This window comes from Streptomyces sp. Tu 3180 (genome assembly GCF_009852415.1).
Lineage (GTDB): Bacteria > Actinomycetota > Actinomycetes > Streptomycetales > Streptomycetaceae > Streptomyces.
The window spans coordinates 4758879-4814932 of record NZ_WOXS01000002.1 but is presented as its reverse complement, the minus strand read 5'-3'; the positions used below and the strand labels follow the sequence as shown (position 1 = coordinate 4814932).

Annotated in this window: 58 protein-coding genes and 1 pseudogene (2 of these 59 cut by a window edge); 24 read left to right on the top strand and 35 right to left on the bottom strand. The window is 70.9% G+C overall.

Features of this window, described 5'->3' with window-relative positions:
* The 3 genes in view from GL259_RS22695 to GL259_RS22685 are tightly spaced (at most 13 nt apart) and all read right to left on the bottom strand, a layout consistent with a single transcriptional unit that may run on beyond the window.
* On the bottom strand, positions 1-68 hold the 5' end (the start) of the coding sequence (locus tag GL259_RS22695) for an NADH-quinone oxidoreductase subunit C (RefSeq protein ID WP_159535192.1). The gene continues 688 nt to the left of window position 1, outside the view; only the first 68 of its 756 coding nucleotides appear in the window; the start codon lies at positions 66-68; its stop codon lies beyond the left edge, outside the window.
* On the bottom strand, positions 65-619 hold the full coding sequence (locus tag GL259_RS22690; protein ID WP_018528252.1) for an NADH-quinone oxidoreductase subunit B: 555 nt from the start codon (positions 617-619) through the stop codon (positions 65-67). Before GL259_RS22690 ends, GL259_RS22695 begins: the two co-directional genes overlap by 4 nt.
* Before the next feature lie 13 nt (positions 620-632).
* On the bottom strand, positions 633-992 hold the full coding sequence (locus GL259_RS22685; protein WP_003992243.1) for an NADH-quinone oxidoreductase subunit A: 360 nt from the start codon (positions 990-992) through the stop codon (positions 633-635).
* Between the two features lie 763 nt (positions 993-1755).
* Here GL259_RS22685 and GL259_RS22680 point away from each other — a divergent pair.
* The gene (locus GL259_RS22680) at positions 1756-2610 is read left to right on the top strand and encodes a C40 family peptidase (protein WP_159535191.1); all 855 of its coding nucleotides are present in this window, start codon (positions 1756-1758) and stop codon (positions 2608-2610) included.
* Between the two features lie 398 nt (positions 2611-3008).
* Here the strand turns inward: GL259_RS22680 and GL259_RS22675 are convergent, their stop codons facing one another.
* A complete protein-coding gene (locus GL259_RS22675) occupies positions 3009-4292 on the bottom strand; it encodes a geranylgeranyl reductase family protein (protein ID WP_159535190.1) in 1284 nt (427 codons plus the stop codon).
* 98 nt (positions 4293-4390) lie between these two features.
* Between GL259_RS22675 and GL259_RS22670 the strand changes: the two genes are divergently transcribed.
* Together GL259_RS22670 and GL259_RS22665 are read left to right on the top strand one after the other, a co-directional pair.
* A complete protein-coding gene (locus GL259_RS22670; protein ID WP_159535189.1) occupies positions 4391-4924 on the top strand; it encodes a GNAT family N-acetyltransferase in 534 nt (177 codons plus the stop codon).
* 90 nt (positions 4925-5014) lie between these two features.
* Entirely contained in the window at positions 5015-5350 is a 336-nt protein-coding gene (locus GL259_RS22665; protein WP_159535188.1) for a PASTA domain-containing protein, read from the top strand.
* Here the strand turns inward: GL259_RS22665 and GL259_RS22660 are convergent.
* From GL259_RS22660 to GL259_RS22645, 4 genes and pseudogenes are all read right to left on the bottom strand, one after another.
* A complete protein-coding gene (locus GL259_RS22660) occupies positions 5337-6032 on the bottom strand; it encodes a demethylmenaquinone methyltransferase (protein ID WP_159535187.1) in 696 nt (231 codons plus the stop codon). The genes GL259_RS22665 and GL259_RS22660 overlap by 14 nt on opposite strands.
* Positions 6029-7203, bottom strand: a pseudogene (locus GL259_RS22655) (acyltransferase family protein). The gene GL259_RS22660 and the pseudogene GL259_RS22655 overlap by 4 nt, the downstream one beginning before the upstream one ends.
* Positions 7146-9356 carry a bifunctional polysaccharide deacetylase/glycosyltransferase family 2 protein gene (locus tag GL259_RS22650; protein ID WP_159538882.1) on the bottom strand — a complete coding sequence of 737 codons (2211 nt, stop codon included), beginning with the start codon at positions 9354-9356 and terminating at the stop codon, positions 7146-7148. The pseudogene GL259_RS22655 and the gene GL259_RS22650 overlap by 58 nt, the downstream one beginning before the upstream one ends.
* Before the next feature lie 41 nt (positions 9357-9397).
* Entirely contained in the window at positions 9398-9769 is a 372-nt protein-coding gene (locus GL259_RS22645) for a hypothetical protein (protein WP_159535186.1), read from the bottom strand.
* Between the two features lie 187 nt (positions 9770-9956).
* Between GL259_RS22645 and GL259_RS22640 the strand changes: the two genes are divergently transcribed.
* Entirely contained in the window at positions 9957-10982 is a 1026-nt protein-coding gene (locus GL259_RS22640) for a chitinase (RefSeq protein ID WP_159535185.1), read from the top strand.
* 35 nt (positions 10983-11017) lie between these two features.
* Here the strand turns inward: GL259_RS22640 and GL259_RS22635 are convergent, their stop codons facing one another.
* The 4 genes from GL259_RS22635 to GL259_RS22620 form a co-directional block, all read right to left on the bottom strand.
* Positions 11018-11617 (bottom strand): hypothetical protein, encoded by a 600-nt coding sequence (locus GL259_RS22635; RefSeq protein ID WP_159535184.1) that lies wholly within the window; start codon positions 11615-11617, stop codon positions 11018-11020.
* Positions 11618-11624: 7 nt separating this feature from the next.
* Positions 11625-12824: a cyclic dehypoxanthinyl futalosine synthase gene (gene mqnC, locus GL259_RS22630; protein ID WP_159535183.1), complete on the bottom strand. Its 1200-nt coding sequence runs from the start codon at positions 12822-12824 to the stop codon at positions 11625-11627.
* A gap of 69 nt (positions 12825-12893) precedes the next feature.
* Complete coding sequence (locus GL259_RS22625; RefSeq protein WP_159535182.1) at positions 12894-13628, bottom strand: A24 family peptidase; 735 nt, start codon at positions 13626-13628, stop codon at positions 12894-12896.
* 13 nt (positions 13629-13641) lie between these two features.
* On the bottom strand, positions 13642-16620 hold the full coding sequence (locus tag GL259_RS22620) for a BTAD domain-containing putative transcriptional regulator (protein WP_159535181.1): 2979 nt from the start codon (positions 16618-16620) through the stop codon (positions 13642-13644).
* 657 nt (positions 16621-17277) lie between these two features.
* Between GL259_RS22620 and GL259_RS22615 the strand changes: the two genes are divergently transcribed.
* Genes GL259_RS22615 through GL259_RS22600 form a run of 4 tightly spaced genes read left to right on the top strand, consistent with a single transcriptional unit; the run spans position 17278 to position 20596 of the window.
* Entirely contained in the window at positions 17278-18864 is a 1587-nt protein-coding gene (locus GL259_RS22615) for a putative T7SS-secreted protein (protein WP_159535180.1), read from the top strand.
* Between the two features lie 51 nt (positions 18865-18915).
* Positions 18916-19614 (top strand): hypothetical protein, encoded by a 699-nt coding sequence (locus GL259_RS22610; protein ID WP_159535179.1) that lies wholly within the window; start codon positions 18916-18918, stop codon positions 19612-19614.
* Positions 19611-20237 (top strand): hypothetical protein, encoded by a 627-nt coding sequence (locus tag GL259_RS22605; RefSeq protein WP_159535178.1) that lies wholly within the window; start codon positions 19611-19613, stop codon positions 20235-20237. Before GL259_RS22610 ends, GL259_RS22605 begins: the two co-directional genes overlap by 4 nt.
* A 32-nt stretch (positions 20238-20269) precedes the next feature.
* Positions 20270-20596, top strand: a complete 327-nt coding sequence (locus GL259_RS22600; RefSeq protein WP_159535177.1) for a hypothetical protein — start codon at positions 20270-20272, stop codon at positions 20594-20596.
* A gap of 43 nt (positions 20597-20639) precedes the next feature.
* On the opposite strand, the gene GL259_RS22595 is transcribed toward GL259_RS22600, so the two are convergent.
* The 10 genes from GL259_RS22595 to GL259_RS22550 all read right to left on the bottom strand — a co-directional run bounded on the left by GL259_RS22595 (position 20640) and on the right by GL259_RS22550 (position 27859).
* A complete protein-coding gene (locus tag GL259_RS22595; RefSeq protein ID WP_159535176.1) occupies positions 20640-20867 on the bottom strand; it encodes a hypothetical protein in 228 nt (75 codons plus the stop codon).
* 383 nt (positions 20868-21250) lie between these two features.
* The gene (locus GL259_RS22590) at positions 21251-21715 is read right to left on the bottom strand and encodes a pilus assembly protein TadG-related protein (RefSeq protein ID WP_159535175.1); all 465 of its coding nucleotides are present in this window, start codon (positions 21713-21715) and stop codon (positions 21251-21253) included.
* The gene (locus GL259_RS22585; RefSeq protein WP_159535174.1) at positions 21712-22143 is read right to left on the bottom strand and encodes a TadE/TadG family type IV pilus assembly protein; all 432 of its coding nucleotides are present in this window, start codon (positions 22141-22143) and stop codon (positions 21712-21714) included. The genes GL259_RS22590 and GL259_RS22585 overlap by 4 nt, the downstream gene beginning before the upstream one ends.
* Positions 22144-22593, bottom strand: a complete 450-nt coding sequence (locus GL259_RS22580; protein ID WP_159535173.1) for a TadE family protein — start codon at positions 22591-22593, stop codon at positions 22144-22146. It lies immediately after the preceding gene.
* Between the two features lie 32 nt (positions 22594-22625).
* Positions 22626-22877 (bottom strand): hypothetical protein, encoded by a 252-nt coding sequence (locus GL259_RS22575; protein WP_006133157.1) that lies wholly within the window; start codon positions 22875-22877, stop codon positions 22626-22628.
* A 93-nt stretch (positions 22878-22970) separates the two neighbouring features.
* Positions 22971-23879, bottom strand: a complete 909-nt coding sequence (locus GL259_RS22570) for a type II secretion system F family protein (RefSeq protein WP_159538880.1) — start codon at positions 23877-23879, stop codon at positions 22971-22973.
* Between the two features lie 14 nt (positions 23880-23893).
* Positions 23894-24898 carry a type II secretion system F family protein gene (locus GL259_RS22565; RefSeq protein WP_159535172.1) on the bottom strand — a complete coding sequence of 335 codons (1005 nt, stop codon included), beginning with the start codon at positions 24896-24898 and terminating at the stop codon, positions 23894-23896.
* A 4-nt stretch (positions 24899-24902) separates the two neighbouring features.
* Positions 24903-26210: an ATPase, T2SS/T4P/T4SS family gene (locus GL259_RS22560; protein WP_159535171.1), complete on the bottom strand. Its 1308-nt coding sequence runs from the start codon at positions 26208-26210 to the stop codon at positions 24903-24905.
* On the bottom strand, positions 26207-27112 hold the full coding sequence (locus GL259_RS22555) for a hypothetical protein (protein WP_159535170.1): 906 nt from the start codon (positions 27110-27112) through the stop codon (positions 26207-26209). Before GL259_RS22555 ends, GL259_RS22560 begins: the two co-directional genes overlap by 4 nt.
* 18 nt (positions 27113-27130) lie before the next feature.
* Positions 27131-27859, bottom strand: coding sequence for a hypothetical protein (locus GL259_RS22550; RefSeq protein WP_159535169.1), 729 nt, complete (start codon positions 27857-27859; stop codon positions 27131-27133).
* 536 nt (positions 27860-28395) lie between these two features.
* On the opposite strand from GL259_RS22550, the gene GL259_RS22545 reads away from it, so the two are divergent.
* Positions 28396-29124, top strand: a complete 729-nt coding sequence (locus GL259_RS22545) for a hypothetical protein (protein WP_159535168.1) — start codon at positions 28396-28398, stop codon at positions 29122-29124.
* Positions 29125-29131: 7 nt separating this feature from the next.
* Entirely contained in the window at positions 29132-30082 is a 951-nt protein-coding gene (locus tag GL259_RS22540; protein ID WP_159535167.1) for a hypothetical protein, read from the top strand.
* Between the two features lie 197 nt (positions 30083-30279).
* On the opposite strand, the gene GL259_RS22535 is transcribed toward GL259_RS22540, so the two are convergent.
* A complete protein-coding gene (locus tag GL259_RS22535) occupies positions 30280-30768 on the bottom strand; it encodes a hypothetical protein (RefSeq protein ID WP_243762362.1) in 489 nt (162 codons plus the stop codon).
* Between the two features lie 437 nt (positions 30769-31205).
* Here GL259_RS22535 and GL259_RS22530 point away from each other — a divergent pair, with 437 nt between their 5' ends.
* The 8 genes from GL259_RS22530 to GL259_RS22495 all read left to right on the top strand — a co-directional run bounded on the left by GL259_RS22530 (position 31206) and on the right by GL259_RS22495 (position 37073).
* A complete protein-coding gene (locus GL259_RS22530; protein WP_159535166.1) occupies positions 31206-31862 on the top strand; it encodes a hypothetical protein in 657 nt (218 codons plus the stop codon).
* A gap of 110 nt (positions 31863-31972) precedes the next feature.
* Complete coding sequence (locus GL259_RS22525) at positions 31973-32899, top strand: hypothetical protein (protein WP_243762361.1); 927 nt, start codon at positions 31973-31975, stop codon at positions 32897-32899.
* Positions 32900-32956: 57 nt separating this feature from the next.
* Positions 32957-33262 carry a hypothetical protein gene (locus GL259_RS22520; RefSeq protein WP_159535165.1) on the top strand — a complete coding sequence of 102 codons (306 nt, stop codon included), beginning with the start codon at positions 32957-32959 and terminating at the stop codon, positions 33260-33262.
* Positions 33259-34596 carry a putative T7SS-secreted protein gene (locus GL259_RS22515; protein ID WP_159535164.1) on the top strand — a complete coding sequence of 446 codons (1338 nt, stop codon included), beginning with the start codon at positions 33259-33261 and terminating at the stop codon, positions 34594-34596. Before GL259_RS22520 ends, GL259_RS22515 begins: the two co-directional genes overlap by 4 nt.
* 22 nt (positions 34597-34618) lie before the next feature.
* A complete protein-coding gene (locus GL259_RS22510) occupies positions 34619-34999 on the top strand; it encodes a hypothetical protein (protein ID WP_159535163.1) in 381 nt (126 codons plus the stop codon).
* Positions 34992-35627, top strand: a complete 636-nt coding sequence (locus GL259_RS22505; protein ID WP_159535162.1) for a hypothetical protein — start codon at positions 34992-34994, stop codon at positions 35625-35627. Before GL259_RS22510 ends, GL259_RS22505 begins: the two co-directional genes overlap by 8 nt.
* Positions 35624-36217: a hypothetical protein gene (locus GL259_RS22500; RefSeq protein ID WP_159535161.1), complete on the top strand. Its 594-nt coding sequence runs from the start codon at positions 35624-35626 to the stop codon at positions 36215-36217. The genes GL259_RS22505 and GL259_RS22500 overlap by 4 nt, the downstream gene beginning before the upstream one ends.
* A gap of 175 nt (positions 36218-36392) precedes the next feature.
* A complete protein-coding gene (locus GL259_RS22495) occupies positions 36393-37073 on the top strand; it encodes a hypothetical protein (protein WP_159535160.1) in 681 nt (226 codons plus the stop codon).
* Between the two features lie 322 nt (positions 37074-37395).
* On the opposite strand, the gene GL259_RS22490 is transcribed toward GL259_RS22495, so the two are convergent.
* The 6 genes from GL259_RS22490 to GL259_RS22465 all read right to left on the bottom strand — a co-directional run bounded on the left by GL259_RS22490 (position 37396) and on the right by GL259_RS22465 (position 42284).
* On the bottom strand, positions 37396-37989 hold the full coding sequence (locus tag GL259_RS22490) for a hypothetical protein (protein WP_159535159.1): 594 nt from the start codon (positions 37987-37989) through the stop codon (positions 37396-37398).
* A complete protein-coding gene (locus GL259_RS22485) occupies positions 37982-38632 on the bottom strand; it encodes a hypothetical protein (RefSeq protein ID WP_243762360.1) in 651 nt (216 codons plus the stop codon). Before GL259_RS22485 ends, GL259_RS22490 begins: the two co-directional genes overlap by 8 nt.
* 37 nt (positions 38633-38669) lie before the next feature.
* Positions 38670-40019 carry a hypothetical protein gene (locus tag GL259_RS22480; RefSeq protein WP_159535158.1) on the bottom strand — a complete coding sequence of 450 codons (1350 nt, stop codon included), beginning with the start codon at positions 40017-40019 and terminating at the stop codon, positions 38670-38672.
* 30 nt (positions 40020-40049) lie between these two features.
* Positions 40050-41540, bottom strand: a complete 1491-nt coding sequence (locus GL259_RS22475) for a putative T7SS-secreted protein (protein ID WP_159535157.1) — start codon at positions 41538-41540, stop codon at positions 40050-40052.
* A gap of 26 nt (positions 41541-41566) precedes the next feature.
* On the bottom strand, positions 41567-41890 hold the full coding sequence (locus tag GL259_RS22470) for a hypothetical protein (protein WP_159535156.1): 324 nt from the start codon (positions 41888-41890) through the stop codon (positions 41567-41569).
* A gap of 94 nt (positions 41891-41984) precedes the next feature.
* On the bottom strand, positions 41985-42284 hold the full coding sequence (locus GL259_RS22465; protein WP_159535155.1) for a WXG100 family type VII secretion target: 300 nt from the start codon (positions 42282-42284) through the stop codon (positions 41985-41987).
* A 331-nt stretch (positions 42285-42615) separates the two neighbouring features.
* On the opposite strand from GL259_RS22465, the gene GL259_RS22460 reads away from it, so the two are divergent.
* Complete coding sequence (locus GL259_RS22460) at positions 42616-47298, top strand: FtsK/SpoIIIE domain-containing protein (RefSeq protein ID WP_159535154.1); 4683 nt, start codon at positions 42616-42618, stop codon at positions 47296-47298.
* 57 nt (positions 47299-47355) lie between these two features.
* On the opposite strand, the gene GL259_RS22455 is transcribed toward GL259_RS22460, so the two are convergent.
* Both GL259_RS22455 and GL259_RS22450 read right to left on the bottom strand, forming a co-directional pair.
* Complete coding sequence (locus GL259_RS22455) at positions 47356-49095, bottom strand: serine/threonine-protein kinase (protein WP_159535153.1); 1740 nt, start codon at positions 49093-49095, stop codon at positions 47356-47358.
* 72 nt (positions 49096-49167) lie between these two features.
* Positions 49168-50016, bottom strand: coding sequence for a menaquinone biosynthesis protein (locus tag GL259_RS22450; protein ID WP_159535152.1), 849 nt, complete (start codon positions 50014-50016; stop codon positions 49168-49170).
* 297 nt (positions 50017-50313) lie between these two features.
* On the opposite strand from GL259_RS22450, the gene GL259_RS22445 reads away from it, so the two are divergent.
* Positions 50314-50517, top strand: coding sequence for a cold-shock protein (locus tag GL259_RS22445; protein ID WP_003992177.1), 204 nt, complete (start codon positions 50314-50316; stop codon positions 50515-50517).
* A 176-nt stretch (positions 50518-50693) separates the two neighbouring features.
* Here GL259_RS22445 and GL259_RS22440 read toward each other — a convergent pair whose 3' ends face one another.
* Positions 50694-51260, bottom strand: a complete 567-nt coding sequence (locus GL259_RS22440; protein ID WP_159535151.1) for an XRE family transcriptional regulator — start codon at positions 51258-51260, stop codon at positions 50694-50696.
* Between the two features lie 70 nt (positions 51261-51330).
* On the opposite strand from GL259_RS22440, the gene GL259_RS22435 reads away from it, so the two are divergent.
* The 3 genes from GL259_RS22435 (at position 51331) to GL259_RS22425 (ending at position 53124) form a co-directional block, all read left to right on the top strand.
* Positions 51331-52074 (top strand): AzlC family ABC transporter permease, encoded by a 744-nt coding sequence (locus GL259_RS22435; RefSeq protein ID WP_243762359.1) that lies wholly within the window; start codon positions 51331-51333, stop codon positions 52072-52074.
* Entirely contained in the window at positions 52071-52385 is a 315-nt protein-coding gene (locus GL259_RS22430; protein WP_159535150.1) for an AzlD domain-containing protein, read from the top strand. Before GL259_RS22435 ends, GL259_RS22430 begins: the two co-directional genes overlap by 4 nt.
* Before the next feature lie 76 nt (positions 52386-52461).
* Positions 52462-53124 carry a class I SAM-dependent methyltransferase gene (locus GL259_RS22425; protein WP_159535149.1) on the top strand — a complete coding sequence of 221 codons (663 nt, stop codon included), beginning with the start codon at positions 52462-52464 and terminating at the stop codon, positions 53122-53124.
* Here the strand turns inward: GL259_RS22425 and GL259_RS39540 are convergent.
* Together GL259_RS39540 and GL259_RS39535 are read right to left on the bottom strand one after the other, a co-directional pair.
* Positions 53121-53354, bottom strand: coding sequence for a hypothetical protein (locus GL259_RS39540; RefSeq protein ID WP_159535148.1), 234 nt, complete (start codon positions 53352-53354; stop codon positions 53121-53123). The genes GL259_RS22425 and GL259_RS39540 overlap by 4 nt on opposite strands.
* Positions 53351-53584 carry a DUF6817 domain-containing protein gene (locus tag GL259_RS39535; protein WP_208026504.1) on the bottom strand — a complete coding sequence of 78 codons (234 nt, stop codon included), beginning with the start codon at positions 53582-53584 and terminating at the stop codon, positions 53351-53353. Before GL259_RS39535 ends, GL259_RS39540 begins: the two co-directional genes overlap by 4 nt.
* A 191-nt stretch (positions 53585-53775) precedes the next feature.
* On the opposite strand from GL259_RS39535, the gene GL259_RS22410 reads away from it, so the two are divergent.
* Positions 53776-54708: a LysR family transcriptional regulator gene (locus tag GL259_RS22410; RefSeq protein ID WP_159535146.1), complete on the top strand. Its 933-nt coding sequence runs from the start codon at positions 53776-53778 to the stop codon at positions 54706-54708.
* A 129-nt stretch (positions 54709-54837) separates the two neighbouring features.
* On the opposite strand, the gene GL259_RS22405 is transcribed toward GL259_RS22410, so the two are convergent.
* Positions 54838-56054, bottom strand: partial view of an AMP-dependent synthetase/ligase gene (locus tag GL259_RS22405; RefSeq protein WP_159538870.1) — the 3' portion only. The gene runs 718 nt beyond the window's last position; the window shows 1217 of its 1935 coding nt (coding positions 719-1935); its start codon lies off the right edge, out of view — the gene reads right to left on this strand; the stop codon is at positions 54838-54840.

Below are 56054 nucleotides of genomic sequence, written 5' to 3'. Positions count from 1 at the left end.
TCGGCGGAGAGGTCCTTCTCGGGGTTGACCCCGCCCCCCGCGCCGCCGGTGCCGTTCGCGTCGCTCATCGCAGCAGCCCCTTCATCTCGATCGTGGGCAGGGCCTTGAGCGCCGCCTCCTCCGCCTCGCGGGCCGCCTCCTCGGCGTTCACGCCGAGCTTGGAGCTCTGGATCTTCTGGTGGAGCTTGAGGATGGCGTCCATCAGCATCTCGGGCCGGGGCGGGCAGCCGGGGAGGTAGATGTCGACCGGGACGATGTGGTCGACGCCCTGGACGATCGCGTAGTTGTTGAACATGCCGCCCGAGGAGGCGCAGACCCCCATGGAGATCACCCACTTGGGGTTCGGCATCTGGTCGTAGACCTGCCGCAGCACGGGCGCCATCTTCTGGCTGACCCGGCCGGCGACGATCATGAGGTCCGCCTGCCGCGGTGAGCCGCGGAAGACCTCCATGCCGAAGCGCGCCAGGTCGTAGCGGCCGGCGCCGGTGGTCATCATCTCGATGGCACAGCAGGCGAGGCCGAACGTGGCGGGGAAGACGGACGACTTGCGCACCCAGCCCGCGGCCTGCTCGACGGTGGTCAGCAGGAAGCCGCTCGGCAGCTTTTCCTCGAGTCCCATGGCTAAAGACCCCTCAGTCCCATTCCAGGCCGCCGCGCCGCCATACGTACGCGTACGCGACGAAGACGGTGAGCACGAAGAGCAGCATCTCCACGAGCCCGAAGATCCCCAGGGCGTCGAAGGTGACGGCCCAGGGGTAGAGGAAGACGATCTCGATGTCGAAGACGATGAAGAGCATCGCCGTCAGGTAGTACTTGATGGGGAAGCGCCCGCCGCCGGCCGGCGTGGGGGTCGGCTCGATACCGCACTCGTAGGCCTCGAGCTTGGCGCGGTTGTACCGCTTCGGACCGATCAGCGTGGCCATGACCACGGAGAAGATCGCAAAGCCTGCCCCGAGGGCTCCCAGTACGAGGATGGGCGCATACGCGTTCACCGCTCCTCGCTCCTCTCAGTCGGCATTGACTGCATGGGGGTCCCCCCTGGTCGAGCGGAGCCGAGACCTTGGGGGAGGTTCCTGGCGGACTCGCGGCCGCCCCGTCCGTCCCACGAGCCCCGCCCGCCCCGGCGAAGATCGAGAACATGTGAAGCAGGTCACAAGCCCAACCGCTCCGCATCTTATGCCTGCCGGTCTGTGATCTGCGACACGGGGTATCGCACAAGCTTTGTGATCTCCACCACCTGACGAACGATCATGAAGTCGGATGAGCGCCGATCTTCACACGCGAAGCGTTCGCGTGGTCACGAAACGTCACATTCTGTCTCGTCGGCGCAGCTCAGAGGGCGCGTCTCCATATCAAGAGTCTTCCCTTGCATGCAAATTGGCGCTGGAATCGATCTCTTGATAGAGGGCGCGTTCACACTTCGGAGGGGATGCGGGGCGCGATGTGGACACGTGCACGCGTTCACGAAGTCCCGGCGCCGCGATCCGGCGCGGCCGGCCCCCGCCGGACGCGCCGGAAAGAGCAACCGTTCCGTGACCTCCGTCACATCCATGAGAGGCCGATGAGAAGGGGGCTTGGCCAATCGGTCCCGCCGGTGGTAAGCGCGGGGCAATTGGGACGTAACGATGAAAGACAGTGATCACGGGCCGATCACGGGCAGCCCGCAATGTCCGTTACGGCGTCAATGGAGGGCGACACACCCGGGATTTGGGGCTCGATTGAACAACTGTGGCGCAGCCCACGTTTCTTGAAGATATGAAGGAGCCCCTGGTACCGGTTGTTCCCATGTCCCACACCGCTCACATACGCAGCCACCGGAAGCCCCGCCGTACCGCGCAGTCCGCGCTCGCCGTGCGGGCCGGAGTTGCCGGTGGCGTCCTCAGCACCCTGGCAGTGGCCGGGGCGTCGGGTTCGGCGAACGCCGCCGAGCCGGTGACGCAGACCCTCGAACTGCCCACCCTGACGGCCGACCTGGCCGCCCAGGTCGCCCAGTCCGCGGACGCCACCCAGCAGGCCGCCGCGAACTACCAGCTGCAGGCCGAGCGCGACGCGGCCGCCGCCCAGGCCGCCAAGGAGGCCAAGGCGGACCTCGCCGAGGCCAAGAAGAAGGCCGAGGCGAAGAAGAAGGCCGCGGAGGAGGCCCGCAAGGCCGCCGCCGAGCGCGCCGCGCGCGACGCCGAGCGCACCGCCCTGTCCGCCCCCGCCTCCGCCTCCGCTTCCGCCTCCACCACCACGACGGCGTCCGCGCCGGCCAGCGGCAGCGTCGCCACGGTCATCGCCTTCCTCAGGGCGCAGGTGGGCGACGCCTACGTCATGGGCGCCTCGGGCCCCAACGCCTGGGACTGCTCGAGCCTGGTGCAGGCCGCGTTCAAGCAGGTCGGCGTCGACCTGCCGCGCGTGTCGCAGGACCAGTCCATGGCGGGCACCGACATCCCGCTGTCCCAGATCCAGGTCGGCGACATCCTCTACTGGGGCGGCAAGGGCTCCGCGTACCACGTGGGCGTCTACATCGGCAACGGCCAGTACCTGGACGCCGCCAACCCCTCCAAGGGCGTCGTCATCCAGGACCTCTCCGGCTACCCCGCGTCGGGTGCCGTGCGCGTGCTCTGACCCGCGCCCACACGGACTGAAGGGCCGCTGCCGCTCGGGGGCAGCGGCCCTCCCCGGTCCGTCTCCGGGCCTCTCCGGCTCACTTCCGGGGCACTTCGGGCATTCCGTTCCGCCGGACTCGACCCGACCCCGCCCGCGACGCGCCGCGCGCCGGGGTCCCGGGCGTCGCGCGGCGTCCCGCCCCGCGCCTCGCGCACCCTCGCCCGGGATCGCCCGATTGCCCGGATCGTCCCGCGCTCGGCGCGCGTTGACGGGCCGGTGCGCGGCCGCGGCACGGCGCAGGACCTCCGCGACGGCCCCTCACGGCGCCCGCACGGACGCCGGCGGCCGGGGAAGTCCGCCCCCTCGGTCCCGGCCGCCCACGGCCCCGCTCACGGCTCCCGCGTGCGCGGGGCGCGTCACGCCTTCGGCGCCACCTTGCTCAGGCCGTTGATGATGCGGTCCATCGCGTCGCCGCCCGTCGGGTCCGTCAGGTTGGCGAGCAGCTTCAGGGTGAACTTCATCAGCAGCGGGTGCGTCAGACCGCGCTGGGCGGCGATCTGCATGACCTTCGGGTTGCCGATGAGCTTCACGAAGGCGCGGCCGAGCGTGTAGTAGCCGCCGTAGGTGTCCTTCAGGACGCGCGGGTAGCGCTGGAGGGCGGTCTCCCGCTGGGCCGGCGTGGCCCGCGCGTGTGCCTGCACGATGACGTCGGCGGCGATCTGCCCGGACTCCATGGCGTAGGCGATGCCCTCGCCGTTGAACGGGTTCACCAGGCCGCCCGCGTCGCCGACGAGCAGCAGCCCGCGCGTGTAGTGCGGCTGGCGGTTGAAGGCCATGGGCAGCGCGGCGCCGCGGATCGGGCCGGTCATGTTGTCCGGGGTGTAGCCCCAGTCCTCGGGCATCGAGGCGCACCAGGCCTTGAGGACCTCGCGCCAGTCCAGCTCCTTGAAGGACTCCGAGGTGTTGAGCACGCCGAGACCGACGTTGCTCGTCCCGTCGCCCATGCCGAAGATCCAGCCGTAGCCGGGCAGCAGGCGGTCCTGCGGGCCGCGGCGGTCCCACAGCTCCAGCCAGGACTCCAGGTAGTCGTCGTCGTGGCGCGGCGAGGTGAAGTACGTGCGCACCGCGACACCCATCGGGCGGTCCTCGCGGCGGTGCAGCCCCATCGCCAGGGACAGCCGGGTGGAGTTGCCGTCGGCGGCCACCACCAGCGGGGCGTGGAAGGTGACTTCCCGCTTGTCCTCGCCGAGCCTGGCCTTCACGCCCGTGATGCGCCCGGTGCGCTCGTCGACGATCGGCGCGCCCACGTTGCAGCGCTCGTACAGCCGGGCACCGGCCTTCTGGGCCTGCCGGGCGAGCTGCTCGTCGAAGTCGTCGCGCTTGCGGACCAGTCCGTAGTCGGGGAAGGAGGCGAGATCCGGCCAGTCCAGCTGGAGGCGGACGCCGCCGCCGATGATGCGCAGGCCCTTGTTGCGCAGCCAGCCGGCCTCCTCGGAGACGTCGATGCCCATCGACACCAGCTGCTTCACGGCACGCGGGGTGAGTCCGTCGCCGCAGACCTTCTCCCGCGGGAACTCGGTCTTCTCCAGCAGGAGCACGTCGAGTCCGGACCTGGCCAGGTGGTACGCGGTGGTGGAGCCGGCTGGCCCCGCGCCCACGACGATCACGTCGGCGGTGTTGTCGGAGAGGGGCTCGGTCACGGCGGGATCTCCCCAAGTTCGAAATCTGCGTGCCGACCGGCACTGGACATGGGCAGTCTATGCAGCAGAATCGATCACCCGGCTGAAGGGCTGCCCCCGTGAACCGAGCTCTCCCCGCTGTACGGCTCCGAGTCCCCACCCACGAGGACGCCGTCGTCTGGCACCGGATCTTCGACGACCCGGAGGTCATGGAGTTCCACGGGGGCACGCCGGCGGAGCTGTCGGTCTACGAGGAGCTCACCGCCCGCCAGCGCCGGCACGACGCCGAGTTCGGCTTCTGCCTGTGGACCGTGCTCGACGACTCCGGTGACGTCGTCGGCTTCACCGGCGCCCAGCCCTGGGAGCGGGACTGGGGTCCCACCGGCGAGATCGAGATCGGCTGGCGGCTCGCGCGGGAGCACTGGGGCAAGGGGTACGCCACCGCGGCGGCGCTGCGGACGCTGGAGCGCGTGCGCGCGGCGGGCACGAAGAGCGTGGTGGCGATGGTGGACGCCCGCAACGCCCGCTCGGCAGCCGTCGCCCGGCGGCTGGGGATGCGCCTCGCCGAGACGTTCACGACGCCGGTCTCGCGGCGGGAGGCCCACTGCTACCGGCTGGACCTGAGACACCCGCAAGCCGGTGACTCGATGTGATCGATTGTCACGGAACGCCACGGGATGCTTCCGGCGGCCGCACGCGCGGGTCTACCCTGCCGGTACCGCTGGGGGGTGACGTCCGTGCGCATGACACCCAGGACACCCGAAGTGCGCGTGCCGCGCCTGGTCGGTCTGATGGCCGTGGACGCGCGCGAGTCGGCCCGGGCGCGTGGCCTGTTCCTCGTCGCGCCGGACCGGCCGGACTTCCCTCTCACCGTCGTCGACCACGTCGTGCGCCAGTACCCGCGGCCCGGCACCGAGGTGCCGCGGGACTCCCCGGTCCACGTGTGGTTCGACTTCGGCGAGGGGGAAGGCGGCGGAGGGGTGCGCGAGCCGCGCGGGCCCGTGCCGCCGTCCGGCGGGCTCCGGCGCGAACGGGAGGAGCCGCGCGGCCCCGGCACGGCGGTCCTCAGCTGTCCTTGAGGCCCCGGTGCAGCGCCACGACCCCGCCGGTCAGGTTGCGCCACGCCACCTTCGACCAGCCGGCCCCCCGCAGCCGCTCGGCCAGGGCGGGCTGGTCGGGCCAGGCGCGGATGGACTCGGCGAGGTAGACGTACGCGTCCGGGTTGGAGGACACCGCGCGGGCGACCGGCGGCAGGGCGCGCATCAGGTACTCGGTGTAGACGGTGCGGAACGGCGCCCACGTCGGCTGGGAGAACTCGCAGATCACGACCCGTCCGCCGGGCCGGGTCACCCGGTGCATCTCGCGCAGCGCGGCGTCGAAGTCCTGCACGTTGCGCAGCCCGAAGGAGATGGTGACGGCGTCGAACGTGTCGTCCTTGAACGGCAGCCGCGTCGCGTCGCCGGCCGTGAACGGCAGCCAGGCGTTGCGCCGCTTGCCGACCTGGAGCATGCCGAGGGAGAAGTCGCAGGGGACGACGTACGCGCCGGTGCGGACGAACGGCATCGAGGACGTGCCCGTCCCGGCGGCCAGGTCGAGGACCTTCTGCGCGGGCCGCGCGTCGACCGCCTTCGCGACCTCCCTGCGCCACAGCCGCGCCTGCCCGAGGGACAGCACGTCGTTCGTCAGGTCGTACCGTTCCGCCACGCCGTCGAACATCGAGGCGACTTCGTGCGGCTGCTTGTCCAGGGATGCGCGGGTCACGGGTCCATTCTTGCAGCCCGCCCCCACGGCAGCAGCGTCGGCTTCCGGCGCGCGGCGACGTCCTCGACCCATCCGCACGCCAGCACGAAACCCGCGATCAGGACCCAGCCGACGCCGAACAGGAACCACTGGCTCTCCAGCGGCAGGTACGCCTCGAACGCGGGCACCCGCCAGAACCGGTCGATCAGCGGCACGGCCAGGACCAGCGCCGGTCCGTGCCAGAGGCAGATCGTCACGGCGCGCGCGTTGAACACGGTGACCAGCCGGGAACGGGACGGTCCCACGGGGCCCGCGTGCTCCTTGGCGTACATCAGCAGCGTCACGAATCCCGCCGGCCGGAAGGCCTGCGCGAGCGGGTTGTCGTCCAGGTCGTAGGTGCCGCCGTGTTCGGCCTGGCGGGTGAAGGCGTACCAGCCGCCGTGGGCGAGCGCGGCGGACGACGCCGCGGCGACGGCGAGGGGGCGCAGCCGCGCGAGCACCCCGTCGTGGTGGGCGAGGCCGAGGAGCCAGCAGAACAGGAGCGTCGCGAGGTCGGTGAGGGCGCCGCCGAGCCGCCCCTCCGGCGGCCGCCACACGTACGTGAGGAGGACCACCGGGACGAGCGACAGCACCAGCACCGGGACCGGGGACAGCCGGAACACCCGCAGCAGCAGCGGGGAGAGCGGCACGAACCACAGGTACGTCCGCAGGTACCAGACGACCTCCCGGGCCTGCTCGGCCCAGGCGCTGCCCGGTGGGTCGCCGAGCGGCACGATCCCGTACACGATCCGCCATCCCGGCATCCAGCCGTGCGCCAGCATCGCGGTGACCACGAAGAAGCCCCGGAACCAGAACGGCGGCAGGAGACGGCGGACGCGGCCCCGGATCACCGCGAGCGCGGGGCGCCGCAGCGACCTGGCCGTCAGGGTGCCGGCCAGCCCGAACATCACCCCATCGACGGGAGGACCAGGCCCGCCCAGGCCCAGCCGAAGGTGCGGTACGCCACGACCCGGACCAGGGCCACCGCGCGCAGGAGGTCGAAGTACCCGTCACGGCCCGCCGGGGCCGGGCGGGCCGCCGGCCGCGGGCGTCCGGCCCGCCCGGCCCGTACGGCCCCCTTGCGGTGCGCCCCCGTCAGCCGCCCGTCCCCGCCGGCGTCCCGACCTCGCCCGTGCGCTTCAGCTTCTGCCAGCGCAGCCGGCCGCCGGTCAGGGCGGTGACGCAGGAGTGGATGAGGACGAGGTACATCATCTGCCGGTACGCGAGCTGCTGCAGCGGCATCATCAGCAGGTACCGGTACTTCTCCCGGTCGAGCCGGAAGGCGTACGCGGCGCACACCAGCTGCACGCCCAGCACGGCGAGCCAGGCCAGCAGCGCCGCCCGGAAGTCGACGAAGACCATCGAGTACACGGTGAACACGTCGATGAGCGGCGCGAACACCGGCGTGACGACCTGGAAGAGCACCACCAGCGGCATGCCCACGCGCCCGAAGCGCCCCGAAGGCCCCTTGTCCGTCAGGGACTTGCGGTGCTTCCACAGCGCCTGCATGGTGCCGTACGACCAGCGGTGGCGCTGGGACCACAGCTGCCGCAGGGTGCGCGGGGCCTCGGTCCACGCGCGCGCGTGCTCCTCGTAGACGACCCGCCATCCCGCGCGGTGCAGCGCGATGGTGATGTCGGTGTCCTCGGCGAGGGTGTCCTCGCTCATGCCGCCCGCCCGGAGGACCGCCTCGCGGCGGAACGCGCCGATCGCGCCGGGGATGGTCGGCATGCAGCGCAGCAGGTCGTACATGCGCCGGTCGAGGTTGAAGCCCATCACGTACTCGATGTGCTGCCAGGCGCCGATGAGCGTGGAGCGGTTGCCGACCTTGGCGTTGCCCGCGACGGCCCCCACCCGCGGGTCGGCGAAGGGCTGCACCAGGCGGCCCACTGTGTCCGGCTCGAAGACGGTGTCGCCGTCCATCATCACCACGATGTCGTGCCGGGCGCTGCGGATGCCGTTGTTCAGGGCGGCCGGCTTGCCCGCGTTCTCCTGCCGGATCACCCGGACGTTCGGCAGGCCGAGCCCTTCGGCGAGGTCCGCCGTGCCGTCCGTGGAGCCGTCGTCGACGACGACGATCTCGATCGGGTGGGTGCTCCCGGCCAGCGACCGCAGGGTGTTCCCGATGCACTCCTTCTCGTTGTACGCCGGGACGATCACGCTGACCGGCCGGGTGACGGGCGGTCCCCAGCCGAAGCGGCGTCTGTTGCGCTGCCTGTGGTGGCGCCGGGCGAGGACGAGCATCAGCCCGAACCGCCCCAGGACGGCCACGCCGACGACCACCAGTGCGGCCGAGAGCGCGGGCACCGTCCACTCGGCGACGGCGACGGCCGCGAGGAGCGCCTCGCCCGCGTAGAGGGTCGTGCCGGTGGCGGGGCGGTGGGAGGCCTGGAGCGGGTTGCCGGTGCCGGAGGGAGCGCCGGCGGCGGGCCCGCCCGCTCCGGACCCGTCGGTGCCGGATCCGCCGGCGGGCTGCTGCTCGGCCATGGCGCCGCTGACGGTGGTGAAGCTGTAGCCCTTCGCCTGCATCTTCTCGATGTACTTCGACAGCGCCTCCAGGGTCTGGGTGCGATCGCCGCCGGAGTCGTGGAAGAGCACCGAGGCGCCCTCCCCGTCCTCCGGGGTGGCCCCTTCGACGATCCTCGCGACGCCCGGTTCCTTCCAGTCCTCGCTGTCGGTGTCGGTGAAGACGCTGGTGTACCCGTCCTCGCCGAGCTGCCGGTAGACCTGCCAGCTGTAGTTGTCGACGGCGTCCGTCTTCGAGGAGTACGGCGCCCGGAACAGCGTGGTGGTGATCCCGGCCGCGCCCGCGAGAGCGAGCTGGGTCTGCTCCACCTCGCGGGTGACGCGGGAGGCGCTCTGGTACGACAGGTCGACGTGCGTGAAGGTGTGGACGCCGATCTCGTGGCCCCGGTCGACCAGGTCCTCCACGATGCCGGGGTGGCGCGCCACCATCGAGCCGACCACGAAGAACGTGCCGGGGACGTCGTACTCCTCCAGGACCTCCATGACCTTCGGCGTCCAGGTGGGGTCCGGACCGTCGTCGAAGGTGAGCACGATCGTCCTGTCCGGGACGGAGGTGGTCTCGGCCTGCCCGCCGGGGAAGCTGAGGATCGGGCCGCCGTCGAGGATCTCGCCGGGCACCTCGGAGGACGAGGCCCCGGTGCGGACCCGCTGGTCGTCGCCGACCTCGGCGCGCAGGTAGCCGTCGAGGAGCATCACACAGGTCAGGGCGAGCAGGAGGAGCAGCGCGAGGAGGACCCGCGGCCGGTGCAGCGCGGCGGCCCGGCCGGCGGCGCGCTCCATGCGGGTGGGGGCGCGCCGCCTGCCGCGGGCGGGGGACGCGCTCACGAGGTCGCCGCGGGAGCGGGGACGGCGGTGGCGCTCGGCGTACCGGCCGGCGGGGACGGCGGTGTGCCGGTCGGGGCCGCCCCGCCCCGCGGACCCGCGCCACCGCCGGGACCGGCCTGCCCCTGCCCGGCCCCGAACGGCAGCAGCGAGGCCGGCGTGACCGAGGTGCCGATGCCCATGAAGGCCATGCCCAGCACGACCGCGTACCCGGCGCACGCGGTCCCCAGGAGGAGACCGATCCGGCGCAGCACCTTGGCCCGGCGTCCGGAGGAGTCGACGAAGACGGGTCCTTCGCCGGGCCCGTCGGGGCGTTTGCGGCGACGGCCGCGCGCGGCGGCGCGGCTCTCGATGGCAGGATCGGAATGCATGGCCGGGACGGTAGAAGCCGTGGTGCAGGGAAAACCCAGCGTTTCCCGTGGGTCTCCCGTGGGAAGGGCGCGAACCTCTCCGTCTCCTGGGAATCGTCCGGGAACCGGGCGCACACCCTCAGGAAGCGCACAGACCCGTGTGCCACGTTGGCCGTCCACCCGACGTCTCACGAACGGAACGAGCACGATGCGCGGTCCACTGAAGTCCGTCGCCGGGCTCGCCCTCCTCCCGGCCCTGGCCCTGGTCGCGGCCACCGCGGGCTGCTCCGCCGGGGACACCACGGCGGACGCGGCCCCGGCGGACCCCGCCCCCGCCGTCTCGTCGTCGTCCGCGCCGGTCACCGCCTACGCGCCGTACGTCAGTTCCTCCACGGCCTCCGGCACCGACTCGGCGGGCTCCCCCACGACGTACAACCTGGCCTTCGTGATCTCCTCCGGCAGCGGCTGCACCCCGTACTGGAACGGCGCCCAGGACATCGACGACGCGACCGTGACGTCCCGGATCGCGGGCCTCACCGGGTCCGGCGCCGACGTCCGCGTCTCCTTCGGCGGCGCCTCCGGCGACGAACTGGCGGCCACCTGCGGCACCGCGGCCGAGCTGGCCGAGGCGTACGGCACCGCGCTGGACGCGGCCGGCGCCACCCGCGCCGACTTCGACATCGAGGGCGACGAACTCGCCGACTCCGCCTCCGTGGACCTGCGTTCGGAGGCGATCGCGCTGCTGCAGGAGGAGCGCGCGGACCTGGAGGTGTCGTTCACGCTCCCGGTCATGCCGTCCGGGCTCGACGAGGACGGGCTGGCCCTGCTGGCGTCCGCCAACGACCACGGCGTGCGGGTCGCCACCGTCAACCTCATGACGATGAACTACGGCGAGTCCTACGACGGTGACATGGGCGACTACGCCCTCACCGCGGCCGAGGCCGCGAACGCCCAGCTCCAGGACGTCTTCGGGCTGTCCGAGGCCGCCGCCTGGCGGGGCATGGCGCTCACCCCGATGCTCGGCGTCAACGACGTGGAGGGGGAGACGTTCACGCTCGAGGACGCGGCGCAGGTGCGCGCCTTCGCGCAGGAGAAGGGCGTCGCGTGGGTGTCGATGTGGTCGACGTTCCGGGACCGGCAGTGCGGCGAGGACACCTCCGCGGACGACCCGTCGACGGATTGCAGCGGGGTGGAGCAGGAGGACGGGGCGTTCGGGGAGGCGTTCGCGGGGTGAGGACCGGCGCCGCCACGGGGCCGGCGCCGCCACGGTCAGCGCCGCCGGTACACCAGCCGGCCGCCCACGACGGTGGCCACGCACGTGGACGCGCCGTCCCGCACGAGGGCGTCCCGGTCGGGCACGTCGAACACCGCGAACCGCGCGGGTTTCCCGGCACCGAGGCCCGGCAGCAGCACCAGAGGAACCGGGGAGAGCGCCGCGGGCCCGGGCAGTGCGGCCGGACGCCCCGCCAGGGCGAGCCCGGCCCTGCGCACCGCGTCCAGGGCCTCGCGGCTGCGCAGCTCACCGGCGACCGCGACCGTTCCGTGTGCCAGCATGCGCTGTACTCCGCGGCGTGCGCTGGCGCCCCGCGCGGACGGCCCGGCGGCCAGGAGTGCCCGCGCGCGCTCCCCGAACACCGGCTCGGTACCGAGCCGGTCCGCCTCGCGCGGGTCAGGGTGGTACGCCTGCTCCAGCAGTTCCGGACCATAGGGGTTGAGCAGACCGGGCGTCAGGATGCCGGGCCACCGCCGCAGCCGGGCGCCCGGATGAGCGGCGGCCAGCTGCTCGTACGGGCCGACGGCGGCGATGTGCGCGCCGTCGACCACAACGGCGGCCTCGGGCGAGGCGTCGGCGGTGTGAAGGGTCAGCACGGGGACGTCAGTTGGCGGACAGGAGCTTCAGCTCCGGGTGGGCGGTGCCGCCCTCGATGGCGGTGGAGGAGATGTGGGAGACCACGCGGTCGTCGACGGGGTCGTTCGCCGGGTCGTCGTGCACGACCAGGTGCTCGTACGTGGTGGAGCGCTGGGCCGGGACCCGTCCCGCCCTGCGGATCAGGTCGATGATCTCCAGCCGGTTGGAGCGGTGCCTGGCGCCAGCGGAGGAGACGACGTTCTCCTCCAGCATGATCGAGCCGAGGTCGTCCGCGCCGTAGTGCAGGGAGAGCTGGCCGACCTCCTTGCCGGTGGTCAGCCAGGAGCCCTGGATGTGGGCCACGTTGTCCAGGAACAGGCGGGCCACGGCGATCATCCGCAGGTACTCGAAGAGGGTGGCCTGGGTGCGGCCCTTCAGGTGGTTGTTCTCGGGCTGGTAGGTGTACGGGATGAAGGCGCGGAAGCCGCCCGTGCGGTCCTGCACGTCCCGGATCATCCGCAGGTGCTCGATGCGCTCGGCGTTGGTCTCGCCGGTGCCCATCAGCATGGTGGAGGTGGACTCCACGCCGAGGCTGTGCGCGATCTCCATGATCTCCAGCCAGCGCTCGCCGGACTCCTTCAGCGGGGCGATCGCCCTGCGCGGGCGCTCGGGGAGCAGTTCGGCGCCGGCGCCGGCGAAGGAGTCGAGCCCGGCCGCGTGGATCCGGGTGATGGCCTCCTCGACGCTCACCTTGGAGATCCGGGCCATGTGCTCGACCTCGCTGGCCCCCAGGCTGTGGATGACGAGCTGCGGGAACTCCTGCTTGATGGCGGCGAAGTGCCGCTCGTAGTACTCCACGCCGTAGTCGGGGTGGTGGCCGCCCTGGAACATGATCTGGGTGCCGCCGAGCTCGACCGTCTCGGCGCAGCGCCGCAGGATGTCGTCCAGGTCGCGGGTCCAGCCCTTGGCGGTGTCCTTGGGCGCGGCGTAGAAGGCGCAGAATCGGCACGCCGTCACGCACACGTTGGTGTAGTTGATGTTCCGCTCGATGATGTACGTCGCGATGTGCTCGGTGCCGGCGTACTTCCGGCGGCGCACCGCGTCGGCGGCGGCGCCCAGCGCGTGCAGCGGGGCGTCGCGGTAGAGGTCGAGCGCCTCTTCGGGGGTGATCCGCCCACCGGCGGCGGCACGGTCGAGGATGGGCTGAAGGTCGGCCTTCTCGGTCACCGGCGTCCCTTTCGTAAGGGGTGTGGACAGACCGATCCAGCGTACGCCAGGGGGTTCGGGCGGCCGACGTCAGGCCGTGTACGCGCCGATCAGCAGCCCCGCGAACGCGCCGGTGATCAGGAACGGCCCGAACGGGATGGCCGTCTTGCGCCCCGCCCGCCGCAGCGCGACGAGGGCGCCCCCGTACAGCGCCCCGGACAGGAACCCGGCGAAGGTGCCGAGCATGACGGTCGGCCAGCCGTACCAGCCGAGGACGGCGCCCGCGCCCAGGGCGAGCTTCACGTCGCCGAAGCCCATGCCGTTCGGGTTGACGAGGAACAGCACGAAGTAGCCGGCGCCGAGCACGAGCGCGCCCAGCAGGGCCGTCGTCCACTCCCCCGCGTGCTCGGGGACGAGGGCGACCAGGCCGAGCAGGACGAGGGCGGCCCCGGCGAAGGGGAGGGTGAGCGGGTCGGGCAGCCGCTGCACCCGCAGGTCGACGACCGCGAGCAGCACGCCGGCGGGCGCGAGCAGCAGCCACACCGCCAGCTCGGGCCGGGTCCCGGTGGCGGCGGCGAGGGCGGCGCAGACCAGGGCGGTGACGACGGCCGAAGCGGCGCCGGGCCCGTACGACGGCTCCGCGCACCGCCCGCACCTGGCCCGCCCGAGCCAGCCCGTGACGGGATGCCCCGCCGGACACGCCTTCCGCCACCCCTCCCCCGACGGGACGGAGAACCGGTAGGCCGCGCGCGGCAGCACCGCGCCCGCCGCCGCGCCCCACAGCGCGGCGGCGACGACCAGCGAGACGTACAGGCCGTCGCTCATCGCGCCGGGCCGCTCAGCCCGCCGCCGCGACCGCGTCGCGCCACGCCGGCAGCAGTTCGTCGAGCAGGGCCTCGGTGCGCGGCGGCAGCCCGCGGGCGCCGCTGCGGCCGACGAGGTCGGCGGCGAGGGCGGTCAGCCGCCCGGGGTCGCCGAGGGCGTGGGTGGCGCGCAGCAGTTCGTTCCACAGCCGCTCGTCGGCCGGGGCGGTGCGCAGCGCGGCCTCGATCGCCTCGATGGCCTTCTCCGCGCGGTTCTTCTCCATGTGGAACGCGGAGAGCGCGAGCCCGGTGTCCGCGACGAGCAGCGGGAGCTGGGCGTCGACGATCTCGTGGGTGAGCCAGCGGTAGCGGCCCTCGGGCCGGTCGGCGAGCAGCGGCCCGCGCACCAGCACCAGCGCGTCGGTGAGCAGCCGCCCGCGCACGGCCCGGCTGTCGACGCCCCTGCCCTGGGTGGCCTCGTGGTACAGCGACCGCAGCACGTCCAGGTCGGAGACGACGGACTTGGCGAGGGTGAGCCGCCCGGTGGCGTCCGTGCCGAGGCGGGGCGTGCCGTCGGGGTCGGTGCCGAGCCAGGCGCGCAGCCGCTCGATCAGCGCCTCGCGCACGTCGTCGGTGACGCCGCGCGGCCACAGCGCGGAGGACAGCACGCGCGGGTGCACGCCCTCGCGGTGCAGGAGCAGCAGCGCGAGCGCCTCGTGGAGCAGCGCGCTGCGCTCGCCGTCCGGGGTGTCGAGGCCGATGATCTCGTACGGGCCGACCAGGCGCGCGTACACGGCCGGCCGCCCCTGCTCGCTGATGTCGACGAGGAACGGCGGGGTGGTGCCCGGTCCGTCGGGACCGCGCTCGGGGTCGGCCTCGACGAACAGCTCCACCACCGCGCGCTGTTGGGCGGCGGGCAGCAGCTGGGCGTCGAGTTCGAGGCCGAGCAGCGGGGCGAGCAGCTTGCCCTCGCCGGTGATCTCCATCTCCCAGGCGGCGCCCGGCAGGTCGCCGCCCTCGGTGCCGACGAGGTAGCCGATGCCGAGGCGGCTCGCGTCGGCGGCGAGCTCGGCGAGCCGGAGGGCGTCCTCGGCGGACGGCTCGGCGGCGAGCAGCACCAGGTGCGGGGCCCAACGGGTGTGCTGCGCGGGCCCGGTGCGCCCGGTGAGGACGGAGTCGTGCCCGGCGGCCCCCAGTGCGCCCCGCCGCTGCCGCGTCTCGGCCTCCATGGTCTCCAGCAGCGCCTCGATGCCGTCCAGGTGGCGCAGCCGGTTGGGCGCGAGCGCGGTGAGGTCCTCGCCGAACCCGACGAGGGTGATGGTCATCCGGTCCGACCACCCGTTGGTGGCCAGCTCGGCGGCCACGGAGGCGAACACGGCGGCCCGGTCGGCCTCGCGGCCGCTCAGCGAGACGATGCCGGGGACGGACTCCAGGTTGAGCAGCAGCCGGGAGTCGTCCATGGTGCCGAGGCTGACGAGCCCCGGGTAGGGAGCGGCGGTGTCCTCGTCCTCGTACCGCTCGGCGTCGTCCTTGGCGAGCATCCAGAACGTCTGGTCCTGGCCGAGCTGCCAGGGCGCCGGAGGCTTCCCGGACGGCTGGGCGAGCTGGAGGTGCAGGTCGCCGTTGCTGAGCCAGGCCGCGTAGACGGTGGGCAGCGGACGGGACTCGGCGGCGAGGCCGGCGGCGAGCCCGCGCAGCGACCGGTCGAGCAGCCGTACGCCCTCGGGGTCGGCGCCGACGAGCAGCGCGTCCTGGACGTCCTGGGCGTCCCCGGTCGGCGTGGGCGGCTCCATCCCGCGCCGTCCGCCGATGCCGCCGAACGCCGACTGCCACAGCGCCTGCCGGCGCCGGTGCCCGAGGGCGCCGAGGAGACCGGCGGCGAGCAGCGGGGCGGCGAGCAGGGCCTCGGGCAGTCCGAAGGAGGAGGTGTCCTGGGCGGGGGTGGCGTGCTGCCGGTGACCGGAGCCGTCGGCGGCCGGGGCGGGCGCGGGGTCGGCCGCGGGCCGCTGCTCGGGCACGGAGACGTGGGCGGTGTCCCCGCCGCCTTCCCGGGCGCGGTCGCCGCCTCCCTGCGCGGGGTCGCCGGTCTTCGCGTAGTCGTGGATCTGCTGCTGCACCTCGGGCGAGACCTCGGGGGCCTCGTCGGGCATCTCGACGAGGTCGCCGCCGCGGGCGTCGCCGGGCATCTCCATGATCCAGCCGGGCCGGATCAGGCTGGCCTCGGACAGCTTGGAACCGTCCGGCTGGACGCGGTCCTTGTTGAGGTCGAAGATCTCCTTGTACCGGCGTCCGTCGCCGAGGTGCCGCTCGGCGATCTCCCAGAGGGAGTCGTGGTGGCGCCCCTCGGGCGGCTGGATCCGGTAGAACTTCGTGTCGCCCTGCTGCTTGGCGGCACCGCCCCCCGCGTCGGCGTGCGCGGCGTGGGACGCCTGCTCGGCGAGGGCGGCCGCGGTGCCGGCGGCCTGCTCCTGCTGCTGGGCGAAGAGCCCCGGCGTCTGCTGGGCGGCGGCGACCGTGGGCCGCTGGTTCCCCTCGAGGCCCTGCCCGAGCTGGCTCAGCCCCGGCGTGAAGCTGCCCGCGGCGGCGCCGACGAGCAGCAGCGCGGCGACGAGCTGCCGGGCGAGCAGCTGGCTGGGTCCGGCCCCCGGCACCCGCCCGGGCACGCCGACCCCCGACAGCGCGGCCTTCATCTCGACCAGCACGCAGGCGGTGAACTGGGCCCAGGCGAGCCAGACGACGAAGGTGAGGATCCCCAGGAAGGTGTCGACGGAGAGGTCCTGCTTGAGCCACTTCACCGGCTCGAACGTGCTCGGGAACGGCCAGCCGGCCGTCATGGCCAGCGCGAGCGGCACCCCGACGACCAGGCCGAGCAGCGCGACGAACGCGAAGAACGCCTTGACGAAGTCCCCGAACGTCCGCCGCCGCACCCGCACCGGCTGCGGCGTCCGGTTCCGCGGAGCGGCGGAACCCGCGTCCGTCGAGCTTGACGAGCTTGAGGTGCGGCGTCGCGGCATGGCGGGTGTCCTGGGTCGTGTGGGAGGAGGGTCTACTGAGACTACAGAGATCTTATTGACTCGAACGGGGGCAGTCGAAGGTCGGAGTCACCCTCCCCTCCCCACCTCGTGGCCCCCGCGGCGTCCCCGCCGTTCGCACCCGCCACGGCGCACTCCTCCTGTCTCCCCCGCACACAAGCCGCCGCCACCTCACAACTGCCCTTGTCCCGCCCCCGATGGCTTCGCCCTCTGCCGCACCCGGCCCGCACCGGGGAACGCCCGTGGCCCGCCGGGCCTTCACCACGACCGCACTCACCCTGATGTCGGCTCCGCTCCCCTCCGTCTGCGGCGGGGGTGGTGACGGGCCGTCGTCCGACGACATCAGGGAGGCGGACACGGGTCGAGCAGCCCTTCGGCTCCGGCGTCGGGCGCGGTTCCCGCCGGCCGTCCCGACCACGGCCTGCCGAGGGCCCCGGAGCCGGTCCTCGGTTTCGACGAGCCGTCCGGCGCGGACCACACCGCCGCTTCCGGCACCTTCGTCGAAGCACCCGCGTCAGACGACTCACCGGTCGGCCGATGACCGGAGCCGGCCTGACACGCCCTTCCGCCCGAACGGCGCCTGGTAGGTTCGCACGCGTGTTCCGATAGCAGCGTTGCAGGCGTTACGGGGGTATACGCGTGTCACACAGACCGACGGACTGGCACGTACTCGACCTGGACCAGGACCCGACTCCGGGCGACCCGCAGCGCATCCGCAAACTCTCCGGTGTCCTGCACGACTTCGCCGACGACGTGGCCGAGGCGCTGCGCGACCTCAAGGGCATCGCCAAGGAGGACGAGATCCTCTCCTGGGCGGGCAAGACCGCGGACGTCTTCGCGGAGGAGTTCGCGGACGCACCGAAGAAGCTGCGCAAGTTGCGGAAGTCGTACGACCTCGCCGGAGACGCCCTCGCCGGCTTCTGGCCGGACCTGGAGGACGCCCAGGAGAAGGCCGACAAGGCGCTGCGGGACGGCCGCAAGGCACGCGCCGAACTCACCACCGCCCAGCAGGCACTGACCGACGCGAACGACTGGGTGCGCACCGCCACCGAGAAGGCGGACTCCTACGACCCGTCGAAGAACGGCGGCAAGGAGATCCCCAAGCCCGACGAGGACGAGGTCCGCCGCGCCACGCGCAACGCCCAGCACGCCAAGTCCCGCCAGGACGCGGCCGAGCGGAAGGTCGAGGCGGCCGAGAGCGCCCTCGAAGCGGCCAAGAAGCTCGCCGCGCAGGCGAAGGGACTCCGGCAGGAGGCCGCCCGCCGCACGGTGACCAGGCTGAGGGAGGCGTCCGACGCCGGCATCCCCAACCGCCGCTGGTGGGAGGAGATCGGCGACTGGGTCACCGACAACTGGGACGAGATCGTCACCGTCTGCAAGTGGGTCGTCACCGTCGTCGGCATCATCGTGATGATCGTGGGCGGGCCCCTGGGCTGGCTGGTCTTCGCCGCCGCTCTGGTCGTGCTCGCCGACACGTTGAGAAAAGTGCTCAAGGGCCAAGCGGGTTGGGGTGATCTGCTGTGGGCCGCCCTGGACTGCATACCCGCCGTCAAGGGCTTCACCAGCCTCGCCAAGCTGGGGAACCTGTGGAAGGCGGGGGGCCTCAAGGCGCTCGGCGCCGGCTTCATGAAGGGGATCGGCGGCGGTCTCCTCAAGAAGGCCGGGCAACTGCGCTCGGGGGAAGGCCTTCGCTCCATCTATCGCCCCTTCAAGGGGTCGACACGGTTGTTCGGCGGGACGATCCCGTATCGATCCCTTTCACCCAAGGCAAGGCAACTGGCCCGCGACTTGACGAAGGGCCCCGTCCCCATCAAACCGAACGAAGTCCACATCACGCACATGGCAGAGCTGCAGAAATTCCATGGAGTGGAACATGCAGTCGTGCAGAATTCCGCCGGGAATATGCGCCTCTTCCAGGGCGACGAGGTGACGACGATCATCCCCAAAGAGTTGCGGGACGAGGGTTACAAGTTTACGGTGCACACTCATCCGGAGGACCGGATCCCCGGCCCGCCGGACGAGATGGAAGCGGCCAGAGGCATGAAGAACAGCATGAGTCGCGACCTGGACAACAAACGCACACCACATATGGAAGTGGTCATCAGCCGAGACGGAAATCTTCGCTTCTTCGACAACAACGGGGTACTGGATCTGCCGCAGGGCACCTACCCACCGGGCGGTCCGGTCAGTGAACGCGGCGGAATCGTCCCCGTTCCGGACCTATAGTGAACGTCCCCCCTCTTCCTCAGCCCACATCGAACCGACAGGCACAAGTACATGCCGGACATCAATGAGTGTCAGATCTGCGGAACCCCGGCCCCGCCTCTCGCCGGGCAATGCGACGGAGTGGCCGGGTATCGCCTGATTCACGATCCGTGGGCAGCAGCTCCGTCCTTCCTGGACGGCAACCTCCACTTCTCATGCCTGGAAGCTTCGGCGAAGAGCACTCGGTTCTTCGAAGAGTTCACGCGGATGGTGCAGGCGGGACACGAGGAGGTACCGAGCCTGGACGCATCGCCTCCTCCGCTCACCAGGATGGGCCTCGGCATGGTTCCGATCTTCTCCGGTGCCGAATGCTCCGTCTTCCAGAGCGGTGCATCCGACCGGTGGATGGTGGTGAAGCGGACCGGCCCCTGGTTCCGGTTGCAGCACGAGGATCTCCTGAGAATGAGGCGCTCGGAAATTCCCCGCTCACCCGCGGAGGTGATCACTTACCGTCTGCCGATGGACGTGGGGGACGAGCTCGCCCAGTACTCTTTGCCCGAACTGATCACCGCGCTCGGCGTGGAGGACAAGTACGCGCCTGCGGATGAGCTCGCGAGCGTGGATTACGAGTTCGTGGACTACTACGCGCCGAAACGAATCCTGGAATATGTGGCCAGGGCAGTGCTGCCGATTCCCGATGAAGCGTACTCGTTCTTGGCCGAGTACGCCGGAACGTACACCCCGATCCGATTCGACGAGGAGCAGGCATGACGCGGGCCGATGCCGCGCCGATCGGCCTGTCGCTTTCGGTCCCCGATTCCTGGTGGGAGTTCGACATCCGCCCCGAGGGCCGCGAGGCGACCATCCGTGCCCTGGTCGACGAGCGAGTCCGGGAGATCCCCGAACTCGCCCCCTACCGCGCCGACCTGACCGCCATGCTCCGCAAGATGGCCAAGGACGCCCACGACTCCGGCGCGGTCTACCTGGGCTGCATGGCGGAGAACTTCGACGGCGTCCCGCTCTCCGCCACCGTCACCGTCTCGGTGCTCGGCGCGAGGAACGAGCAGGGCGTCGCCCTGTCCACCGACCCCCGCGCCATCGCCGAGAGCCTGCGGACCATCACGCCCCGCCGCGAGGGCGACGCGTGGCGCAAGGTGACGACCGTCGAGATCCCGGAGATCGGCGTCGCCGCGCGGACGTACGGCGTCGAGGACGTTCCTGTCGCACCGGGCGACAGCCGCACCCTGCGCATGGTGCTGACGCAGACGTACGTCCCCGTGCCGGGAACCGCCGACCAGGTCGTGCTCGTCTCGGGAGCGAGCCCGGTGCTCGACCTGGCCGAGGCGTTCCACGACATCTTCGACGCGGTGACGAGCACCTTCCGGTTCGTCTAGGTCCGAGTTCGACCCACTGGGGGGAGTTCCGCATGGGCAAGGGAAAGAGCGACCTCGCGCTTCCGCTGACCGAGATGGAGGACTACGGGCGTCGGCTGCGGTCCCTGAAGACGCGGATGAACCACACCAAGAAGCTCTTCGAGTCCTACAAGGACGACATCGGCGACGGCAGCGTCAACGACGCGCTCTCCGACTTCGAGTCCAACTGGGAGGACGGCCGCGAGGACATCACCCAGCAGCTCGACGCGCTCGCCGACATGTCCGACGCCGTGGTCCGCGAGTTCAAGAAGCTCGAGGACGAACTCACCAAGCAGGTCAACGAGAAGATGAAGGTCGAGGACAAGCGCGACAAGAAATGAGCCGGGCCCCGGCCTGCGAACAGACCGGGGCCCGGTGCAGCACTCAGACCATCGTGGTGCGCGCGGCAGCCTCGTGGGTCACCGAGCCGCCGAAACCGGCGGAGACGCAGAGCGGGCCCGCCTCGGCGTACACGCCCACACCGACGGAACCGTGGTCCGCGACGACGGCCACACCGGCGTCGATGCCGGCGGAGACGGACTGTCCGCCGGAGATGTCGTCCAGGTCCGCGTCGGAGATTTCGGCCGTTTCTACCTGCGGGGCGAAAGTCATGACTGGCCTTTCCGTTCGTATCAGGAATCGCGACGGCGGGGAGTTCGCCGGAGGCCCGGAACCGGGGATTGCTCCGACGAGCCGTGCGCACCGATCAAAGCACGCCCACCCATGGCCGACCAGTGGCGTGCGGTCGGCGGACGCTGCCTCAGCGTCACCGAATTCATCAGTGTGGCAATCCGGTCACGGAATGGGCCGGTGCCTTCACGACATCCGCCGGTTTCCGGAGCCTCCGGCCACCGGCAGTCGCTTTCCCGAACGGCTCTTCACGGCACGCCGCGCATTCCTCCCGATTCCTCTCCCTCTCCGTACGGCCGCCCGGTGAACGATGTGCGGGTCCGAGGGATCTTTCGGGTCGGGAGGGCTGCGGCACGCCCGGGGCGTCAGCCCACCAGGTTCTCCGCGACCGCCTGCCCGCGGACCGTCACGTCACCGCCGTAGAACATGCCCGTGAACACCGGCGAGTACGTCAGCTGCACCTCGACCTCGACCGCTTCCGCGTTCGCCGCCACGCAGTGGGTCGCCGCGATGTCCGGACCGGACATGTCCATCTCGCGGGCGAAGGCCTTCACCCGGGCGTCGCAGTTCTCGTAGTTGATCGGTGCCGGGCCGCCCTCGTCGTCGTAGAGGGCCTCGCGGTCGATGTCCTGGGCGGCGTAACGGGCCGCCTGTTCCGCGATGTCGGCCGCGCGTTCCCGCTTGGAGACGGACATGCCGCCGTCGATGACGAACGCCGCCAGCGAGAGGAACACGAGCGCGAAGATGATGACCGCGCCGGCGCCCGAGCCGCGGTCGTCCAGCCGCGTACGGCGGTCCGACACCCATGTCCGCGTGCGCGCCGTCCTCACGCCGTCCTCCGGTACGGGTCCAGCGGCGAGCTGAAGCTCGCGGTCAGGGTCGTCGGGACGTCCAGGCCCAGCATGGCCAGGCCGCGCACCTCGCAGCTCACCTCGACCGAGAAGAGGGTGTCCGGCTCGAAGCCCCGGCTGGTCTGCACGACGGTCACCGGGCCCGAGCAGACGTCGGCGAGGTTCGCCTCCGCCGCCCTGCGCGCCTCGGCCATCGCCGTCGCGTGGTCCTTCTGGATGGAGCCCGCGCGGGCCGCGTCCCGGGCGGCGCCGTCCAGCGCGCCGCGCCCGTCCACCAGTTGCCCGAACGCCACCAGCACCAGGATGAACAGGATCATCACCGGCGCGAGGATGACCACCTCGACGGTGGACAGCCCGCGGTCGCCGTCGTCCGGCGACACCCGCCTGCCGAGGACGGAGAGGTCCATCTAGTTCTCCCCCTCCTGCACGAACCGCTCCACCGGCCCCATCGACTGCGCGTGCACCGTCAGGTCCAGGCCCGGGAACACCGTCGGGATGCGTGCCGTGATCTCCACGCCCACCGTGTCCTGCTCCGGCTGGAGCATCCTCACGTCCGGCGCCAGCACCAGCTGCGGGCCCAGCTGGCGGATGTAGCTGTCCACCACGCCCCGCGCCTCGCCCCGCCAGCCGCCCGGCTGGTCGTGGGCCGTCGCCCGCGCCTTGCGCGCCCCCGCCTGCGCCGCCGCCTGGGCGACGTGGTCGGCGAAGAAGTACAGCGCGAACTGCACCGTCGCGAAGATCATGAAGAACAGGATCGGCGTGAGGAACACGAACTCGATCGCGGTCATGCCGGACTCGCCGCGGGCGGAGGCGGCCTCCACCCGTCGGCGTACCCAGCGGCGTGCGCGCACCGGCATCCCCGTGGACGTAGTGAGAGTACGTGCGGCGGTCAGCAGGTCTTGCCCGCGTCCGCGCCCTTGATGCAGTCGCCGACCTTGTTGGCGCCCTCGCTCAGCGCGGCGTTGATGATCGCGGCCACCACGCCGACGATCGCCACGACGACCGCCGAGATGATGACCCACTCCACCGCGGAGGCGCCGCGGTCCAGTTCGCCGGAGCGGGCGCGCTCCACGCGGGCCCGCATGAAGGTCACCAGGAAGTCCACGGCGGGGATGCCGGTGTGGAAGGTACGTCCGTTCATGACGCGTTGTCCTCTCGAATTCGGTTCACGGAAGTTCTGGAGTTCTGACGCACGGCTCGCGGATCGCGGTTCGCGCTTCACAGGTCGCTGTTCTCACACCTGGAACACCCGCATCGCCGCCGGGAAGATCAGGAACACGAGGAACCCCGCGCACAGCAGCAGCTGCGCCACGAGCATCGACTGGGACTTCTCGCCCGCGCTGCCCTCGATCTCGGCGAGCTCGCGGTGCCGCATGGTCTCGGCGCGGGAGGCGAGGGACTCGCGCACCTTGGCGCCGTCGTCCGCGACCAGGGCCAGCGAGGCGGAGAGGTCCTTCAGCTCCTCCACGCCCAGCTCCTCCCCCAGCTGCCCCAGCGCCTGCCACTGGCTGATGCCGGTGATCCGGGCGTCCGCGAGGGCGTTGCGGATGCGCTGCGTCGCCCATCCGTCGGACACCTCGGCCGCCGCCATCAGCGCCTCGGGCAGACCCCGGCCGCCGGCCAGGCTCATCGACACCAGGTCCAGGTAGGCGCCGATCACCCGGCGCAGGTCGCGCCGCTTCTCCGCGGCGTCCCGGCGCACCTCCAGGTCGGGCAGGAAGAAGAAGAGCGCCGCGCACAGCAGGGCCAGCCAGACCGGGATGACCGGGCTCGCGCCGAAGCCGAGCGTCCAGACGACCGCGAAGAGGAACGGGCCGAAGAACAGGCCCGCCACCCCCAGCAGCACCTTCGTCGCCAGGAACTTCTCCCAGCTGCGTTCCAGCACCGCCAGGTCCGCGCGCAGCGAGCGCTGCTCCCAGCCCTGCTGCAGGTAGAACTCGGCGACCCGCGCGCCCACTTCGGCCCGCAGCGAGCCGAAGCGGCCGGTGTCCTGCGCCGGGCGCGCCGACTCGTACGCCGACCCGCGGGCCCGCATCGCGTCGATCCGGGCGACCTGGGCGACGGCGCTGCGCTTGGTCGGCATCAGCGCGCGGACCAGGGCGTAGACGCCCAGACCGATGACCGCGCCGACGACGAGCGGCATCGTCAGTTCGTCGCTCACCGTCGCACCCCCTCTTCCTGCTGGAGCGGCGCCTGCTGCGCCGGGACGGCACCGGGCGTGCGGGGACGCACGAACCGCACCGCCGACTCGTCGCGCACCAGGAAGCGCTCGGGCGTCTCGATGGTGGACAGCTTGCGCAGCCACCAGAAGCCGAGGGCGAACAGGCCGCAGACACAGGCGAGGACGAGCTGGCCGACGGCCGTGCCGTACGGCTCGACGAAGTCGCGGTTGAAGACGGACAGGCCGAGGACGAACGCAATCGACACGGCGACGACGATCTGCACCGAGCGCCGGGTGGAGGCGCGCTGCGCCATCACGCGCTGGCGCATGTCGACCTCCTCGCGCGCCGACTTGGCCAGCGCGCCGAGCACCTGCCGCAGACCGGGGCCGCGCAGCCGGGCGTTGAGGATGAGGGCGGCGACGATGATGTCGGCGGAGGCGTCGTCGATCTCGTCGGCGAGCTGCTGGAGCGCCTCGGGCAGCGGGGTGCGGGCGCGCAGCCGGTCGACGAGCGCGTCGAGGTGCGGGCGCAGCACGGGCGCGGCGGCCCGGGCGGACGCCGGGATGGCCTGCTCCAGGCCGACCGCGCCGGCGATGGTGTCGCGCAGCGACTCGGTCCAGGAGGCCAGCGCCTCCACGCGCCGCATCGCGGCCCGCTCCTCGGCGGCTCCGCCGAAGAGGCGGTCCCAGAAGAAGACGAGGACGGCGGCGGCGACGCCCGCGACCACCCAGCGGGTCAGCAGCAGCACGGCGAGGCCGACGATCGCGGCGAGGGAGCCGCGCCGGCCGGCGAACCGGATCAGCTCGTTCGCCCGCTCGCCCGCCTTCTGCCTCTCGTGCTCGGGCTTGGCGGGCAGTCCGCGCACGGCCACGGCGAGCAGGGCCACCCCGCCGCCGACGGCGACGCCGGACGCGAGCGCGTACAGGACGGTGGTGGAGAACAGGCCGCCCAGGGAGCCGAGCGAGCCGATCGCGGCCAGGGGGGTGGTCGTGGGGGTCACCGGGTCACCCCCACGTTCCGCTGGGCCGGTAGCCGTGGGCCATCAGTTCCTCCAGGCAGGCTATGGGGGCGTGCGGCACGACGCGGCCGTCGGGGGTCTCCGCGAACACCTCGCTGGACAGCACGCGGCCGTCGACGCCGTTGACCTCGCGGACGGAGGTGACCATGCGCTGGAGGCGGCCGCCGCTCTGGAAGCCGTTGCGCCGCTGGATGAAGACGACGAAGTTCACCGCGCCCGCGATCAGCATCTGGCTGGCCTCGATGGGCAGCCGCTCGCTGGCCTGCAGGGCGTAGGTGGAGATGCGGTTGAAGACCTCGCTGGAGCTGTTGGCGTGGATCGTGGACAGCGAACCGTCGTTGCCCTGGGACATCGCGTTCAGCATGGTCACGATCTCGTCGCCGAGCACCTCACCGACGATGACGCGGGAGGGGTTCATGCGCAGCGACCGGCGCACCAGCTCCGCCATGGAAATGGCGCCCTGCCCCTCGGAGTTGGGCAGCCGCTCCTCGAACGCCACGACGTTGGGGTGGAGGTCGGGGAAGGTGTCGAGCCCGAGCTCCAGGGCCCGCTCCACGGTGATGAGGCGCTCGTGCGGCGGGATCTCGTTGGCGAGGGCGCGCAGCAGCGTGGTCTTGCCGGCGTTGGTCGCCCCCGCGATCATGATGTTCTTGCGGGCGCGGACCGCGCAGGCGAGGAAGTGCCCCAGCTCCGGGGTGAGGGTGCCGTTCCCGACCAGGTCGGAGATGAACACCTTGCCCATGCGGGCGCGGCGGATGGACAGCGCGGGCCGCCTGGCCACGTCCATGACGGCCGACAGACGCGAACCGTCCGGCAGCCGCAGGTCGAGCTGCGGGTTGGCGGAGTCGAAGGGCCTCGACGACAGACCCGAGTACGCGCCCAGCACCTGGATGAGCTCGATGAGCTCCTCGTCGGTCTCGGCGACGGGCTCGCCGCGCACCTCACGGCCGTCGGAGTAGCCGACGAAGACCTGGTCGCAGCCGTTGATGTCGATGTTCTCGACCTCGGGGTCGTCGAGCAGCGGCTGGAGCCGGCCCACGCCGAACAGCGCGGCGTGCACGGCGGCCGCGTACTGCTCCTCGGTCTCGGCGTCCAGCGGCGTACGGCCCGCGTTGATCTCGGCGCGGGCGTACTCCTCGAGTATCTGGGCTATGACGGCGCGGGCGTACTGCCGCTCGTCCTCGGTGGACATCGGCGTGACGCCGTTGACCTGGTCGAGGCGGCGCTGCTCGGCGATCCGGTCACCGGCGTCCTGACGGAACCGCTTGACCAGCTGGTGGTCGACAGCGGTCATCGCCCGGCCCCGGCACGGCCGTTCGTCCGGCCCTGGTGCGGCTGCTGGGCCTGCTGGGGCCGGGCGTGTGCCTGCTGGGCCTGCTGGGCCTGGGCGGACGCGGCCCAGGCGGCGCCGTACTGCTGGTACAGGTCGGCGGTCACCTTGCGGGCGGAGCGGATCAGCAGCGACTTGTCGAGCCGCCCGCGCCGGCGTCCGGCCAGCTGTTCGGCGCCGGCCGGGTCGTCGGCGAGGGTGCCGACCACGCGGGCGCCGGTCTGGGCGTGCACGAGCATGTCGTTGACCTGGGACGCGAGCTTGGCGGCGTTGCCGGTGTCGGCGATCAGGACGACACCGATCACCGGGTTGCCCAGGTTCGCGGCGCCGCGCGGCCCGCCGTGCAGCTTGCCGGCCAGGGCGGCGGCACGGTCCCGCACCCGGGCGAGCGCCTCCGGCTCGGTGCGCGAGATCAGCAGGACGAGGGCGGCGTGCGGGAACAGCTCGACGGCCGGGGTGTCCCCGCTGATGCGTCCGCAGTCGGCGATGACGTCGGCGGACGCGTGCGGGGAGTCGGCGAGCGAGGCGAAGGCGTGCCCGAGGGTCGGCCACAGCCCGGCGAGCCCGGCGGCCTGCTCGGCGATCCCGAGCCCGACGAGCACTTCGAGCCCGCCGCTCAACGGCTGGACGTGGTCCCAGAGCTGGTCGGGCACGAGCCCGCGCCGGGCCGTGGCCGCGATGGACAGCATCCCGGTGTTGGGGTTCAGCGGCCCGCCGTGCGCGGCGGCGCTGCGGTAGACGAGGTCGCCGCCCGCCGGGTCGGTCTCGGCGAGCAGGACGCGCCGCGGCCAGACCGCCGCGAGGGCGACGGCCGCAGTGGTGACGCCGGGGGAACCCTTGTCGGCGGCGAGGGCGATGAGGGCCATGGGTGCGGTGCCGCCTTCTCAGTTGCCGGGGACGTGCACGATGGCGACCTCACCCGCGGCAGCCGCCGAGGCGAGCGCCGCCGCGTCGGCCTGGTCGACGAGGAGGGTGAGCGTCCTGCTGCCCGTGCTCACGGTGGAGTCGCTGTCGTCCGCGACGGTGTTCACCCGCGCGTCGTCGACGAGGGCGCCGCCGGAGGAGGACGAGCCGCCCGCCCCGGCACCGGCGTCGTCGGAGTCGTTCGACCCGCCGACGGTACCGCCGACGTGGTAGGCGGCCACGACGTCACCGGGCTTGATGTCCGCCGGGTACTGGCCCTCCTTGAGGGCGAGGCCGACGGAGGCCTTGCCGGCGGGCAGGCTGTTCCCCTTGGCGAACATCTGGCCCTGCACGACCGTGTCCTTGTAGATCGTGGTCTTGGCCTTCAGGGTCTTGAGCGTGTCCAGCTGGTCCCACAGGACGTAGTTGATGCTCGTGTCCTCGGCGACCATCACGGAGGTCACGTCGCCGTCGGTGACGGACTCCCCGGCCTGGATCTCGTTCTTGACCTTCACGACCTCGATCCGGTCGCCGGCCTGCAGCACGAGCATCGTGGCCCCGAGGGCGCCGACGAGGATCAGCAGCACGGCGAGCGCGGCCAGCGCCGGCTTGCGCTCGCGGGGCGGTGTGGGAAGCCGGTCACCGACCGACGGCTGAGCCGGAGTCGCGGAACGACCGGCGCCCGCCCCCGCACGCTCTTGGATCTTCACGCAACCGCTCCCCGTACACCCAAGAAATTGTCTGCCAAGTTCCTTGAAACTCCGGACACTTCACCCACGTCCACTCGGGCACGAACATGCAGGACGTGCGGGACGCACCGGATGTACCCGCCCGACCTGGGCGGATAGCCAACGCTGAGGTGAGTGTCAAGCGATCGCACCGTATCAGCCGCACATAAGCCCCTCAAGGCGGACCTCGCCCCGGGGGCCCCTCCGCCGACACCGTTACCCATCAGCAACTTGAGCCTTGAACAACCCTGTTGGCGACCGGCCCGCGCACCGGACCACCGCCTGTGCGGGAGCGAACCGGCGAGGGGCCCGGACGGCTTTCACCCACGCCCGGTTCATCACGCGTCGGCCATGAGGCCTGCACGATTCACTCACGAGGCCGCCGAGGGGCCGTGCCATGATCTTCGCTCGGACCGGTGACGGGACGTACGGGGACACGGGGGACCCAGGGGTGACGCGAGCTCAGACGGCGCCGGTTCCGCCGTCCACAGGACTCGATCGACCTCAAGGAGCCACCCATGAAGCGAGCCGCCACGCTCGCCGCCTCCGCCCTTTCCCTCCTCTCCCTCGCCACGCTCACCGCGTGCGGCGGCGGCACGGAACCGGACGACGCGGCCGGCGAGCCCGGTCCCTCCGCGTCCCGGCCGGAGCAGGTGCCCCCGGCCCGGCGGCTGACCGGACTGATGGTCACGTCCGCCGACGTCGACGGCTTCTCGGTGGAGAAGTACGGTGACGAGTTCGCCCTCGCCAAGTCCCCGGCGGAGGTCACCCTCGACAAGCCGGTCTGTGCGCCCCTGGCGTACGCGATGAACCAACTCCCGCTCGGCGAACCGCGGGCCGACCTCACGCGGGTGCTGGCGGACAAGGCCGGGGGACTGAACAGCGCACACACCTACCTCACGCTCACCGCCCACGCGTCCGGCGGGGCGCAGTCCGCCATGGCCGGTGTGAGGAAGGCCCTGGTGGCCTGCGGCGACGGCTTCACGGCCGAGGGAAGCGGTGGCACCAGCACGTACGACTCCGTCACGACGGAGGACGTCGCACCGGCCGGCGACGAGACCCTCGGCTTCAGGTCCACGATGACCTTCCGCGGCGCCTCCCACACCCTGCACACCCAGGTCGTCCGCAGCGGCGACGTCCTCGGCGTCTACTTCTCGGTCAACGGCATGGCCATCGCCGACGCCAGGCCGAGCGAAGCGAAACTCCCGCCGGCAGTGGTGAAGGCGCAGAACGCGAAGCTGGGGTGAGGCACGGATGACCACGGCAAGGTCCGGCCCCGAACCGGCCGAAGCGCACGTCAAGCGCGTCAAGGCGCTGCGGATCACTGCGGGCACGGCTGCCGGGGTCGCCTCACTGGCGCTCGCCCTGGCGCTGACGCTGACGCCCGAGTCCCTCGGCCTGCCCTCGTCACCGGCCCTCTACGAGAAGGTCCGGGCCGAGGACCGCGGTGGCGAAGGCGTCATCGTCGCGTGGGCACTGCTGGCCGTCCCCGTCGGCGGCCTGCTGCAGACCCCGGTGGCACGGCTGCGCGGGGCGCGGATCGCGGCGGGCTGGGCCCTGCTGGCCGGCTACTGGCTGTACGTCCTGCTCGTGGCGGTCGCCGCCTGGCAGGTGCAGGGCCTCTTCCCACCGCCCGACGGTCCCGGCAAGAGCGGCGGACTGTTCGGCGCGCTGACCGCGCTGGCGCTGGCGACCCCCGTGTGCGCGGCCTGCTCGGGAGCGGTGTTCCGGCCGGTGCCCGGCGAGCACGGTGACACCCTGGGCGGCCAGATCCGCGGCCACCTCGCAACGGTGGCGCTGCTCTCGTGGTCCTTCAACGGCGTCTTCGTCTCCATGCTGATCGGCAGGAACTTCGCCTTCCCCCGTGCCGGCTCCTTCGCGATGTTCCTTCCGGGCGGCATCCTGTGGGGCTTCCACGCGGGCGCCGCGCTGGGCGTGCTGATCGGCGCCCGCCTCCAGCGCGCCCCCGAGGCCCGCGCCGCGACCACCGGCGTCGCCGCCTCACTGGCCCGCACGGCGACCGCCCTCCTGCTCTGCTGCCTGTGCGTGGCCCAGCTGGGCTGGATCCTGCCGGCGTGGGCGGTGGCGTCGAGCGGCTTCCCGGCGCTCATCGCCCTGTTCGTGCTGGGGCCGCGAAGCGAACGGCTCGGCCACTGGGTGGAGTTCCGGACGCCAGAGCTGCCGAAGGGAGGCTTCGACCGGTGATCCGACGTGCCACGAGCGCGCGTCCCGGCCGGTCACCGGGCCGGACGCGGAAGCCGAACCGGCAGGGTGTGTGCCGTGAACCGATCGGGACACACCTGCTCCCGCCCAGCCCCGGTACGCCGGGGATGTGCTGCCCCCGGGGATCCCGCCCGCCGACGGATGCGGAACGCCTCGGCCGGCATGCTCGCCGGCCGACCTCACCGCCCGTCGTACTGCCGGTCCCACTTGCTCTGCCGCACACCGCCCCAGGTGCCCATGAGGACAGCCACCAGGAACAAGGCCGTGAGCATCCCTCCGTACGAGTCCCCGCTCCGGTCCTTCGCCGGGCTGGCAACGCCTTCCGGGTCATACCGCACCCGCAGCTCGTCGCCCTTCGACACCGCGTCACCGCAGCCGTCGCCCTCCGACAGGGAGGGGGAGATCGCACGGCCGTCGATCGTGCGCAGGTCGCAGTAATTGGTCCTGGAGTCCTCCTTGCTCACGACCACGGCGTCGACCCACTCACCCCGGTCCGCAAGGGCGACCTGATCACCGGCGGCATGCCCGAACATGCCCATGGCCACCCCGGCGATCAAAGGAAGGACGAGCTGCCACGCCATCTTCCGTTCCTTGCGCGGTACCTTGCGCAGCCCCAGCATGGGCACCAACACCGTTGCCAGCGGGAGCACCAGGACGGCAAGCGCCATCCCCACGCTCCGCACCGGAGTCGGCAGAGGCACGACGGGACCGAGCCAGGAAAGTCCCAGCGACCCACCGGCACACACCGCGCTGAACAGCAGCCACCGGACCAGATCCCCCCGCCACCAGGTCCTCTCCCCCGCACGGGCCGTCCTGACGACAGTCCCGGACGCGTTCTCCGCCACTCGTCCTTCTCCCCTTTGCCGCAGCAGTTCCGCACCCGGCTCGTCTCCTCGGGCACATGCCTTCCCCACGATTCGTTGCCGAACGCGAACCGTACCGGCATCGATCAACGGCGCTGGAACCGGTCGGGACACAACCGCACCCGGCCGACCCCATACGCCGGAAACACCCCGTTCGCCAGGAGACCCGCCCTGGCGAAACCGGAAACCACACCGATACCGTCATTGCCCTCGACTGCACTTCTGTCCCACGGGGAGTCACTGTGAAGCGCCGCTCTTTGCCCGTTGCTGCCGCGTTCGCCGCAACCGCGACCCTGCTTCTGACGGCGTGCGGAGGTGAGGACGGCAACTCCAAGGCCAACGACGAGATCGCGGGAGCCGACACCGGCGACACGGGGAGATCTCCCTCACCGACCGCTACAGCCGCAGACTCGGCGCAACGCCCCGAAGTGAAGCTGCCCAAGGACGTCACCAACACCTTCGACGACTGGAAGACCGGCGACGCCACGAAGGACTCGGTCCTGGCCGATGCATCCCGTCGCATCGACGCACTGGCCTACGCCATCACCCAAGGCGACCCGGATGAACCCGTGTTGGGCTTCTACTACAAGGGCGACGCCCTGCTGGGCGCCGCCGACTGGGTCCAGGAGTTCGTGAAGGCGAAGAAGTCCATGACGGGCGAGACCCGCTACTTCAAGCCGAGCGTCAACGTATACGAAGAGGACAAGGCCACGCTGACGTACTGCTCCTTCGAAGGCGAGGCATTCGTCAAGGACAGGAAGACGGGCGAGGCGGAAAAAACTCCCGTCACCGACAACTCCTACCTCCTCTACTCCACTCGCTTGGAGAAGAGCGACAAGGGCGTGTGGCAGACCGCCGTGCTCAGCTCCGAGAGGGGTAACGACTCGTGCACACCGTGATGTCCGCTCGCCGGTCGTTCCCTGTCGTCGGCATTGCCGTCGCGTGCGCCTTCCTCGCTCCTCCCGCCCACGCCGACGTGGATCTCGGCAGTGGTAACGAAGGAGCCAAGGTGAGACAGGAAGGCTCGAACAGCGGGAGGACACTGGAGTCCCGGATCACCTTCAGCGGTTCCACCAGCGGCGGAGGCGGTAACACGTCGGGAAGCCTCAAGCCGGTGGGGAACTGGACACCACCGGCTTGCTGGTACGAGCCGAGGTCCGCGGAGGAGTTCGCGAAGTACATCGAGGACATGTACGAGACCACCGTCAACGCCCCGGGACAGCACAGCTACGCCAAGACGAGTGCCGGCAAGACCCGGGAGAAGTACAAGGACGGCGAGTACGAGAATTACAACCTGGGAAAGAAAGACGAGGGCAACTGGTGGGTCGCCGTCCAGGACGAAGACCGCTGGATGGAACCGGAGGCGCAGGTCTGCGACAGGGAGCCCTTCTGGGTGGAGAACGGTGACGCGCCGGACGTCGAGAACGCGGTCACTCCCCAGGTCCTGGCCGAGCTGGCCTACAACCGCGTACAGCTTCCCACCACCGAGGTCACTCTCGCTCCCGCGGAGACCACCAAGGTCAACCTCCCGACCTGGGCATGGTTGGACAAGGCCGAGTTCAAGGAAGTCTCCGTGACCGCGTCCCTGGACGCGGGCGGGGTGAACATCCAAGCCACCACCACGGCCAAGCCCGTCTCCCTCAAGCTGGAACCAGGCACGGACGACGCCGAGACCTATCCCGCCTCCGGCGAATGCACCATCAACGCCGACGGCTCCATCGGCGAGCCCTACGCCAAGGGCAAGGCCGACGGGACACCCCCCTGCGGCCTCAAGTACCTGCGCTCCTCCGGCGGCGGCACCTTCACCATGCAGGCCACGGTCACCTGGGACATCACCTGGGAGGGCACGGGCGGTGCCGGTGGAGACCTGCCCGACGGGACGTTCGGCGCCGACCAGGCGGTGACCGTCCAGGAAATCCAGGCCGTCAATCGCTAGGCCTGTGCAGCACCGACCACCGCATCAGTGACACTTTCACGGGAGACCAGCAGGGCCATGGCAGGCGATCCAGATCTCATCGTCAATGTCGACCTTCTTGTGGAATCAGAGTCCGCCCTGAGCAAGATCCAGAAGGATCTGAAGGACATAGGAAACAGGAAGGACGACATGCGCCCCTACTGGGGCAGTGGCGAGATAAGCGAAGCAATGGACAAATTCGTGGACAACTGGGATGACTACCGCAACAAAATGATCGAGAGCCTGGACAGCGTAGGGAAGCTTGTCACCAATACCATCAACGGTTTCACCGGGGCTGACGCAGCCCTCGCAAAGGAGCTGAAGAAAGCAAGGAAGGGCAAGTGAGCGCTTCCTCGAAACCACGACCTCGAGACTGGCACCCGCTCGCCGAGTCCGATCCCGTTCCAGGAGATCCGGAGGAAATCCGCGATGAAGTCACGCACATGAAGAGCGTGGCAACCACCCTCCGGGACCAAGCCGAGCGTCTACGCAAGATCAAGAACGACGACGAACTCAAAGGGAAATACGCAGGAAAACTGCGCGAAGAGTCCGAAGTGCTCGAGAAACATCTTCGCGAAGTCGCCAGCCGCTATGAGCGCGTCCACGTCCACCTGACGAAATGGGCCAACGAGCTCGAGGGGTTCCAGACTGAGGCCGACAAGGTCCTCGCCAACGCAAAGAAGGAACAGGAGCAACTCGACGCCGAGAAGACCAAGAAGGAATCGAACGAGGAAGGCGCGCCGAGCCCTTCGACCAGCGGCGCCGAAGGTGACCCTCTCCACGAGTACCGGGTCAAACTCAGCGGCATCGTGGGAGACCGGGACGACCGCGCAGCGCACTACGCCGGCAAGATCCGTGACGAGATCGACGACATCATCGAGGACAGCTTCTGGGATGATGTCAAAGGCTGGATCCATGACAACATCGATAAGATCAAATGGGTCCTCGATGCTCTCGGTTGGGCGGCCTCGGTCCTGGGGACTCTTGCGCCTTTCCTTGCCTTCATTCCCATCATCGGACCCTTTATCGGTGCGATTGCCCTCGGATTGTCCATCTTCATAGCGGCATCCCGTTTCGTCCTTTTCCTTGCCGGGGAAGCAAGCCTCACAGAAGTGCTGATGGACTGCGTCGGGTTGGTTGCCTTCGCTGCGGGCACGAAGATGCTCGCCAAGCTGAAGATGGCGAGCAAGGCCGTCAACACAGCCTCCAAGGCGCAGCGGACACAGCGGCTTAAAGAAGCGCTGCGCGCCAGCAGGTCCGTGCGGAACGACATCACTCGCACCATGGCTACGACCAGCGATGAAGGCCTCCGAGAGTTCGGACGTCAAACGCTGAATCGAATGCGGAAAGAGATGTCCCAGAACGCTGGTCGTGTTGCCGATGAGACACCTCTGCGCCCCAGCCAACTCGAGCGACTCGGGTTCGGAGATTCGGAGGCACGCTCCCTCATCACCAGCATCCGCCAGAACAAGGAAACCTTTTCCGACGCCGCCGCAGCCGCAGGGAAGTCGGAGACTTACTACAAGGTCGCGGTGGGCGCCGCGGTGACGGGCGCAACCGCAGATGTCGTCGACAAAACGCTCGGCGAGAGTCCTGTCTTCCCGGATAAACCGTTCAATGAAACCTACGAGAACTTCAAGGGAGAGACCGGAAAACTGCCAGAGGACACCCACTGGTAATTGAATGCGAGGAATAAGCAGCATGAGTTCGAACCAACAGAGCCGAAGTTACGGTCGCCTGGGTCAGGGACCGACCGCGCTGGCGAAGCTGTGTCTCATCATCGGGATGTCTTCCATCTTCCTGGTGATGATTGCAGGGGCTCTTCCATCCCCAACAAAGGATATTGTCTACTGGATTCAGCGCGTCATCGTGGCTGCAGCCATCCTCACCTTGCTGGGGCTCTTCTTCAGGCATCCGCTTCCGTCGCGACGCCCTGAAGGCCTCACGGAAGTGTTCATTTACTCATCCGGCCTCTTTCTGGCCACTTGGGTGACTGGTGTATGGGCAGGCGTCTTCATGGCTCCCCTGATCCCCTTGCTCACCCTTGGATCATGGATAGCAGAGAGACTTCGTCGTGACTGAACAAAGCTTGACGCGACCGCCGGTTCCCATTGGCTTCAACCTGGTGCTTCCACCCGGGTGGGGAAAAATTGACCTCCATGAGGAGGTCGTGAACGATTCAGTCCTGGCACTTGTCGACAGATCCATCGATCAACTCCCGAAGGATCTCCCCAGAGACGACGTCAGCAAGGTACGAATGGAGCTTTTCAAGCAGCTGAAAAAAGCGGCAAGGAAAGCCAGCAGAGCAAACGGAATGATGCTCTACCTTCCCGTGGAACGCGTCCGCGGCAGTGTTGTTCCAGCATCCTTCATTGTTTCGGAACCAATTTCCGCGACCGGTGCCGGCTTTCATTCGGATCAAGTGATCGGAGGCGTGACGGCGGAGCGCGGGCAAAGTGAGACCGTAACTATCGACGGATCCCCCGGCACCAGGATCGAGCATATTGTCCCACCTCCGGAAAGATCCGAAATAGAGTTCCCCTCCCGGCGAGTCGAGTACATACTCCCTCTTCCCGGCAGTCCACTCCCTCGCTGGTTGGCAGTTACATTCAGCACGGTCGGCGATGGAAAACCTGACAGTGAATACTCCTCCGCTCTCGTCGATCTTTTCGACGCCATCATGATGACCTTCCGCTGGAGTTACGAGTGATTTTCTTTGAAACCGAAGCAGATCCGACCGAGTGGTTCCTCATGCCACTCCACTGGACAGATCTCCATCAGAATGAGATCGATGAATGGTCGGCTACATGCGCTGAAATCATTTACCGACGCCACAAGAAGTGGTGGCGGAGTCCCAACCGCGATGCGCTGGCACGTAGTTTTCGACTCCTGATCGAATCTCATCCGCACCCCAGCATTCCCGCACATCAGGTTTTTCTTTACGGCGGCGATCCGCGCAGGGTTCCACAACCCGTCTATGCCCTGGTCGTTCAGCCCGAAGGCGGGGACCGGGAGAAGGAGCTTCGCAGCATCGTCCAGGCGTCCGAGGCAAACCCGAACCGCCCGCCCGACGTGGTGGAGTTCGACTCCGACCGGATCGGCCCGGGGCTGCGTTGTCTTCGGTACTTCGGTGACGAAGACGGCCTGGGCGTCTCTCTCAATTACGGCTGGTGGTCCGAAGAGCACCAGCTGTACGCCTCGATCCGCACGGTGACTGACGAAGTCGGCTGGCTGGCCACGAACCTGGATGTCCTCGATGACTTCGCCCGCAGTATCTGGCTCAATCCCAACCCGGAATGACCTGGCAGTCACAGGTCGGAAGCAGCGGGGCCCAGGTCATTCCCCTCAGACATCAGGAGCAAGCCCCCGACGCCGGCACATCCCCGGTGTACGTGCATGAGTACGCCGCCGACCCCTCGGCCCCACGGTCTCGGCACACCGCATCCTGTTCCGCATCGGCGAGGAGAGTCTTGACGTGACACGCAGGGGCAAGCAGCGCGTGGCGACGGACCGCCTCGGCATCCACACCGAAGCGGGCGCATGGTGCTGGATCGACAAGATCCCGCAGCCCCCGGCGGACGTGCTCCAGGCCGCGGGCAACCCCCGTCTCCGTCCTGCCCGACTCCCTCTTCTGGGCATGATCGGCGCGGTGCTCGGCGCACCGTTCATACCCCTCCTCATGCTGTTGAGCCTTCTGTCCGACGCCGAAGAAGCCGTCAAGCGGTCTCTCGACACGAAGGAGGAGAAGGAACGGTGGCGGGCCAAGAAGGAGGACGACAAGCGCCGGGACGCCGCCATCGCCCAACAGGGCTTCGACAAGGTCTTCGACGGTGACTGGCAAGGCAAGGCCGGGCAGTTCCTGCTGCGTTGGTACAGCCACTCCACCCACCACCAGCGACTTCTGCTCGCGACCGAGGAGGGGATCGTCCTCGCGGCCCCGCCGCGGCGCGTCAGCGTGGGGCGGGAGAAGCACCTGCAGATCGTCGCCCGCCTTCCCGCCACCGAAGCGGCCCTCGTCGACCCCTTCTCCGGCGAGTTCGAGACGAGGATGCTGTTGATCCGCTTCGAGGACGGGTCCTGGCTGCGGATCGACACGGAAGAGCTCCGCAGCAGCCTGCACATGCATGTGCTCCGGCAGTCCCTCCCCGACAGCTGACAGGACCCGGCCGGCCCGGGCACCCGGTGCGTTCGGCATCCGCTGCCGAAGCTCAGGCGGACGGGACCTTCTCGGCCGCCGCCCCGCCAGGTCATCCGGCCGACGGTACGGAGCGCGGTGAAGGCCAGTACGCCGGCACCGAGCAGTTCGCCGGTGGCGTCGACCTGGCCCGTGGTCCGGACGTGCATGAATGTCCTGCCACGAGGGATCCAGTCGCCCGCGTCCGGTTCCACGTCCAATCCGGCGTCGGGTCGCCCCGACCCGGCTGGAAGTCGGACGGGTACACGTGATCGTCCATGGCAACGTATGTCACCCAAGCGTTTCAGAACTCCACGGTCAGTGTCTGCGCGATGCTGTCGGCGGCCTCTTCCATTTCTTGCGTCAGGCCGGGGACGGTCCATGACGCGAGCAACATCACCGCGCCTTCCGAACCAGTGGGCCGGACCCCGTACGTGAGTGTCTCCATCAGGATTCCGGGCCCCCGGGACGGAGGGTGGTCCGCGGCGAAGTTCTGCCGGATGCGTACGGCAGGACCGACGGGCAGCTCCGTGCGCGTGATCTCGGGCGTACCGAAGTCGTCTGCGCTGAACGTCTCGGCCAACCAGTCCAGGGTGATGCGGGGAACTGTCTCGTCGGGGTAGATCAGGTCCACTTCCAAGGTGGCGAGGGCCGTGTCGAATCCATCGGGGTAGAAAGCGAAGGCGTAGAAGGGTTCGCGGCTGCGGCTGTCCTCCGCTCGAGCCCGAAGGTCCCTCCGCAACGTACTTCTGTCCAGTTCGTAGCCTGCCGCCTTGCTGCGGTCACGCAACTCCGCCGCGGTGCCCTTGGCCCAGCCCTTCACGTCGTCCGAGGGCTCGAGTGGGAGGGGCACCCAGTCGGTCGGAACGACGATGCCGCACGTACGGATGTCACTCATGGGCGCTGCCTCCGTCCATCCACTTCAGCGAGCCGGCCACTGCGTCGAAGAGCTCGACCATCGCGTCGGCGATCTGTACGAGGGGGGTGGAGAAGGTCAACAGCAGTTGTGCCTCGGTTCCGGGCACCGGCACTTGATAGTCCAGCGTGACAGAGGGGAGGGCATCGTCAGGACTTCCCGGGGTGCCGGCAGGAGCGGAAGCGTCCGGCTGCCCTGTCGATCTGCGCGTGCGAACGGCAGTGCCCGCAGCAAGCTCGACGACCGAGACATCGGCCGCCGTGTCAGCAGCAAGGCGGTCGGAGATGTCCTGCGGGCTCGGCAGACTCCGGCCTGGCGCGGGGTGCAACAGCGTGACCAGGAGCGAGGCGGGGACGGTGAGCGGGCCGGCCTGCTGGAAGCTGAGGTACAGCTCGATGCCCCCGTCACGGAATGCCGCGGTCGCCTGCGCCAAGAGGTCGTCCCGCAATCGCCGCTTGATGTGCGGGGCGTTGTCGAGCCCGGCAAACCGGCGGTCGAGCAGAGCGTCGACCGAGCGCTCACGGCTTTCCGGGTCGATGTGAACCCGAAACCACCCCTCCGGGAGCAGCAGTTCGTAGTCGGCGGGCGGTGCCGTGCCGGCGCCGCTCCCCACAGGCCCGGTCACAGGTCCTCCGGTCTCATCGGCTTCTCCATGCGTTGTCCTACGGCTCCCTGAGCGTCCTGTCGTACCAGAAGCGACTGACCAGCGTGCTGACCAGCGGGGGCACCAGCACCACCGCGACGGTCAGCGCGGACAGGCAGCCTGCCAGAACCGCGGAGTCCTTGTCGCTGAGGAGCCCTGCGAGCAGCACCGCGCTGAAGAGCGGGAGGGAGAGAAGCTCGTTCCTGCCGATGACCGACCGGTACCAGTCGGTCTGCTTCCGGGCTTCTTTCGCATCCATGGGCGACATCGCGTGGACCTCCGCCGCGAGCGTAAGCCCTTGCCACCAGTACTTCGCGTCCTCGGCCTGCTCGTGCTTCACGTCCGAGACGGGAACATCCAACGCTCTCACGAGCTCGGCCCAGCGATCGTTCCCCCGCGGTCCCGCGAACCAGTGACTCCACGGCAGGAGGGCCCGCCCCTCGCCGTCCCGGTCCCGGAACTCGACTCCGAGGATCTTCCCGGTCGCCGGCGCGGTCAGCCGCACCAGCCGAGCGACACCGTGCTCGCCGCCTCGCGCGAGCCACCGTTCCGCACCGAGGGTGTCCGTGAGAACGACGTCGTGGGGAAGCACGCGCACCACCGCTGTCCGCAAGAACCGCTCGGTCACGTTTCCTCCCGCTTCCGGGGACGGTCTGATCTCCACGGCCTCGGCGAACACGTTCTGCCTGCGACTGCGCCACCACCCGCCGATTCGCACGACAGCGTCGGACGCCGGGACCAGGAACAAGGCTCCTGCCGCAATCGGCATCGCCCACACGAGATCGGCGGCGAAAGCCGTCACGACAGCGACGAGCCAGCCGAACATGCCGAGTCCTCTGGCCCAGCTGTGCCAGCGCGGCAGCTCAGCGTGGTCGGCCCGGTCCGGCCTGCCCCGCCGGCCGCCGTCCCGTGTTCCTGGACCGAGGGGCTCCTCACTCTCCTCCAGAGGGATTCCGAGCTTCGTGACCAGTGCCTCAAGACCGGTCCGGCCAAGGCACATCGACGGCCGCAACTCCAGGGCTCCGACGACCCCGGCCTCGGGCAGCCAGGCAGCAAGGGGGACATGCAGGATGTGCCGTTCGTCCCCGCCCATGAACACCAGGACACCCCAGCGCTCGCTGGGGCGCTTCTGCACGGTCTCCCACAGGTCGCCGGGCGGGAAGAAGACGGCACGCCGAATACCGGCGGCGCCGACCGCATACCGGCGCTCTCGCCCTCGGGAGTCGCGTACGACCAAGGCGTGGCCGTCGGCGAAAAGGCGCGCCCGACGGACAACGTGGACGTTGTGCGGCGGCATGCCCGCAGGACGCACCACGGGCTCGGCCGACCGCGACAGCGGCTCGGGACCTGCCGGTTGCTCAGCCATCATGCTGCCTCGCTCGCCCACCATTCGTCTCGCTCACCCGTTGCTCGTTGTCGTGGCGTCCTTGATCCCGGTCGCCGACCAGACCCCGTCATCCAGTCCCTGGACTCCGACGAGGTCACCGACAGGTTCCGTGATCTTTCCCTTGTCGAGCAGGTCGGTGGTCGACGCGATCGCGGTCGAGCCGGCCCAGATCCGGGTCTGTGTCTGGAACACATCAGTCGCGGCCTGCACCGCGCTGTCGGCCCGAAGCGCAGGGGACATCTGGCTGAGACTCTTCTCCAGGTCTCTGATGCCGGGATCGTTCAATCCCGGCCGAACGCCGTGCCAGCTGTCGGCCTGTCCGAGTTGCCGAAGATTACTCGGGCGCAAGTCCTTGACGGCTTTGAGGCTGTCCACCGACTCCCGGTAGATCAGCTTGGGGTTGAAGGCGTCCGCCAGCCGCTGGGCACCGGGGAACCAGCCCTTCGGCGCCGTGGCGACCGCCTGGGCGCCGGCCTTTCCTCGCAAGGCACCGCTGCTGAGCTCGTTCGCCTTCTTCCACGCCTTGTTGACGGCCTTGTTGTATGCGGCCGTGCCGGGCTTCGCCGTGATTCCCTGCCGGAGCGTCTTGGCGGCCGCCGACCGCCCGAGGCTCTTGGCCGCGAGCGAAGCCCCCTTGGCCCCGGCGAGGGCACCCCGGCCGATACCGAGTGTCGCGAGGCCGACGACGTCGAGGGCGACATCGAACCAACTGCCCTCACCGGCCACCGCCAGGAGGGTGTGTCCCACGAGCGACACCAGCGTGGCGGCCAGCGCGATGGTGCCCAGAACGCCGGCGAGCACCTGGCCGACGATCGGGATCCACCCCACCATGAGGGCCAGAGTCCCGCAGATGGTGGAAATCCAGCCCGTCGCTTCGAGGACCTTCTTCATCCACCCGGCGTTGTCGTGCACCCAGTCCTTGAACTTGTCCCAGGTGCCGTCCTTCAGCCCGTCGTGGTCGATGGCGTACCGAATGGAGTCGCGTGCCCTCTTGGCCGCCGCGTCGCGCACGCCCTTGGCCGCTTCCAGGTCCTTCTTCGCCCGCTCCAGTGCCGAAGCCGCCGCCTCCTGGCGCTTCTCCAGCTTCTTCCGGTCCGGATCGTCGTCGGGTGTGTCCCCGGGGAGCTTGTCGAGCGCTCCCGTGCTCGCCTTCTGCTCGTCGTGAGCGTCCCGAGCGTCCCGGAGAGCCTTGTCGGCCATCGTCTGCGCCCGATGGAGTTCCGAGGCGTACTCCTTCGAGCAGCCGCCGTCGATGACTTTTTCGCCGAGCGCGTCAGCAGCGGCGTCGTAGCGCTTGAACGCCTTCCGCAGTTTGCCCTCGGCCTCTTCGGCCTCCTTGCGGAACTCATCCGCCGTCTTGCTCTTCCACTGGTCGACGGACGCGAGCGCTTTGATCTCGTCCGCCTGTTTCCTGATGGACTCAGCGGTCTTCCTCAAGTCACGGCCGAGCTTGGCGACTTCCTCCGGATCTCCCGGAATCGGGTCCGAGTGTTCGCCGATCACCGCCCATTCCTCAGCGCGTGGACGGGTCACCTGGCACCTTCCCCGGGACCGGGCTTCTTCCTGTCCGTCCCCCGCAGGGCCTCGGCAAGCGCGTGATCGATGTCCTCATAGGTCTTCGCCGCCGTGGAAAGCAGCGTCGAGAGTTTCTCCAGCTCGTCCGTCAAACGCTCGCGGTGGATCTTCCAGTTGTCACCGAAGTCACCGAAGACGTCGACCAGGCCCTGATCGCCCAGAACGTTCACACCCAGCCCGTCGGCGGGGTTGGCGTTCTTGGAGAACTCCCGATGAATTTTGGACAGGGATTTGGAACTTTCCTTGATGCGTTCAATATCGGCGGTCTGGTCCGACATTCCATCCCCCGCTGAGTGGTGGCACGGTACGGGCCGGTGGGGCAAGCAGCCCGTGCTCGCCCCACCGTTGCAGAGAATTCCGTCTAACAGACGGTCACTTGCGGGCGGCCTTCGCCAGTTCGTCGTCGATCTGCTCGAACTTGTCGGCGGCCATGGTCAGGTAGTCGCCCATGCCGTCCAGGCCGTCCAGCGTGGTCTTCGCGCCGTTGGTGAACTCGTCGAAGTTCTCGTCGAAGGCCTTGGACGAGCTCTTCGTGACGTAGCCCGAGTTGACCAGGTTGTTGATGTACTTGCGGAGGGCGTCCAGCTTCTCCTGGAGCTTCTCCTTCTCCTTCACGACATGCTTGGCCGCTTCTCGCATGTCCTGGTATGTGATGTCAAGGTCCTTGGCCATGAAGCCGCTTCCTCTCGCAACGCCGCAGGGCCAACCCCCGTGGCTCCCTTGTTTGCGGAACGACCGGTCCGTCGTCGCGGCCCCTGTGACGCAGGAGCCGTATGGGACAGCCGATGTGATCGTCCGCTCTTGCGGCAGCAGCTTACGGGGGTGAACTGTGGTGTCACATCCCCGCTTTGTGAAGGCGCCGGTGCGAAGTCGTGTACGGCGTTGCCATCGGGAACGGACCAGCACCTCCCCACTGCCGCCCCCCGCCCGCGAGCGGATATCGTCGCGGGGTCTGCTGTGAGTCGCGGGGTGGAAGCGACCACAGAGCCTGGGGAGGACAAGCGTGCGCCTGACTCTGACCGTCGTCGATCCGTTCGGCGGGGACACCGCCGACGTCGTGCTCGATGCCGATCCCGAGTCCACCGTCGGGGACATCGCACAGGAGCTGGCCGCGCAGGTCGGGCACGGCGGGGCCCGGGTCATTCCCCTCGGGCACCGGGGAGAGGCCCCCGCCGGCGGCGCGCCCACGGTGTACGTGGACGGGTACGCCGTCGACCCCTCCGCCACCGTCGTCGGGTCGCCGCTGCGCGACGGGGCCGTGGTGTCCCTCCAGGACCCCTCCGGGTGCCTGCCCGGTGAGCCCGCCGGGCTCGTCGAGCTGCGCGTCGTCGGCGGGCCCGCCGCCGGGACCGTGCACCGGCTCGGGGTCGGGCGGTACGACATCGGCAGCGGGCCGGCCTGCGCCCTCCGCGTCGACGACCCCGAGGTCGACGCCCGCGCCCTCACCCTCTCCGTCGCCACCGACGGGACCTGTCAGGTCGCCCTCCACTGCGACGAGGAGGGCGTCACCCTCGACGGGGCCCCCGTCGCGGGCCCGGAGGACGCCAAGGAGGACAAGGGCAAGGGCAGGGGCAGGAAGAGACGCAGGGGCAAGGACAGGAACGGAGACGGGGGCCGGCGCGGGGACGGTGCCGAGGACACCGGCGGCAAGGCCTCCGGCAGACACGACTGGCCGCTCGGCGGGCAGATCGCCGTCGGCAACACCCTGCTCGAACTCGTCCGCTACACACCGCCGAACGCCGCCCTCAAGTGGTCCGACGACGGGCTGGGACTGGACTACAACCGGCCGCCCCGGCTGCGGCCGCCCGAGCGGCAGACGAACTTCCGGCTGCCCTCGGCGCCCCGCGAGTACGAGGCGCGGCCGCTGCCCTGGCTCATGGCGCTGACGCCGCTGGTCGGCGCGGTCGTCATGGTGGCGATCTTCCAGCGCTGGTACTACCTGATCATGGCGGGGCTCAGCCCCATCCTGCTCTTCGCCAACTACTTCAACGACAAGAAGCACGGACGCAAGTCCCACGCCAAGCAGGTCAAGGAGTACGAGGAGCAGAAGGAGCGGATCGAGAAGGACGCCCAGGAGGCGCTGGTCCAGGAGCGGAACGACCGGCGGCACGCCGTCCCCGACCCGGCGACGGTGCTGTCGCTCGGCACGGGGCCGCGGACCCGGCTGTGGGAGCGGCGGCGTACCGACCGGGACCACCTGCTGCTCCGCTTCGGGACGGGCCGGCTGCCCTCCGAGGTCGTGCTGGACGACCCCGAGCAGGACGACCACCGGCGCCAGGTGACCTGGAAGATCGAGGACGCGCCCGTCGCGCTGCGCCTGCGCTCCCTCGGGGTCATCGGCGTGGCCGGGCCCGGCGACTCCGCGCGTGCCCTCGGGCGGTGGGCCGTCGCGCAGACCGCGGCGCTGCACAGCCCGATGGACGTGCAGTTCTACGTGCTGAGCGAGAACTCCGCCCGGGAGTCGTGGGACTGGGTGCGGTGGCTGCCGCACGCCCGGCCCTCCGGCGGTCAGGACGTCAACGTCCTCATCGGCACCGACGCCGAGACCGTCGGCGCCCGCATCGGCGAGCTCACGCAGATCCTCGACGCCCGCAAGAAGGCCGCCGAGCAGAACCGGTCCCAGGGCACGACGTTCAGCGATCCGGACATCGTCGTCGTCTGGGACGGCTCGCGGCGGCTGCGCTCGCTCCCCGGTGTGGTGCGGCTGCTGCGCGAGGGGCCGTCCGTGTCCATGTACGCCCTGTGCCTGGACGCCGAGGAGCGGTTCCTGCCGGGTGAGTGCCAGGCGTTCGTCGTCGCCGAGCCCAGGGCCGAGGAGCACGACCGGGAGCAGCAGCACACCCAGGTCCAGCAGGCCGCCGGCGGGTTCCCCTCCTTCCACGCCTGGCACGCCGGCGCCGCCGCGGCCGAGCCCGGCCGCGCCGAGGTGCCCGACAGGCTGCGGCTGCGCGTCGAGGAGGCGGGTGCGGAGCGCCTGAAGGACGTGCGGCCCGACTTCGTGTCGCCGGCCTGGTGCCTGCGGCTGGCCCGCTCGCTGTCGCCGCTGCGTGACATCAGCGGGGAGACCGAGGACTCGGCGCTGCCCGCCTCCAGCCGGCTGCTGGACGTGCTGCAGCTGGAGCCGCCGACGAGCGACGCGATCGTGGCGCGCTGGCGGACGGGCGGGCAGTCGACGCTGGCGGTGATCGGTGAGTCGTACGACGGCCCGTTCGGCATCGACATCCGCAAGGACGGGCCGCACGGTCTGATCGCCGGTACCACCGGTTCCGGCAAGTCCGAGCTGCTGCAGACGATCGTCGCCGCGCTGGCCGTGGCGAACACGCCCGAGAACATGACGTTCGTCCTGGTCGACTACAAGGGCGGGTCCGCGTTCAAGGACTGCGTCAAGCTGCCGCACACCGTCGGCATGGTGACCGACCTGGACGCCCACCTCGTGGAGCGCGCGCTGGAGTCGCTGGGCGCGGAGCTGAAGCGGCGCGAGCACATCCTGGCCGCCGCGGACGCCAAGGACATCGAGGACTACCAGGACCTGGTGCGGCGGGATCCCTCGCACGCGCCCGTTCCCCGGCTGCTCATCGTCATCGACGAGTTCGCGTCGATGGTGCGCGACCTGCCCGACTTCGTCACGGGCCTGGTGAACATCGCCCAGCGGGGCCGTTCCCTCGGCATCCACCTGCTGCTCGCCACGCAGCGGCCGAGCGGTGTGGTGTCCCCCGAGATCCGCGCCAACACCAACCTCCGCATCGCGCTGCGCGTGACGGACGCCGGCGAGTCGACGGACGTCATCGACTCCCCCGAGGCCGGGCACATCGCGAAGAGCACCCCCGGCCGCGCCTACGCCCGGCTGGGCCATGCCTCCCTGGTGCCGTTCCAGTCGGGCCGGGTCGGCGGCCGCCGGCCCGGTGCGGCGGACCCGGCGGCGCTCGCTCCCTGGGTGGGCCCGCTGACCTGGGAGGACCTGGGGCGGGCCGCGCTGGCCAAGCCGAAGTCCCAGGCCCGCGAGGACGACGAGATCACCGACCTGAAGGTGCTGGTGGACGCCGTGCGCGACGCCAACAGCTCGCTCGGCATCCCGGCCCAGCACAGCCCGTGGCTGCCCGCGCTGGACGAGACGCTGCTGCTCGACGACGTCGAGGTGCCGGCCGTCGCGCTCGCACCGGGCAGGCTGCCGCCCGCCCCGTACGGCGTCGAGGACCTGCCGGCCGACCAGGCCCGCCGCCCGGTCGTCGTGGACTTCGCGACCTTCGGCCACCTGATGATCGGCGGTGCCCCGCGCAGCGGCCGCTCCCAGGTGCTGCGCACCATCGCGGGGTCCCTGGCCCGCACCCACTCCGTCGCCGACGTGCACCTGTACGGCATCGACTGCGGCAACGGCGCCCTCAACGCGCTGACCCGGCTGCCGCACTGCGGCGCGGTCGTCGGCCGCAACCAGACCGAGCGGGTGATCCGGCTGGTCAACCGGCTCAAGGGCGAACTCTCGCGGCGCCAGGACCTGTTGGCCGACAAGGGTTTCGCGGACATCGGCGAGCAGCGGGCCGCGGCCGCCGAGGACGAGCGGCTGCCGCACATCGTGGTGCTGCTGGACCGCTGGGAGGGCTGGGTGCCCACGCTCGGCGAGATCGACCACGGTTCGCTCACCGACGAGTTGCAGACGATGATGCGCGAGGGCGCCAGCGTCGGCATCCACCTCGTCCTCACCGGTGACCGCACCCTGCTCGTCGGCCGGATCGCGACCCTCACCGAGGACAAGTACGGGCTGCGCCTGGCCGACCGCAGCGACTTCTCCTCGCTCGGCATCCCGGCCCGCAAGGTGCCGGAGGAGATCCCGCCGGGCCGTGCCTTCCGCAACGAGGCCGGTACGGAGACGCAGTTCGCGCTGCTCGCCGAGGACACCACCGGCCAGGGGCAGGCGGCCGCGCTGGCCGCGATCGGCGAGGCGGCGGCCGCCCGCGACGCCGACGTCCCGCGCGCGCGGCGCCCGTTCCGCGTCGACAGCCTGCCCAGCCGCATCTCCTTCCCGGAGGCGTGGGAGCTGCGCGACCCGGAGGCGTCCCGGTCCAGGCTGTGGGCGCTGGCCGGCATCGGCGGCGACGAGATCGTCGGCTTCGGCCCCGATCTCGCCGAGGGGGTGCCGGCGTTCGTCATCGCCGGACCGGCCAAGTCGGGTCGTTCGACGGTGCTGATGAACTTCGCCCAGTCCTTCCTCGCGCAGGGCACGCGCCTGGTCGTCGCCGCTCCCCGGCAGTCCCCGCTGCGTCAACTGGACGGCACGGACGGGGTGCTGAAGGTCTTCACCGGTGACGACATCGACGAGGACGACTTCGAGGAGCTGATCGACGAGGCGTCGACCGACGAACCGGTCGCCGTGCTCATCGACGACGGCGAGATCCTCGAGGACTGCGACGCCGCGAGCCAGATGAAGAAGATCGTCTCCCGGGGCGCCGAGCGCGGTCTCGCCCTCGTCATCGCCGGTGACGAGGAGGACGTGTGCAGCGGCTTCTCCGGCTGGCAGGTCGACGCGAAGAAGGCCCGCCGCGGGATCCTGCTCTCCCCGCAGGAGTCCTCCAGCGGGGACCTCATCGGCCTGCGCCTGTCCCGCAGCATGGTCGGCGGGCAGGTCGTGCCGGGCAAGGGCATGCTGCACCTCGGCGACGGCGAGCTGCGGACGGTCGTGGTGCCGGGGTGAGCGGGGGTTCGGCGAGGCCGGAGCGGCGGAGGGCCGCCGGCGTGCCGGAGTCCGCCGCTACCTGACCTTCGACAGCCGTGCCTCCGGCCGCCCCGAGGCCTTGCTGTCCGACGTGTACACCAGGTCGTCGCCGACCGGGGTGAGGCGCACGGTGTGCAGGGCCTGGTTGCACACGTCGCGGTTGGACTTCGCGCCGACGGAGTCCGTGACGAGCTGCTTGTCCGTGACCTGCTTCAGGGTGAGGACGTCGTCGCAGACGCCGCCGAAGATGTCGGTGTGGCGGAGCGTGCCGACCCGTTCGCCCACCTTCCCCTGTTCGATCGTCACCCGGAACGTGCCCAGGGGGACGGCGATGCCGTCACGGGAGGTGGCCTGGCCCTCCCAGGTGCCGACGTACGCGGCGGGGACCGCGGTGACGGGTGCCTTCGACTGGGCTCCGCCGTCCGGGCCGGACGAGCCGCCCCGGGAGTCGCCCGGCAGCAGGTCGCGCAGGAACACCGATCCGACGGTGACCGCGGCCAGTGCTCCGGCGACCGCGAGGGCCACCGTGCAGCTCATCCGTCTGCCGCGGCCGGCGCCGCGCTCGGTGGCGGACGTGGCCGAGACGGAGAGGGAGAGCCTGCCGGCACGGGGAGGGCGGCCCGCGGGCCGGGTCGGCGGGTGCGGGCCCGCGTGCGGCCGTGGCCGCGCGTCGCGTTGCCCGCCACGCGGCCCGGGGACGCCGGCGGCACCCGTCCCCCCGGCCGCCGGCATGTCCGGCGGCGGACCGAACACCCCGGCCGCCGTGCCGGTCCCCCCGCCGGCCGCCACGCCGGCCGCCGGGGCCTCCCCGACCGACGGGCTGCTGAAGTCCACCGGTCCGGACGCCGGCCCCGGCACGCTCCCCGCGCCCGTCCCCGCCCCCGCCTCCAGGTTCAGCACCTGCACCGCGGCCCGGCTCACCCGTTCCACCAGTACTCCCGGCAGCCACCCGCCCGCCATCAGCCGGGCGGCGCCCTCGGGGGCGAGCCGCCGGGACACCTCGGCCGGGGCCGGGCGCGCGGCCGGGTCCTTGTCCAGGCACGCCTCCGTCAGCTCGCGCACCTCGCCGTCCCACTCGCCCAGCTCCGGGGCCTCGTGGACGACCTTGTACAGCAGCGCCGCCGAGGAGTCCCCGGGGAACGGCGGCCGGCCCGTCGCCGCGTACGCCAGCACCGCGCCCAGGGAGAAGACGTCCGCCGCGCCCGTGACGCCCTTGCCGAGGATCTGCTCGGGGGACATGTAGCCGGGGGAGCCGATCGACACGCCCGTCGACGTCAGGGAGGCCGTGCCGTCCGTGGCGCGGGCGATGCCGAAGTCGATGAGCAGCGGGCCGTCGAGGGTGAGGAGGACGTTCGACGGCTTCACGTCCCGGTGCACCAGGCCCAGTGCGTGCACCGCCGCCAGCGCCTCGGCCAGGCCCGCGCCCAGCGCCCGCACGGTGGGGGCGGGCAGCGGGCCGGTGTCCGTGACGGCCGCCGCCAGGGACGGGCCGGCCGCGTAGGCGGTGGCGACCCACGGGACCCGGGCGTCGGGGTCGGCGTCCAGGACGGGCGCCGTCCAGGCGCCGCCCACCCGGCGGGCGGCGTCGACCTCGCGGCGGAAGCGGGCCCGGAACTCCTCGTCCAGCGCGAAGTGCGGGTGCACGATCTTCACCGCGACCGTGCGGCCCCCGGCGCTGCGGCCCAGGTAGACCCGGCCCATGCCGCCCGAGCCGAGCCGGCCGAGCAGCCGGTAGGGCCCCACGACCGTGGGTTCGTCCCGTTCGAGCGGCCGCATGGCGTCCACCCCTCCCCCGTCACGCCCCTACGCCAGAACCTCCCAGCAGGGTAGTGGCCGGGCCCGTCGCCCTCAGGGCCGCAGCAGGTCCACCGTCACGTCCGCCGCGAACCCCGTCGTCGGTCCGACCCGGCGGGCGAACTCCGCGACCGCCTCCAGCTGCGGGGGCCCGAAGCTGAAGTCGAGGGTGGTGAAGTACTGGGCCAGGGTCGCCTCGTCGAACGCCTCCCAGCGGGCCGCCTGCTCGGCGACCTTGCCGACCTCCTCGAGGGAGAGGTTGCGGGAGGCGAGGAAGGCCTCGTGCACCTTGCGGGTGATGACCGGCTCGCGCTCCAGGTAGTCGCGGCGCGCCGCCCACACCGCGAACACGAACGGCAGGCCCGTCCACTCCTTCCACAGCGCGCCCAGGTCGTGCACGTCCAGGCCGTAGCGCGGTCCGTCGAGCATGTTCGCGCGCAGTGCCGCGTCCCCGATGAGGACGGCCGCCTCGGCCTCCTGCATCATCAGGCTCAGGTCGGGCGGGCAGGTGTAGTACTCGGGCTGTACGCCGTACCGCTCGGCGAGGAGGAGCTGGGCGAGGCGTACGGAGGTGCGCGAGGTCGAGCCGAGGGCGACGCGGGCGCCGTCCAGCCGGTCCAGCGGGACCTGCGAGACGATCACGCAGGACATGACCGGGCCGTCGCAGCCGACGGCGATGTCGGGGAAGGCGACGAGCCGGTCCGCGTGCCTGAGGAACTCGACGAGGGTGATCGGCCCGATGTCGAGGTCTCCCTGCACGAGCTTCTCGCTGAGCTTCTCCGGGGTGTCCTTGGTCAGCTCGAAGTCGAGGAGCGTGCCCGTTCTCGCGAGCCCCCAGTACAGGGGCATGCAGTTCAGGAACTGGATGTGGCCGACGCGCGGCCGGGTGCGAGGATTGTCCACATCGTGAGGCTAGCCCTCGTGCGGGGCACGGGGACGTTCGCCCCCGTGTTCGACCGGAGGGGTGTGACGGACGGGACGTTCAAACATTCGGGTGAAGTGATCTTGGCCTCTATTGCATTCGGCTCGTCGCGTGCTAGGCTCATCGCAAGTTGCAGTTTGGTTTCCCTTGCAGTACAGAGCCTGCGGAGCATGTGACCGCGGGCTCTCGTCGTTCTCAGACATAAGCGATTGTGCAGAATTTGTCTTCACACTTGCTGGTTCTGGAGCAGGGCAACCCTTTGGGCCCAAGGAGGGCTTATGGCTACCGGAACCGTGAAGTGGTTCAACGCCGAAAAGGGCTTTGGTTTCATCGCCCAGGAAGGCGGCGGCCCCGACGTCTTCGTCCATTACTCCGCGATCAACGCGAGCGGCTTCCGCTCCCTTGAGGAGAACCAGCAGGTGTCCTTCGACGTCACGCAGGGCCCGAAGGGCCCGCAGGCGGAGAACGTCACCCCGGTCTGATCCTCGCCGATCCGGGAACGACTAGCAGTACCCAAGGAGCCCCGCGCCGTCAGGCGACGGGGCTCCTGCCTTTCCGGATGCATTGCGGCACGGGACCGTCCGGGCCGCCCGGGCCCCGCGGGCCGTCCAGGCCGTTCGGGCCGCGCGAGTTCCGATGAATTTCCGGGGAATTCCTCTCATACGTGCTGCATGATCAGCACGAATTCCGTGTGAGGTTCCAGCGCCTCGTACGCGTGCCGCACATCCCCCCGGTACGCCATGTAGTCCCCCGGGCCGAGTTCGACGCTCTCTCCGTCGGGCCCCGCCTTCACGCGCCCGGCGCTCACCACGATGTGCTCCACCGTCCCCGGAATGTGCGGTTCCGAGGCGCGCACGGTCCCCGGCTCCAGCCCCACCGCGTAGAGGTCGCGCCGCGCCCCCGGCGGGCTCGCCGACAGCAGCGTGGCGACGTAGCTGGACTGCTCGGAGCGCACGGTCGGCCCCCGTCCCGCCCTGATCACCTGGACGGCGGGCGCCGGCGGCTCCACCAGCGCGCTGAACGGCACCCCGAGCGCCACCGCCAGCGCCCAGATGGTCTCCATGCTGGGGTTCCCGCTCGCCGCCTCCAGCTGGGACAGCGTGGACTTGGCGATCCCGGCCCGTTTGGCCAGCTCGGAGAGGGAGAGCCCGACGCGGGTGCGCTCGCGGCGCAGGGCGGCGGCGATCCAGTCGAGGGGGAGGCGGGGCGGGGTGTCGTCGGTCATGTCGCGTTCGCTCCAGCGGTCCGATCGTTCGTCTTGACGAACATGAGCTCGTCTGTCCATGGTAGGAAACATGCGTTCGCCCCAACGAACAACGCGGCCACCGTGGACACCGCGGGCACCGCGCTTCTCCTCGGTCCTCCCGTCCCCCGACCCCGACCTGCTCCGTGACGTGTCCCTCGTCTGCCTGGCCGGCGGCATCGTCGGCGTGTCGTTCGGGGCGATCGCCGTCGCCGGAGGGCTGCCGGTGTGGGTGCCGGTGGTGATGTCGCTGGTCGTGTACGCGGGCTCGGCGCAGTTCAGCGCGGTGGGCGTGCTGCTGGCCGGGGGCGGCCCGCTCGCGGCGGCGGCCACCGGGCTGCTGCTCAACACCCGCACGGCGGCCTTCAGCCTCGCCGTCGCCGAGCACATCGGCCGCGGGCGGCTCGCCCGCCTGGTGGGGGCGCACCTGGTGACCGACGAGACGGTGGCCTTCACCCTCGCCCAGCGGGATCCGGCGCGGCGGCGGACGGCGTTCTGGATCTCGGGGCTCGGCCTGTTCGCCGTGTGGAACGCGGGGGTGCTGGCGGGCGCGCTGGCCGGCGACGCGCTGGGGGACACGGCGCGCTACGGGCTGGACGCGGCCTTCCCCGCCGTCCTGGTCGCCCTGGTGCTGCCCGCCCTGCGCCAGGACGCGGACGTCCGCCGGGCCGCCGTGCCCGGCGCGGCGCTGGCCCTGGCGGTGACACCGGTGGTGCCGGCGGGCGTGCCGGTGCTGGTGGCGCTGGCGGGGCTGGTGCTGCACCGGCGCGGGCGTGGTGCGGGGCGGCCGGCGTGAGTGCGACGGTCGCGGTGATCCTGGTGCTGGCGGTCGGCACGTACGCCTTCCGGCTGGTCGGGCCGGTGCTGCACGGACGGGTGGAGCCGCCGGCCCGGGTGCAGGAGCTGCTGTCCGCCGGCGCGGTGGTTCTGCTGGTGGCGTTGCTGGCGACGGGGGCGCTCACCGAGGGCGGGGGTTTCGCGGGGTGGGCGCGCCCGGCGGGAGTGCTGGTGGGCGGGGCGCTGGCGTGGCGGCGGGCCCCGTTCGCGGTCGTCGTCCTCGGCGCGGCGGGGACGACGGCGCTGCTGCGGGCGGCGGGAGTCGCGTGACCCGGGTGCCGGTGGATACCCACGGGTGCCAGGGGACGCCCGTGGATGTCGGTGGGCGCGGATAAGGTGCTCGGCCATGACCGACACCGACGCCGACCACGTGGTCACCACCCGCGCCTTCTACGACGCCATCGCCGAGGACTACGCCGCCCACTTCCGCGACGTACACATGGCGCATCCGCTGGACCGGGCCGTCATGGGCGGTTTCGCCGAACTGGTCGGGAAGGACGGCCCGGTGGCCGACCTGGGGTGCGGCCCCGGGAAGGTGACCGCGTACATCGCCTCCCTCGGCCTCTCCGTCTTCGGCCTCGACCTGTCGGCGTCGATGCTCGCCGTCGCCCGCCGCGAGCACCCGGACCTGCGCTTCGAGCAGGGTTCGATGCTCGACCTGGACCTCCCCGACGGCAGTCTGGCCGGCGTCGTCTCCTGGTACTCGACCGTCCACACCCCGCACGACGAACTCCCCTCCCTCTTCGGCGAGTTCCGCAGGGTCCTGACGCCCGGGGGCCGTCTGCTGCTCGCCTTCCAGGTCGGGGACGAGCCCCTGCGCGTCGAACAGCCCTTCGGCCACCCGGTCTCCGCCGACTTCCAGCGCCGCCGGCCGGAGCGGATCGCCGGGATCCTGGAGGCGTCCGGGTTCACGGTCGGGCTGCGCTCCGTGCGGGCGGCGGACGAGGCGCTCGGCGAGTCGACCCCGCAGGCGATCCTGATCGCCCGCAGGCCGCCGCTGACCCCCTAGTTCCCGGAGCCGTCCCGTCGGTTCCCGGAGCGGTCCCGCCCCCGGATCCCCCCGTACGGCGCGGCGGTGAGCTCGGCGAAGTCCCGGCGCGTCCGGGTCCCCGGGTGGTGCGGGCGGCCGGTGAAGCGGTCGCGGAAGGGGGATCCCGGGGCGGTGAGCGCGGGGGAGGTGGCCGTGCGGTCGCAGCTCGCGTACGTGGACACGGTCGCCTCGGCCTCGGGGCCGATCACGGCGGCGAGTTCGTGGCGGCGGCCGGGGGCAGCAGGGCCCCGGGGAAACCGTCGGTCCCGTGGAAGGCGTGGCAGGACCCGGCGGGTTGGAGCGCGGGACGGGCCTGCCGGCTCGCGAGCAGGGTCCGTACGCGGTCGAGGTGGGCGAGCAGGGTGCCGCCGGGATGGACGACGGTCGCGGCGCCGCACCGCTCCAGCAGGGCACGGGCTCGATCGGTGCCGGTGTCCACGGACGGGGGTCCCTTCAGCGGCGGCCGGACGCGGTGGGTCGGCACCCGCTCGCCTCCCCCGCCCTGGTCCGGACCTCGGCGGGAGCCGGGAGCGGGTTGCCGCCCGGGCCCTGCGACGATCGTCGCGGAGAGCCGCCCCTCGAGTCAATCCTTGGAATCTGTCCCCAACCCCAAGTGTTAGCTTGGGTGTTGTGACCCTTGACGACCTTCGTGTCTTCGTGGCCGTGTGCCGGGCCGGCAGTCTGAGCGCGGTCGCCCGCGACCTGGCGTGCACGCAGTCGGCGGTGAGCCAGCACGTGAAGCGGCTGGAGCGGGAGACGGGAGTCAGCCTGCTGGAACGGCGCCCGCGCGGGGTCGTCCCGACGCGGGCCGGCCGTCTGCTGGAGGCCGCCGCCTCCGAAGGCCTCACCGGCCTGGACGCGGCACTGCGGCGGCTGCGGGAACTCGTCGACGGCGAGCGCGGTTCGGTGCGGATCGCCACGGGCGCCACGACCGTACGGCACTTCATGTCGGGCGCGGTCGTCGCCTTCCGGCAGCGCTACCCCGACGTCCGCCTGGAGTTCCGCACGGAGAGCTCCAGCCGGGGCTGTTTCGACGCGCTGGCCGACAGCGAGCTGGACCTGGCGTGGATCACCCTCGGCGCGCCCGTGCGGGGCGTCGAGCAGCGGGCGGTGACGGACCTGCCGTGGGTCCTCGCGATGCGGTCCGACGACCCGCTGGCCACGCGCCCCTCCCTCGACCCGCGCGAGCTGCAGGACCTGCGCCTGATACGCCTGCCGCCCAACTCGACCTCCGCCGCCCACCTGGACGCCGCCTGCGCCGAGTCCGGGGTCCGTTTCACCTTCGACACCAGCGTGGCCGACTGGGACACCGCGCTGCTGCTGGCCGAGCTGGGACTGGGCCGGGCGGTGGTGCCCGCACTGCCGGGTCACGCCGTCCCCGGCGAGGAGGGCCCTCTGCGCCTGGTCCCGATCCGCGCGCTGCGCCCCCTGTCGGTCGGCTGGGCGGTCCGCCGCTGGGACGCGCTGACCCCACTGGCGAGGGCGTTCGCGGACACGGTGACGGACAGCTGCCGCCGGAGTGCCTCGGGCGGGTCCGCCGACGGGCACGTGGGTGACAAGTGACCGCGGGGCCGCCCGCTTCCTGATCGGTGTCGTGCCTCCGCGCCCCGCGTCAAGGGCGCTGGGTTCCGCTGCGCTCCACCCCGCGTCGCCCGCGGCGACGGCCCTCCCCCTCGCCCCTCCTCGCCCTGGCTACCCCTCGTACAGCCCCTCGACCTCTCCCGCGAAGTCCCGCATGATCGCCTCGCGCCGCAGCTTCATCGACGGGGTCAGGTGGCCCGCCTCCTCCGTGAAGTCCACGGGCAGGATCGTGAAGCGGCGGATCGACTCCGGGCGGGAGAGCGTCTTGTTGGCCTCGTCGATCGCGCGCTGGAGGACGGCGCGCAGTTCCTCGTCGTCGGTGAGGAGCTCCGGCGGGACCGGGTGCCTGCCGTTCATCCGGCGCCAGTGGTTGACGCCGTCGGGGTCCAGGGTGATCAGGGCGGAGACGTAGGGGCGGTTCTCGCCGACCACCATGACCTGGGAGATCAGGGGGTGCGAGCGGAGCCAGTCCTCCAGCGGGGCCGGGGCGACGCTCTTGCCGCCCGCGGTGATGATCAGCTCCTTCTTGCGGCCCGTGATCGTCAGGTAGCCCTCGTCGTCCAGTTCGCCGATGTCCCCCGTGGGGAGCCAGCCGTCGGGCGCCGCGGGGACGACTCCGCCCGCCCGGGAGTCCCAGTAGCCGCGGAGCACGTGCTCGCCCGCGACCAGGATCTCGCCGTCCGCCGCTATGCGGATCCGCGTGCCGGGCAGCGGCCAGCCCACCGTGCCCAGGCGGGGTTTGAGCGGGGGCGTCACCGTGGTGGCGCCGGTCGTCTCCGTCAGGCCGTACCCCTCGAAGACCTCGATGCCGGCGCCGGCGTAGAACGCGGCGAGGCGGCGGCCGAGCGGGGAGCCGCCGCAGATGGCGTAGCGGACCCTGCCGCCCATGGCGTTGCGCAGGCGGCGGTAGACCAGGGGGTCGTAGAAGGCGCGGCCGGTCCTCAGGGACCGGGACGGGCCGGGGCCCGTGCCGGTCTGCCGGGCCTCCAGTGCCTCGCCGTAGCGGCGGGCGACCGACGCCGCGCGGTCGAAGGTGGACAGGCGTCCGCCCGCCTCCGCCTTGGCGCGGGCGGCGTTGAAGACCTTCTCCAGCATGTAGGGGATGGCCAGCAGGCAGGTGGGCCGGAAGCTCGCCAGGTCCGGCAGCAGGTCCTCCGCCTTCAGGCTCGGCGCGTGGCCGAGGCGGACCCGGGCGCGGACGCAGGCGACGGCGACCATGCGGCCGAAGACGTGGGACATGGGCAGGAAGAGGAGGACGGAGGCCTCTTCGCTCGTCCGTGCCCTGAAGACGGGGTAGAGCAGTTCGATGGCGTTGTCCACCTCGGCGA

Coding starts and splice junctions, on each gene's coding strand:
- GL259_RS22690 (WP_018528252.1), bottom strand. CDS start 619: ATGGGACTCGAGGAAAAGCTGCCGAGCGGCTTCCTGCTGACCACCGTC.
- GL259_RS22680 (WP_159535191.1), top strand. CDS start 1,756: ATGAAGGAGCCCCTGGTACCGGTTGTTCCCATGTCCCACACCGCTCAC.
- GL259_RS22665 (WP_159535188.1), top strand. CDS start 5,015: ATGACACCCAGGACACCCGAAGTGCGCGTGCCGCGCCTGGTCGGTCTG.
- GL259_RS22650 (WP_159538882.1), bottom strand. CDS start 9,356: ATGGAGCGCGCCGCCGGCCGGGCCGCCGCGCTGCACCGGCCGCGGGTC.
- GL259_RS22645 (WP_159535186.1), bottom strand. CDS start 9,769: ATGCATTCCGATCCTGCCATCGAGAGCCGCGCCGCCGCGCGCGGCCGT.
- GL259_RS22640 (WP_159535185.1), top strand. CDS start 9,957: ATGCGCGGTCCACTGAAGTCCGTCGCCGGGCTCGCCCTCCTCCCGGCC.
- GL259_RS22625 (WP_159535182.1), bottom strand. CDS start 13,628: ATGAGCGACGGCCTGTACGTCTCGCTGGTCGTCGCCGCCGCGCTGTGG.
- GL259_RS22620 (WP_159535181.1), bottom strand. CDS start 16,620: ATGCCGCGACGCCGCACCTCAAGCTCGTCAAGCTCGACGGACGCGGGT.
- GL259_RS22610 (WP_159535179.1), top strand. CDS start 18,916: ATGCCGGACATCAATGAGTGTCAGATCTGCGGAACCCCGGCCCCGCCT.
- GL259_RS22605 (WP_159535178.1), top strand. CDS start 19,611: ATGACGCGGGCCGATGCCGCGCCGATCGGCCTGTCGCTTTCGGTCCCC.
- GL259_RS22600 (WP_159535177.1), top strand. CDS start 20,270: ATGGGCAAGGGAAAGAGCGACCTCGCGCTTCCGCTGACCGAGATGGAG.
- GL259_RS22595 (WP_159535176.1), bottom strand. CDS start 20,867: ATGACTTTCGCCCCGCAGGTAGAAACGGCCGAAATCTCCGACGCGGAC.
- GL259_RS22585 (WP_159535174.1), bottom strand. CDS start 22,143: ATGGACCTCTCCGTCCTCGGCAGGCGGGTGTCGCCGGACGACGGCGAC.
- GL259_RS22580 (WP_159535173.1), bottom strand. CDS start 22,593: ATGCCGGTGCGCGCACGCCGCTGGGTACGCCGACGGGTGGAGGCCGCC.
- GL259_RS22575 (WP_006133157.1), bottom strand. CDS start 22,877: ATGAACGGACGTACCTTCCACACCGGCATCCCCGCCGTGGACTTCCTG.
- GL259_RS22570 (WP_159538880.1), bottom strand. CDS start 23,879: ATGCCGCTCGTCGTCGGCGCGGTCATCGGTCTGGGCGTCTACGCCCTG.
- GL259_RS22560 (WP_159535171.1), bottom strand. CDS start 26,210: ATGACCGCTGTCGACCACCAGCTGGTCAAGCGGTTCCGTCAGGACGCC.
- GL259_RS22555 (WP_159535170.1), bottom strand. CDS start 27,112: ATGGCCCTCATCGCCCTCGCCGCCGACAAGGGTTCCCCCGGCGTCACC.
- GL259_RS22545 (WP_159535168.1), top strand. CDS start 28,396: ATGAAGCGAGCCGCCACGCTCGCCGCCTCCGCCCTTTCCCTCCTCTCC.
- GL259_RS22540 (WP_159535167.1), top strand. CDS start 29,132: ATGACCACGGCAAGGTCCGGCCCCGAACCGGCCGAAGCGCACGTCAAG.
- GL259_RS22535 (WP_243762362.1), bottom strand. CDS start 30,768: ATGGCGCTTGCCGTCCTGGTGCTCCCGCTGGCAACGGTGTTGGTGCCC.
- GL259_RS22520 (WP_159535165.1), top strand. CDS start 32,957: ATGGCAGGCGATCCAGATCTCATCGTCAATGTCGACCTTCTTGTGGAA.
- GL259_RS22510 (WP_159535163.1), top strand. CDS start 34,619: ATGAGTTCGAACCAACAGAGCCGAAGTTACGGTCGCCTGGGTCAGGGA.
- GL259_RS22490 (WP_159535159.1), bottom strand. CDS start 37,989: ATGAGTGACATCCGTACGTGCGGCATCGTCGTTCCGACCGACTGGGTG.
- GL259_RS22480 (WP_159535158.1), bottom strand. CDS start 40,019: ATGATGGCTGAGCAACCGGCAGGTCCCGAGCCGCTGTCGCGGTCGGCC.
- GL259_RS22470 (WP_159535156.1), bottom strand. CDS start 41,890: ATGTCGGACCAGACCGCCGATATTGAACGCATCAAGGAAAGTTCCAAA.
- GL259_RS22465 (WP_159535155.1), bottom strand. CDS start 42,284: ATGGCCAAGGACCTTGACATCACATACCAGGACATGCGAGAAGCGGCC.
- GL259_RS22455 (WP_159535153.1), bottom strand. CDS start 49,095: ATGCGGCCGCTCGAACGGGACGAACCCACGGTCGTGGGGCCCTACCGG.
- GL259_RS22445 (WP_003992177.1), top strand. CDS start 50,314: ATGGCTACCGGAACCGTGAAGTGGTTCAACGCCGAAAAGGGCTTTGGT.
- GL259_RS22440 (WP_159535151.1), bottom strand. CDS start 51,260: ATGACCGACGACACCCCGCCCCGCCTCCCCCTCGACTGGATCGCCGCC.
- GL259_RS22435 (WP_243762359.1), top strand. CDS start 51,331: ATGCGTTCGCCCCAACGAACAACGCGGCCACCGTGGACACCGCGGGCA.
- GL259_RS22425 (WP_159535149.1), top strand. CDS start 52,462: ATGACCGACACCGACGCCGACCACGTGGTCACCACCCGCGCCTTCTAC.